This is a genomic window from Clostridium sp. AM43-3BH (assembly GCF_003479985.1).
GTDB lineage: Bacteria > Bacillota > Clostridia > Lachnospirales > Lachnospiraceae > Otoolea > Otoolea fessa.
Genome location: NZ_QUIH01000001.1, coordinates 749,729 through 793,745 on the forward strand (window position 1 = coordinate 749,729; position 44,017 = coordinate 793,745).

Genomic DNA, 44,017 nt, shown 5'->3' on the forward strand with positions numbered 1-44,017 from the left:
TGCATCTTTCACCTCTTTACAATACGCTTCCGTCTGTGAGGTAATCGAATCATCCTCCTGCCAGAGAATATTATCGGTCTGGATGACCCGTGTGATCTTTAAACCGCCATAGCCTTCTCCGCAGAAATTCAGATTCTGCAGATGACGTCCATTGGCGACCTTAACCGTATAGGTATCCGTTCCATCACCATTTCGTTCAATTACATCGGCAAAGCAGCTGTTGAACTTGTATGAGAGCGTTGCATTTTCTGTCGGCGGACAGCCATCCTCACTCAATTTTACGATAACATTTTCTCCATTTATGTAACCGTGATCGTCCGGCTGATAACCTCCCCAGGTACCCAGACTACAGAAATTTCCACCCTCACGTGATAAATCATCCAGATAGAAACGCAATTTCAACTTCTTATCTTTCGTTATGCCTATTTCAAAACGATTTACCCTGTTTTCTTCAGCAAAGCTCTTCCAACTGCCATTTATCTCATTTTCTGCACAACTGGCAGCTTTCTCTTCCGTATCTACAAAGCAAAATTTCGATCCCGTTCTCAGAGTATCTTCCTGCAAATCACCCGTATTGACTTGGAGAACATACCACATCGTTTTACCGCTCAATTCGCCGGTAATCGAAAATATCAGATGTATTCTCTGATTTTCTTCAAGCGGAGACGGAGAGACATAATCGATATACAGCCTGTTTCCAGTATGCAGCGCCTCTTCGTTCTCGCCCTTGTCCCAGTCCCCGACATGGTTATTCAGAAACCACGAAAATCCCTTTGAAGCGTCCTGCGCAGCAAGTTTTTCCGCTACTTTCTGGATCGTCGGCATCGGATAAATCGGTATTTCTGCCTTCTTTAATTCCGGATCATACGGATATGTATTCCGCTTTTCCTCCGTATCTTTATTTTCTTCCTCACTGCTATCTGCATTCGGATCCTTTACACCAAACAGACTTGCAAGAGCCTCGTCATATGCAAGCACATACTTCTCATTCACCTTACTGCACACATAGCACCCCGGATAAACTGATTTTTTGTTCGTCCCCGTACCACTCGTCTCCGATGGAAGTATTCCATCCGTTCTACTTGCATAATCATAGAACGCAACAAACGCAGGTGCTTTCATCGCCGGATCCTCTGTTTCATCCGCCGCCGTACCGCTTCCACCTTCCGTTTCATCCGATTTTTCCTCAGCCGTCGGCGAATACACCGACGCCGACACATATGTATTCGCTATCTGACTGTCTGCCGGAAGCTGTGCGGCGAGACCCCCTGCGAATCCGCCGGTATATGCCGCTACGTTATAACGTCCGGTAAGATTCTCAAAGGCTGCATTGGCGTTTGCCCCATTCCCTGGTTTTTGGGAGGTATCAAACTTCTTGTTTGCTGTATGACCGCCGACATAACAGCTCTGAATCTGCACCGTGGAACCGCTTGCGGCGGCTACAGCTGCTGCTTTCTCAGCAGTTCCGACCAGACCGCCGGCGTACATACCTTCCACATAGAGCGCCGCTGCGCTGTCGGTCAGGGAAATTTTCCCCTTTGCCGTGCCGATCAGGCCGCCCGCCGTTCCCTTTAAAGCGCGGATCCGGTATTTGCTTTCTTCCTCCAGCTTCAGATCGGCTGCTTTTTCTGTGCTACTTCCCAGCTTATCACGGAAATGATTCTCCGCCAGCGCATCCTGGACGGTCAGACTGCCGCCCTCAAATGTGCCGATCAACGCACCGGCAGAAGCGCTGGTCTGCTCTGCCTGCACCTGTGGATATTCCACCTGCACCTTTTTAATTTCCACCGTTGGCAGCTTTATAGTTCCCCGGGAATCCGTTCCCGGCGTCACCGCGCCGATCAAAGCGCCTGCATTCGCCTTCGTCCGGACCACCGGCTGGCAGATCAGCAGGTTTTTAACACTCATATCCTGCGTTACCGTTCCAAACAGTCCGCCCGTCCCATCTACTGCTGTGATTGAACTTGCCGCCGTTTTTCCTACCTGCAAACCATCAATCCGGTATGTATTTCCCTGATAGTCCAGTGGATACGGCAGGCTAAGCGGAAGATAGCTTCCCGCCTCCGTGGTATATGTCTGTGCCGTCGGGTTCGTCCGATCTGCATTCGTTTCATCCGTCACCCGGTAGGCAATTGAGATGGTTTCCGCATTCTGATTCAAAAAATTCGAGCCAAATGCCGTATGCAGCTTCGCCACATGTCCGCAGTAACCGCTCTCGTCCGCAGTGTTTTCTCCCGCTTTCCAGGTCAAATCGCTATTCTGCATCGCCGTAACCGTTTTGGATGTAGTCACCGCTCCCGTGTACAGCTGATCCGGATCCCAGCCTGAAACCCGCTCATCCAGATTTTCCAGATGGCGGAAGCTGCCGATCCCCACGCTTCGGTCCGTACCGATCGATGCAAAGAGGCTGCTGCCTGAATCTGTATTGCTCGTCTTAACCTGCGAAAGCGCTTCATTGTTGAAAACCTGCGCGTACACAAAGATATTTTCGCCCGGAATAAAGGAGGCAAAACCTCTTTCATCCTGCTGAAATGTCATATCCGTCTGTGCCGGCTGGTTGAAATCCATAAATTTGAATCCTGTACTTCCGCCCGTGCCGGCTGGCGCCGCTATGTCATCCAGAATGACCTGATACGTTCCATCCGAATCGCCCGAAGTTCCGGACACCTTCGCCACACGCGCCGAACGGCTGCTTCCCGGGGCATTGACCTCGATGTAGCCGGTTGTGCCGCTCTTTTCTCCCTTTACAAACAGGCTCAGCGAATGTTCATTTTTATTCGGATCCCCGATTTCCGCATATAAAATATCATCATTCACCAATTTCACTGTCGGTGCCTCGAATTTCTCCACCGGCAGTTCCGGAACTTCCAGATTTCCTGATGCGTAATATCCGATCGGCAGCTTCTGATCCTTATAATTGGAGTTAGCACCCGTAAACCGCTCCCGTTTTCCGGCATCAGACGCCGCCGCCAGAAGTGCCTCGCTTCCGATATCTGTCTGCACAAACTGATAATAATCCGAATACCACACCTCGCGGACCAGTCCTGCCTCCGGATCATAGAAAATAAGATAGCTCCCGTCTGCACGGACAGTCTCATCCATCGATCCAAACGGAAGAAGGCGCTGCCGGATCTCCTCGGTCACATTCGCAGACACCAGCGCTGCCTCACCGCCAGACTCTTCTTGTTCCGATTCAGGCTGCCCTGCCTGTTTTTCCGGCACATAGAGAACCGCGTAGATATTTCCCTCTTTCTCCTCCGCCATCACTGTATTTTCTACCGAAATTCCCAGTTTTGCCTGCTTTTGATCGTCCGAAAATTCCCCCTGTGCCTCCATATGGAGCAGACGCGGAATCGTCCCATTGGAGACTTCCAGTGTCAGATGATTCTGCGCCGCCAGAAAGATCTCCTTCGCTGTCTGATCCATCTCCAGACGGCGGAGCTTTCTCTGATAACGAATCACCGCAACAAAAGAAAGACTGGCAAGAATACCGACAATCGCAATCACCGTCAAAAATTCCGCCAGCGTAAACGCCGCCCTTCTCTTCTGTTTGTTCTGTCTCTTCTGCTCCATCTGTCCTCGTTCCTCTTTTAATTTTATTTCTGATCCAGGTTGACCGCACGCACGGTCAGGTTAATCGGCTTTACCACCGCTTTCCGGGAGGTTCCCATCGTATCTTTTTTCCGGTAGATCGCCAGATTTTGAACCGTAAAGCACGCCGTCTCCTCCGAATAGGTATAGCCGTCAAATGCCGTATAATATTCATCCGAGATCGCCGCCTGCGTCAGCAGCGGTATCTTATTATACGCATCATCGTAAGTATAATCCCCATACCATTTTTCAATGCCCGTGCCAGACCAGTCTGTCGCACTAAAGTGCAGCCACAGGTGGCTGTTTCCACTCCGCAAAAGAGGTGTTACCATTTCTCCTGTTTCGGAAGTCCCAGCAGAATTTTTCACTTCCAGCGCATTAGCAAATTCATCGGTCATCAGCTGCGCCGTGAGCGACAGCGCCTGCTCTGCATCTGCCTGATCCTGCGTCCTCTGGTAAACATTTTTTACCATCATCACGCCGCCGCCAAGCACCGTGCCGATCATGCCGAGAATCACAATCGCCGCCAGCAGCTCCGTCAGCGTCATACCGTTCTTTGACCGGAGTTTTTTCTGACATACTGAAAAGAGCTTCCAGTGACCCCTGGATGCCGTCTGTTTCTGCTGCCTGCAATGCCTATTTCTGCATCTGCGGCATTCACTTCTCTCCTGTCCCATCTCTGTCTCCTCTATCGGTATCTGTAAAGCAGATCTTGTAAGTTTACCTCTTCCTCTTCTGCATCCGAATCAGCCTGGCTCACATACAGCACGATCGGATACTGTCCCGTCCGGTAATTCGTCTGTGTGCTTGGCTGGTAGGCATTTGACGCCAGGCTTTTCTTCATGCCGCCGGTTCCAGATGCCTCCAGCTCCAGAACATATCTGCCCGACGCCTGTTCCGCTGTCCGGTTGTTCTCCAGCTGATTGCGGCTGTCATAATAGCCCGCCATCTGCTCTTCGCCCTGCTGCAGCATCCTGCCGGACGCCAGAAATGCACTCAGAAACATCGTCATTCCCAGTGCAATCACAAGAACCGATATCAGTACCTCTGTCAGCGTCTCTCCCGCATTGGCACGCAGCTTTCTTCCAGCTGCCCATTCCATTCTACTTATCATCCTGCAGCAGCTCCTTCTCTATTGTTCCGTTCTGCCAGCGGATCGTCGTGATGATGGTCGTGATCGTGTAGGAATCGTCTTCCCCACCCGAATCGCCACCCTCCGTTCCGGCAGCTGCCAGCCCGGTCTCTCCGCTGTCATCCGGATCTCCTTCATTTCCCGATACTATATCCTCCCAGCTCTGGGTAGATGTAAGCGCCTCCAGCTCCAGCCGTCTCTCGCACCGCTCTTCCTTTTTATCTTCCGCCGTCAGTGTATCCGAGATAACCGCCGTGATTTTATAATCATCCGCCATCCACAAACGCACATTTGTTTTTAATGGGGCAATCGCGTTCCCACTCGTCCCAGATTTCTTTACCGTCAGGGTAAACTCTTTGTACACCGTATCCGCGTCCGAAGTTCTGGAAATGCCGCCTAAGCTGCCATTCAAACCTCTGTTTGAACCGCCAGTCCTCATTTCTTCCTCCGATGCATCATCCCGCTCCGTCTGCTTCCCGTACTCATTATTTTTATAAATATCCACGATCAATGAATCGAGGATCGCACCCACCGTGCCCGTCGTACCCGCATCCGTCGCATAAAACTTCTGCCACGATGCCTCATTGTCCATGTTCTTCTGGCTGCCAACGTAATAACAGTAAAAATTGTCCTCGATGTCGTCTTCCCGGCTGTCCTCCACGATCACTTCCTTGATCTTGACTATATTCTCCGTCTTCTGCAGCTCATCCCGCAAAAATGCCGCCGCCGAATCTACCGCATACCGCTTCTGGTCCTCCCCAGGCAGGTGGCGGATCTTTCCAGCCGACGCGGAAGCGGACGCCAGAATGATCGACGCGCCCACCCCGCAAAACACAAAAAACAGGAGCGCCGCCATCAAGCTGGCGCCATCCTGATTTTTCATACGCCAGAAAACCTGCCTCCAGATTTCCGGGCGTTTTTCACTGTTCTCTGCTTTTTTCATGCTTTATTCTCCCAGCACCGCCTCTGCCGCTGTCTCAAGGTCAGAACGCTGCAGGTTCGACGCATCCGCATTTACCAGTCCCGACGGTGCCTGCGTCTCCTCCGGTTCCAGCTCCAGGCCTTCCTCCGATTCCGCATCGTAGCGGGTCTCAAAATAGGTCAGCTGGAACGCCACCGCCACTGAGTGGATGCGGATATCCTCTAACTCTTCATTTTCCAGATCTTTATCATCCTGAATGCTCAGATCCTCGATCAGACAGCGGTACGGTCCTTCGACCACCTCATGAAGCATCGAAACAGCGTGATCAAACGAATCCGCCGTAAAAGAAATATTCATCGCGCGGCGGATCTCCATTCCGTCCACCTGCGGCTCTGAATACTGGAAAGTAAAATCATACGCATTCGCCAAAATACGGTTCAGCTCCTCCGTCTCCGTCTTGAAATGATTGTAGGCCGGAACCATCGGCGCATTCGATGCCTTGTTTTCCTCGATCTCTTCCTCCATCTGCCGGATCTGCATCGCTTTCATCTGCTCCAGCTGAATCTGGGCATCCAGCTCCGCCGTGTCCGCCGCCTCAATCCGCCGCTGCACCGGCAGGTAAAATCCGGCATAGTAGCCGCCCGCGATCAGGGCAAAGACTACAACCAGCAGCACTATTTTCTGTGTTTTTGTTAATACATATTTCCCTAACGAATTCATTCTTCTTTGCCCTCTTCTGGTTCGTTAAAAAATACAGCCATTGACACTCCCACCTGCTTCAAGGATGCCAGAACTCTCTCTTCGCCATCTTTCTTCACTGTTTCCTCCAGCGAAGCGGTCACATAGCGCGCATTCGGATCCGCCTCCGCATCACGGACCAGCTGCGGAAAGAGTGTACCATTGGGAATGGTTCCTTCCAATGACATCTGATCCGAAGTGATCGAAACATTCGAAACTGCCGTCAGCGGGAAAATCTGTGATTTCAGGGAATCCAGCATCATCCGGCGGTCCGGAAGCTTACTCTCTTCCTCATTCAGATACCCATTTCCATAATGCGCGTACTCTGCCAGAACCTCACCGTACACCTCGTTGGATTTCTCCAATGTACGAAGCTCCTTCTCTGTCGCCGCATAAACCGCCTCTGCCCGGTCTGCCTCCTGCAGGGGAAGCATTACGCCAAATCTCGAAAATCCGTAGACAAAAACCATAAAAACGGCAAACGCGCCCAGCTCCGCCGCTATTTTTCCTTTTTTAGTCTGCTTCTGATACAGATTGATACGCCGTTTTTTCGGATACTTCGGACCGCCAATCTGCATATTTGCGATTGATTTTAAATCAGCCACCGCTCTTCCTCCTTATGCAAGTAATACACCGTATGCCTGCGGGCTGTCGATCCACTCGTCTTCCTCATCCAGAGAGACCTCCGGCAGAAGCTCCGCCACACTCCGCACCGGCAGATCCAGCGTTTCTTTCAGCGCATCGATCAATTCCCCGTATCGTGCGCCTCCGCCGCAATAATAGAGGCTGTCGATCGTATTATTCACATTGTTGAAGCTATAAAAGTTCAAAACTCGCATGACCTGGACGGCGCGGGTCCGGTACTGCTCCTCCAGCACAGCCGCCAGATTTTCTTCGTCGGTCTCCTCGCGGTTTTCTTCCTCCGCCTCAATTCCCAGTTCCTGCATCTTGTTCTTATCTCCCAAACGGATCTGCTCGATCTCCTCACAGCCCGGCTCCATGGTACGGGTAATATCATAAACCCCCTCACGGAAGAAATGAATCCGCAACGCCTGTGTTCCCAGATCCAGAACAGCGTAATCCTTTCGCTCTTGTGCATACTCCAGAATCCGCTCCAGGCCAAGCACCGCCGGGACCAGGCCGACGAGCTTCAGGCGCGCCATCTTTGCCAGCTTTTCAAACTGCTGCGACAGCGTCTTCGTGCACGCCGCACCAAGAAGATCCATCGTCCCCTCTTTCGTCTGAATCATCGCGTAATCAAAAACATACTTGTCCATCTCACCGCCGATATAGTCATGAAACTCATACGGCAGGTTCAGCCGGAGCTGTTCTTCCGTCATCAGCGGCATCTCAAACCGCCGCACATACACATCCTCCTGACGGATGACAAATACCACATTCCGGCACCGGATCGCATATTCCTTCAATAAATCCATTATCAAATCCGCACAGACGTGCATATCGGTCAGATCCATTCCCTGAACCCGCTCGCTGATGAACTCTTTCAGTTCACCCTTTTCCGCATATGCAATCTTGATACGGTAATGTCCAATTTCAATTCCTAAACAATTCTTCATCTCTGCACTCCCCTTAAAAGAGTTTTATCGTGTACAGCTTACAAAAGCCACAGCCCCCTATACCATCCTGTCAGTTGTTCACCAAACAGAAGCATCAGAAAGAAAGCTGCCGCAATCGCCGGTCCAAATGGGATTTTCCCCTTTCTCCAAACCAACGAACATCCGATTCCAAGCACACAGCTGAGAATCAGAAAAAATAATACCTCCCAGATAGAACGAAGGTACAGCCCCGTCACAAAAAAGAGCTTGATATCCCCGCCTCCCAGGCTTTCCTTTCCCGTCAGGCGGTCAAATAAAAGTGAAAGTGCCAGCATACCGCCCGACAAGCCAGCCCCCGTCAGAACACCACGCAATATCTGTGCGCCCGTTTCCGGCAGACAGACTGCCGTTCCGAAAAAAATCAGGACTCCTGCCACCTGCAGGCGATCCGGTATGATCCACGCATGCAGATCCGTGAGCGTCAGGCACAAAAGCACAATCCACAGAAGTATCCCCCGCAGTGCCAGCACCGAAACATCGAACCGGTACACGATCAGACAGCACGCGATCCCCGAAACAAGTTCCGCCCAGAACGATTCCGCCGGGATCTTTGCCCCACAGTAACGGCATCTGCCCCGCAGACACAGCCACGAAAACAGCGGCACCAGATCCGACACGCCCAGCACATGCCCGCAGGCATCACAGTGCGATCTCCCCTTTAGGATCAAAGCCCCCGCAAGCATCCGCCCCGCCAGACAGTCTGTGAAACTGCCGAGGGCACAGCCAAGGATAAATGTTATAGTTAATATGTAAATCGTTAAAAATGTGGTTTGATGCAGCATCGCCGCGTTCTCTCCCGTCTATGATTTCGTCTCTTATCTGCTATCTTGCCCCTTAGTAATACACCCTTTTGTGGGTGGTGTTGGTTTGTGCGGTATGGATCATTCTTATTTAATAAAATGATTTTAACACCTTTTTATATTTTTAGCAAAAATGGATGGGAAAACCCCATCCATTTTTCCACGTATGTGGTTCTAGTTTTTAATTATCTGTTTACTTATTTCTTAGCATACAACGTAACCTCTGCGTTACCTAAAGAATCACTATCATCACTATTGATTGTAAGTGCTACCTGTATGTTTGTATATTTATAATCGCCTGTTACGTCTTCATCTAAATTATTTATCGGAGTATATCCTTCCGGAGTCGCAAGAGTCTTTATATCTCCTTTTGTAGCTGTTCCCGCACTAATATCATATGTATAATATACTGCCTTACCATCATTTGTAGATACACTTACATCTCCATCTGTTAAATACTCCGCAACCGCTGCCGCCTTCGCAGCTCTCAGGTTTGCTTGATTCGTAGCCTTTCTAGCCTTGCTCAGCTGTGCCGTAAATACTGGAATCGAGATTGCAACCAGGATACCCACGATTGCAACAACCACCAGCAGCTCAGCCAGTGTGAAACCTTTTTTGTTCTCACGAACTTTCTTGATTAAGCCCTTCATAAAATCAATCTCCTTATTGTATAGTATTTTATTAATGAACACAGAATTTCCTCTGCGCCATCCAGCCTCTGCTGTATCACATTTCACATGTGTGCAGTCAATTCTTACATCAGATCATACATTGTAAAGATAGGCAGATAAATCGACACTACAATGATACCCGCAAAAATCGCAAGCACCACCAGCATCGTCGGTTCCAGCAGTGCCAGAAGCCGCTGGATTCGGTAATCCGCCTCGTTGGTGTAATAATCGGCGACATTGTCCAGTGTCTCCTCGAGTTCACCGGTTTCTTCTCCGACGGAACACATATCGACCATCGTCAGCGGGAAATATCTCTTTCCCTGCAGACATTCCACCAGGCTGCGTCCCTGTTCGATCCCTGCCCGCATGGAGCGGACATCCTCGCTCAGAAGTGCATTGTCCATGACCTTCGCCGTCGTATCAACCGCCTGATTGATCGTGATACCCGCTGCCAGAAGCACCGACATTGTATTGGCAAACTGTGCTGCGCCGTTCATCTGGTTGATCACGCCCACAAGTGGAAGGGATAACGCGATCTTTGCTTTCTGAATTCGCCCCTGCGGCGTATTGCCATAGACCTGCGAACCAATCTTCAAAAACACCAGCACCGCCAGCATCAGCAGCCACCACTTCGCGAAGAAATGGGAAGTCGCAATCAGCATCCGCGTCATCAGCGGCAGCGTACCGCCCAGATCGGTAAATACATCTGCCAGTGTCGGGATAACCTTCGCCATGACGATAATCAGGACAACCACCGCAATCGCAACGACGAACAAAGGATACGTCATCGCTCCCTTGATCTTCTCCGTCGTCTTGTAGGACTTTTCGTAAAACTTCTGAAGCCGGTCAAAGGATCGTTCCAGTGTACCGGACTGCTCGCCTGCCCGGATCGTCTCGATAAACGTGAGCGGAAAACGGTCGCTATACTTTTCCAGCGCCGACGCAACGGTACTTCCGGCAGCTACTTCCTCTGCCGCAGCCCCCATGATCTTCCGGATCCGCTTGTCCTCATTCTGAGCTGCCAGCATACGCATCGCGCGCGCCACGGTCATACCCGAATGAAGAGTGATCGCAAACTGCGAACACAGGATCGCCAGCTTCTTCGTCTTGATCCGCCTGCTTCCGATCTCCATCTCCAGGAGACTGCCGTCATCAGGTCTTTTCTTCTCTTTCTTCTGACTGATGCTCAGAAGAATCGGATAGTTTTCCCGGATTCTGGAAGCGGCTGCCGCTTCACTCTCAGCCTGGAGCACTCCCCGGACTTCTTTTCCATCCCGTCCCAGCGCTTTATATGAAAAATTCGGCATCTCTCATACCTCCAGCCACAGGATTCAGCTGTACGCCATCTGTATGTACATCGCCATCTGCATCCTTTTTATGATTATTTTAACATCTTTGTTTGTTTTTGTAAATATACCGTCAATCCTTTGGGTATTTTATGCAAATTTACACATCTAAATTGGCTTATTTTTTGCTATTTTCTCTATACACGCTTTGTTTTTGCCAATCTATTTTTGTATATATTTTCACCAACACATCTGACTTTTCTTTTCCAGACTATTTCTGGTATATAGATCATCAGAGCGGAAATGGTACGTCCCGCCTGACACTCCCAAAAGAATAGCTCCCGTTTCTTTTTATCTTCTCTCTTATTTCTCGTTCTTCTTATCCAGCATCTCTTCCATCGTATGCCATCCCAGCACCGCGCATTTGACACGCGCCGGCATATGGGAAACATCGACCAGGGCACCGGCTTCCTCGAGTTCTTCGATCTCGTTCTCGCCTGCCTCGCCCTTGATCATCCGCAGGAACAGATCCGCCAGATGGCGTGCTTCCTCTTCGGATTTTCCGATGATCAGATCCAGCATGATATCAGCGGACGCCTGGGAGATTGCGCAGCCGCTTCCCTCAAAAGCACCGTCTACCACCTGTCCATCTTCGACCTTCAACTGAAGAATGATGTCATCTCCACAGCTCGGATTGACGCCCTCTAATACCAGATTGGCATCCGGCAGCTTTTCTTTATGTAACGGATGCAGATTGTGATCCGTCAGTATTTCATTGTAAAAGGTTCTATTCTCCATATCCCATTTTCCTCCGGATTTCTTTCAGGTTCTGGACAAAACGGTCGATGTCCTCCTCCGTATTGTAGAACGCAAAGCTGGCACGCGCTGTTGCAAATACACCCAGATGTTTTAAAAGCGGCTGGGCGCAATGGTGGCCTGCGCGCACATTGACATTTGCGGCATCCAGAATCGACGCGATATCGTGCGGATGTACGCCGTCCACGGTAAAGCTGATAATTCCGTTGTGCTCTTCCGGCTTATCGCTTCCCTGGATATGAACGCCCGGAATCTGCTGCATCGCCGTCATTGCCCGTGTTGTCAGCAGCTCCTCACGCTTCCGCACCTCGTCAAATCCGACGTTCATCAGATAATCGATCGCCGCCTGTAAGCCGACCGCACCGCCGCCATTGACGGTACCGGCTTCGAATTTATGCGGCAGTTCGGCAAAGACTGCGGATTCCCGGCTGACCGAATCGATCATCTCGCCGCCCGTCAGGAACGGCGGCATCGCATCCAGAAGGGTCTCTTTTCCGTACAGGACGCCGATTCCCATCGGTGCCATCAGCTTGTGACCGGAAAATACAAGGAAATCTGCATCCAGTGCCTGCACATCCACCGGAATATGCGGGGCGCTCTGTGCCGCATCGATGACGATGACACCGCCTTTTTCATGCACCAGTTTCGTCAGCTTCTCTACCGGATTTCTGCGGCCAAGGACATTGGAAATCTGCGGCATCGCTGCAATCTTTGTCTTTTCTGTCACCAGGGCTTCCATATCCTCATCCCGGTAGGAACCATCCGGCTGACATTCCAGATAAACGAGCTTCGCACCTGTCTGTCTGGATACCATCTGCCACGGCAGGATATTGCTGTGGTGGTTATCAATGCTGATTAAGATCTCATCGCCTGCTTTCAGACTGGTTAAACCATAGCTGTACGCGATCAAATTCAGGCTCTCGGTGCTGTTGCGTGTAAACACGACCTCGCTCGTCTTTTCAGCATTGATAAATTCCCGCACGCGCTCTCTTGCCGCTTCATATGCCTCCGTCGCCTCGATTCCCAGCTCATAGAGCCCGCGGAGCGGATTGGCATTTTTCTTTGTATAGAAATCTTCCACTGCCTTTAATACCGCCTCCGGGCGCTGTGCCGTCGCCGCATTGTCCAGATATGCGATATCCGAACCCGCAAGCAGGGGAAAATCTTTCTTATAATCTGTCATGTTCTGTTCCTTCTTATATATTTGTTTGTATACTTGCTGCAAAAACAAACCGCAGCCAACTTACAGTTTTTTCATTTTATTATCGCTTCTGGTTCATGAACTCCTGAACCTGCTTCTGTACTGCCTCGTCTGCTACCAGCTCATTCAGCGCGTCGATTCTCGCCCGCGCTACCATGCGCTCAGCTTCCTCTCTCGACAGTCCGCGGGAGCACAGATAAAACAGCGTTGCATCGTCCAGATCGCCCATCGAAGCGCCGTGATTTCCTTCGACATCTTCTTCCGCACACAGAATCAGAGGAATCGTCTGGTTTACGATGTCGTCGCCGAGCAGCAGCACTTCCTCGCGCTCAGTTCCCTTTGCCCCGGCGCATCCCGGCACGAAATCGATCGTTCCACGGAACAGCTTGGAGGAACCGTCCTGCAAAACGCCAGAGACTTCCATCATACTCTCTGTCTTTTTGCCGCGGTGGCGTACTGTATAGTTCATATCCAGCTTCTGGTTTACACTGGTGTAATAGCCGATCTTCGCGTCAAATGCGCTCTTTTTTCCTTCCAGCTCGGTCAGGCAGCCCGCGTAGACCTTGCCTGCGCCCAGCTCCAGTTTCAAAAGCTCAAATGTGGCATTTTCCCCGCAGGACGCACCGATATCACTCAGGCAGGTATATCCGGCGCCGAGAAGCTGCACTTCCTGAAGCTGTACCTTTGCATTCTTTTCCGCATGGACCTTTACCTGGAACGAGGATGTTCCCTGTGTGTCCTCCCCGGAGCGGAATACGATCAGCACGTTTAAGCGGCTGTTTTCCTTTGCATCCAGGCAGAGGCGGTTCTGGTAACTGCCGTTTTTGTAATCGACGCAGAGAACCGTCCATTCTGTATTTTCATTCTGCAGCACAGCTGCCGCTTCCGCTGTCAGCCGGTAGATACTTCCCGCACCGGCATTTTCTTCTGCAACAGCCGTTCCATTTGCAGTGTCCGTTCTATTTGCGCCAGCCGTTCCGCATTCCGCCGCCATCGCATCGTACTCGCGTCCCATGCCGGTCTGGATCTCGTCCCACTCTTTTCCGGAGATTTCTTTTTCCCAGGTCACACCTGCTGCCAGGCGCTCCGGTTTTATCAAAACACTTTCCTCCGGCCACTCAATCTGTATCTGGCTTTCGTTCATTCCCAGCCGGTTCCAGGTTCGGGTCGGAAGAATGTTTACTGTCATTTCTTTCTGTCCCATTGTTTCCTCCTGTCGTTACCATTCATGCACTTGCATGCCCCGCAGCAGAACCTGTTATTTCAAAATCCCCGCTGCAAACAGTAACCATCTATTATCCGATACTGCCTTTCATCTCAAGCTGAATCAGGTTGTTCATCTCAACCGCGTACTCAAGCGGCAGCTCCTTCGATACATCATCCGCAAATCCGCTGACGATCATTGCGCGCGCGTCCTCCTCGCTGATGCCGCGTGACATCAGATAGAAAACAGCCTCGTCGCTGATCCGTCCGATCTTTGCCTCATGGCCGACGTTCGCGTCGCGGGTCCGGATATCCATCGCCGGGACCGTATCGGAACGTGAAATATCATCCAGCATCAGGGACTGGCAGGAAACCGATGCCTTAGAACCGGATGCCTGTTTTCCAATCTGCACGCTGCTTCGGAACGTACTGATACCGCCGTCCTTGGAAATAGATTTCGTATTAATATAGGAAGAAGTCCGTTTGCCCGTGTGGACTACCTTCGCACCGGTATCGAGGTTCTGACCTTCTCCGGCAAAAGTAATGCCGGTAAATTCCATTCTTGAATCATCGCCCTTTAAGATACTCATTGGGTACAGATACGATACATGGGAACCAAAGGAACCCGATACCCACTCGATCGTGCCGCCCTCTTCCACAATCGCGCGCTTGGTGTTCAAATTGTACATATTTTTCGACCAGTTCTCGATCGTCGAATAGCGGAGTTTCGCATTTTTGCCGACGTACAGCTCGACACAGCCCGCATGCAGGTTTGCTACGTTATATTTCGGCGCAGAACAGCCCTCGATAAAATGCAGATATGCCCCCTCATCAACGATGATCAGAGTATGTTCAAACTGTCCGGCTCCCGGTGCATTGAGTCGAAAATAGGACTGAAGCGGGATCGTAACCGACACGCCCTTTGGCACGTACACAAAAGATCCGCCGGACCAGACCGCTCCGTGCAGCGCTGCAAATTTATGTTCCTGCGGTTTGACCAGATGCATAAAATGCGTCCGGATCATTTCCGCATATTCGCCGTGCATTGCGCTCTCCAGATCGGTGTAGACAACGCCCTGCGCCGCTACCTCCGCGCGCACGTTATGATATACTAACTCCGAGTCATACTGGGCACCCACGCCTGCCAGTGATTTCTGCTCCGCCTGCGGGATTCCCAGACGCTCAAAGGTATCTTTGATGTCCTTCGGAACCTCCGACCATTTGGCGCTCATCTTGGATTTCGGGCGGACATAGGTTACGATATTATCCATGTCCAGATCCTCAATATCCGGTCCCCAATTCGGGACCTGCAGGGAATTGTAAATCTGTAAGGACTGCAGACGGAACTGCTGCATCCATGCTGGGTCATTTTTCTCCTTAGAAATCTTCTCAACGATCTCCGGGGTCAGACCCGCTTTTACTTTATATGCGTCATTTTCTTTGTCTTTTATATCGTAGATGCTACGATCTATGTCATCTACATACGTTTTTTCTTTCATGTTCGATGCCTCCATATTACCCGTGCTGATTCGTTATTACTGTCTCGTTATCCTGCGGCACCTTCGATTTCAAAAATGCCTGCCTGCGAACAGTAACGATTAGTTCCGGGCGTCTGCCACACCCGCCTCACGGATAAAGGATTCGTAGCCTTCCTGGTTGATCTTATCAACTAGGGAGCCGTCACCGGTTGCCACGATCTTTCCATCTACCATGATGTGCGTATAGTCAACATGCAGTGCATCGAGAATCCGGGTGCTGTGCGTGATAATAAGAAGCGCGCCGTTCTGGTTCTTCTGGTACTCTTCCACACCCTTAGAAACCAGACGGACTGCATCAACATCCAGACCAGAGTCTGTCTCATCGAGGATTGCCAGGCTCGGATTTAAGAGCATCAGCTGTAAAATCTCAGATTTTTTCTTCTCACCGCCGGAAAAGCCCACGTTTAAGCTTCTCTGTGCATACGATTCATCCATCTGGAGAATGTCCATCGCCTTTTTGAGCTGTTTATGAAATTCCCAGATCTTTAAGTTCTTGCCAGTCTGCTGGCGCATCGCGCTCCGCAGGAAACTTTCCAGCGAAAGTCCCGGTACCTCCAGCGGCTCCTGGAAGGACAGGAACATACCGGCTTTGGAACGCTTGTCCGTGGACTCATGTGTGATATCCTCACCCTTAAATAAGATCTGACCGCCCGTGATCTGATATCGCGGGTTTCCCATCAGGACGTTTCCGAGCGTCGATTTGCCCGCGCCGTTCGGTCCCATCAGGACATGTACCTCTCCTGCGCCGACGCTCAAATCAACGCCGTGCAGGATCTCTTTTTCTTCTATATTTGCTTTTATCTGATTTACTTCTAACACTTTTTCTGCCATAAAGCACTCCATTTCCGGGACCGGCTGAGACATTCATGCTCGGTCTGTCTGATCTGTGACAGCCGCCTCGTCACGAAAGCGGTTATCCTTCTTAGCAAACGTCCATCTCTCTGGTTCCTTTTTTCTATAATGAATCTGGCTGTTCAGACGGTCAGATTACCCTATGGCTATTATAGGTATTTATTTCCGGATTGTAAACCCTCATTTTTCACAAAACAAGAAAGATTCTTATTATATTATTGAGACTTTTTCTCGTTTATTATTGAGTCAGCATCATCCACCCCCAATACACAACCCCTAATCCCCACGAACTCAGAATCCCATACAGGATCACCGGACCCGCGATTGTAAATATTTTGCATCCGACACCAAACACCTGTCCTTCCGCCTTGTATTCCAGCGCCGGGGATGCAACTGAATTGGCGAATCCGGTGATCGGAACCAGCACACCAGCCCCAAAAACGCGCGCCAGCTTCTGGAATACATTTGCCCCTGTCAGGATAACGCTGAGCAGAATCAGTCCCAGCATCGTCCAGAGCGCCGCCGTTTTCTCCTCCATGCCTGTCTGAACCAGACAATTTGTGCTGATCTGCGCCGCCAGGCAGATCAGCCCGCCGGAAATGCCCGCCATCAACACATTTTTCCATGTACTGTGGACGGGCGTAATCGATTTGACATATGCTTCATATTGATCTTTTCTGGCTTCCATGGTTTCTCCTCTCTTCTACTGTCTTCCAATTCCATATAAGAAATAATACAGCGAACCCGCACATTTCCCCGCCGCAATCGCGAGAAGCAGATATGGCAGCCCCACTGCCAGACGCAGGCGGCGGCTCAGCACCGGCAGGGCTTTCAATGTCTCTGCCAGCGACATGACGAGGCAGCCCACAAAAATACCACAGGAAAGTCCCGCAGCCGCTAGAAGCAGCTGTCCGGAGACATTTCCAAGCATCACCAGAAATCCAGCACCAGCTCCCGTTCTGCCACCGCCTTCTGCTGCCTTCTGCCACAACTCTACCTCCGGCATTGCCGCTGGCCACGCTATTCTCAGAAAACTCCCGGTCAGCTGTTTCACTTTCTCTGTAAATAAATCCACCACATTTCCAAACAATCCTCCCAGCGCGATAATCGTCTCATACAAGAAGATTTTCCCCTTCGACGCCGTCGCCGTCTTTCCAATCAGGCGCGGATAAACGCCGATGACCACCAGAAAGGCGTAGACTCCTGCTGCCACCGTGCTTCCCGCCGCCAGCCCCGCCAGCAAAAGCAGCGCTTCTTTAAGAAACATCGATGTCATCCTCCTTCCGCTCCTCGTTCTGAATCAGCGTTTTATTGACATTTTCCTCATACAGGCGCATTTCTACCTCCAGCGGCGTCGGATCGAGACTGAATTTCCACGAAGTAAAATGGTTAAAAAACAGCAAAATCCCCACCGGAAGCCCGATCGAATAACCGACCTCCAACGCCGTTGTTCCGTCCGACGCCTGCCCCGTCGTGATCTCATATATTTTCCTGAATACATCCAGCACGTTTGCATCGTTGTTGAATGTCATGATCGCAAATGCCGCCCCGAAAAAGCAAATCAGGCAGACGAACAGCGTCTTGCACCACTGCCAGACAAGCGCCTGACGGCGCGGCGGCTGATAATGAATGACATAGTCCGTCTCCCCCAGATTCTGCACCGATGTCCCCGGAATTTCCCGTTCAATCTGCTGGATAATCTCCATGACGTTTCCAACCAGACGGCTTTCGCGCTGTTTCCCGCCGCCGCGGATCCTCTTCACGATCATCGCACGACAGCGGCTTTCCACGCTTTTTTCACTGCAATAAACTTCTCCCAGGCTTGCAAGCGGTACATTTTTCTCATGTACCTGCGTGATCTGGCTGAGTTTCAGATAGACCGTCTGTGTCATAATGCTGCCTTCTCCGTCTGTGCCTCCGGTCTCAAAAATGCCTCCGCGCTGTCCCCGGAATGCTGTACGAAGGTTCCGTCAATGTAGACGCTGTCCCGCCCCACTGCCATCAGACAGAGACAGAGCGCTGCCACAATCAGAATCATGCATCCGACCCAGATACAGATTCCCATCTTTTTTTTCATTGTCACTTTCACATTTCCCGTCATTTTTTTCCATCCTTCCTGTGTATTCTGGAAACTCCAAAAGTTCCTGTATCCAGTAGTATGGCTGTCTTTCAATGGAGTATGCACATTCATATATTCTGAATTATGAGCCTGTCTTTTTTTCTCATGTTTCTTCCAGCTTTGCGCGCATCTGCCCTAATATTTTCCGCTCGATCCGCGACACCTGTACTTGTGAAATGCCGAGCTGCGCCGCGATCTGAGTCTGTGTCTGATCATAAAAATAGTGCCGCACAATGATCTCCCGCTGCCGTCCATTGAGCATTTTCAGCAAATCTCCCAAAAGCATCCGGTCAAGCAGAACCTCATTCTCCGCTGTCTCCCCAGCAATCCGGTCCTGAAGCAGAAGACCAGTTTCTTCCCCGGCGCTGGCTGGTGCAGAGAGCGATTCAACCGGACTGTCCGCCGCCATCGATGCGGCAGCTTCCTCACAGCTCACTCCAATCTGCGCCGCCAGCTCTTCCAGCGTCGGCTCCCGCCCAAGCGCCGTGCAGAGCGCTTCCCGCGCTGCCCGGAGCCGCTGGTTTTGCTCTTTGATGGAACGGCTGACCTTGATGATCCCGTCATCCCGGAGAAAACGTTTGATCTCCCCCGCAATCATCGGCACCGCATACGTCGAAAAACGCACCTCATATGATAGGTCAAACTTATCAATCGCCTTCAACAGCCCGATACTTCCGATCTGAAATAAGTCCTCCGTCTCACACCCCCGCCCCGCAAAGCGGCGGACGATGCTCCATACAAGTCCCAGATTGTCCTTTACCAGCGCCTCCCGCGCCGTCTTATCGCCCTGGTGTGCCCGTTTGATCTGCTCGATGGTTTTATCCATAGGACTCTGCCGTTTCTTTTTCTTCCTGCTCTTTATTCATATATCCCCTTCCAATTTGCTTTTTCATCGTCACACACGTTCCGCAGCCCACCTTGGACTCCACCTCAACCTCATCCATAAACGCTTCCATAAACGAAAAGCCCATCCCTGAGCGCTCGCCGGTCGTGTCTGTCGTATACATCGGCTCCATCGCCTTTTCCACATCCAGGATTCCTTTTCCCTCATCCCGGACCGAAATTATCAGTTCTTCTCCCTCAATCCGCGCTTCTATGTAAATAATTCCGATTTCATCGCTATACCCATGAATCACCGCATTTGTCACCGCCTCCGAGACCGCCGTTTTCACATCCTCCAGCTCCTCCATCGTCGGATTCATCCGACTCATGAAGACTGCCGCTGTGACACGGGCAAACTCCTCGTTCGATGAATGGCTGTCTATCTCCAGGTGCATCCACGTGCCATTCTTCTCTGCTTGTCTCTGTTCATTCTGTTTAAATTTTCTGTATTCTTCTGAATCTTTTATTTTTTTAAGTTTTCCTTTCACTTCCGTTTCTGATACAGATATATCATCCGCATACATATTCATCTCTCCTTTAATGTCTCCCATCCAGTGCCTCCTCTCTCGTCCGGTACGACTGCACCAAACGATACACGCCGCCGATCCGCAAAATCCGGCGCATCCGCTCGCCTGCCCCGTACACCGCCACCGTGCCGCTGCTGCCCTCCATCTGCTTATACCGGTTGAGAATTACACCGATCCCGGAACTATCCATAAATTCCGTCCCTGAAAAATCAAAAATAATCCGATTAATATAATTTTCCGCCAGAAGCAGGTCTGTTTCATATTTGAGTGTCAGGCAGTTATGGTGATCTACCTCCTTCGGCAGATGAATCACCAGCGCCGAATCGATCGCTTCGTATGTAAACATATTTCGTTCCATATCAGGATTCCCCTTTTTTCGATTTTTTATGCAGCATGTTTCTGCTTCGCGCGAGTGCGCATCATTGGCACGTTAGTGCCTTTTTGTGTAATAGGGAATTCCAAGGAATTTCCTATTACACAAAAAAGCACCGTAAAGTTTTTATCTTTACAGTGCTTTTCTTCTTAATTATCTGCCGTATTATATTTGTACTTACTGCGCCGCTTGCGTCTCCGCTCCGCTGCCTGCTGCCGTTTCATCCGCCGCAGTCTCTCCCTGACTGATGATGGACTGACCTGGAACTGCAGCCTGCTGGTTATCCGGCGCAAGCTCGGCGAGCTGCTGTCTTGCCTTGTCCGCCTGCTCGGAATCCGCATACTGGGTCACAATCTGCGTAAACATTTCGACCGCCTTGTCTGTCTCGCCCTGTGCCCGGTAAATCATACCCATGCTGAAGATAACCTTCGGGTTTGCCGGACGGATCGCCAGACAGGTCTGGTAATCTGCCAGCGCTTCCCCCATACGGCCTGCCGACCACATCGTGTATGCCAGATCCTCCAGCGTCTGGTAGCCATTTGTCTCGATGTCCTGCTTTACCCCGTTGGCAATGGAAACGACCGTCTCGTCCGTAAATAACGACGGATCAAAGCCCTCATAATAGGTAACCGCCTCTGCCAGGTTATTGTTGCGGTATGCCTGCAGCATTTTGACGAGCTTCGCATACTGGTTCAGAACGCTGTCATTGCTGTTGAGCATCGTATCCAGCTTGTTCTCCGCCTCTTGTTTGTCCTTTTTCGAGGTCTCAATGCTCTCATTTAAACTGTCAATCTCTTCATTTTTCTGATTGAGCTGCTCGTTGTACTGGAGCATTTCCTGCGTATGTGCATTATTTGCCTGCTTAATCTTGGCTGGCATCACCAGGAAAAAGATAACTGCCGCGCCCAAAAGCAGTCCAGCGCCGATATTGAGCACCGACTGCAGTCCCGTATTCTCCTTGTACGTCGGCGGCATAATGACATCATCATCCTGCATCTGGCGGTGGGAAAATGCGTTTTTCAGCTTTCTTCGCTCGATATCCGCCTTACCGGTATGTTCCTTAACAATCTCCATATACCAGTTCGCCTTGGGATTGTTTTTATCAATCTTGAGTACCTTATACAGGGATTTGCCCGCTTTCGTATAATCCTCATGACTAATATGCAAAAGAGCCAATAGAAGATGCGCTTTTACAAATCTCGGATTAGCTTCTACAACTCTTGTAAGCTGTAAGGTCGCCAGATCGTCGCTTCCGGTCTGCGCCTGCAGAAGCGCCTGATTATATTTCTGAATCGTCGCGCTCGCCTGATCCAGACGATCCTGTTTGCGCTGAATCTGGTCTAAATAATAATCAGCCCGGTTATCCTGCTCCTTAAAGTTCATGCTGATAACCCACTGCACCAGCGCCTCCGACACCTCACCCATCTCATAATAGATAAGTCCGAGAAGATTTCTGGCATCAATATGATACTTGTTCAGGTTCAGGCATTTTTTCAGATACTCGACCGCCCCTGTTAAATCCCGTCTCTTTGCCCGTTCCAGCCCGGCATTGTAAAAGCTGTTGGAAATCAGGCGAATTTTTCTTGTTCGATCCATCATGTCCGCCTATTCCTTCATATGTTTTAAAAGTTCCATCATAATATCCGACATATCTGTCAGGTCACTCTTCACGATCGCCTCGCCGACCTCCTCGACCTCCAGACTCGGTTTAAAATGTTCGATTTCTTCCTCGAAATTGATTGTCATTCCTTCGCCACTCATGTTTTTCCTCCAGAGTTTCTTCCTTTATTACATGGATATACATTCCCGCTAATCTTACACCATTCTGGCGGTGCTGTCAAATCCAGTTCGGGAAATCTTTTTCTCCAGCTCTCCGATTAAATACAGAGAACCCACACAGAAGCAGGTATCCTCCGGACGTTTTTCCTGAACCAGTGTCTGATAAGCTGTTTTTACATCCGGTATACTTTGAACCTCACAGCCTTCTGCCACCCGGTGTGCTGCTTTTTCCATCGCCTCCATCGGAAGTGCCCGCGATGTATATAAATGAGTCAGCACCAATCGATCCGGCTTCAGTTTCCGCATCAGTGTTTCCAGCATCGATTCATAATTTTTATCTGAAACGGCTGCAAACAGCAGAAAAATCCGACCATCTTTCCCTGACTCTTCTCTTCTGCGCGCTGCCACCTCTGCCGCCGCGCCCGCAAACGCACGGATTCCGCCCTCATTGTGAGCGCCATCCAGATAAACTCCGTCCTGGATCTCCTCCATGCGTCCGTGCCATACCGCATTCCGGATGCCCGCTGCCGCTGTCTCCTCGTCCACTGCAAGAAGCCGCGCCGCCTGGTAAGCGATGCAGGCGTTGACCGCCTGATATTCCGCTTCGAAGGGAATAAACAGACGCTGGCTTTTCTCTTTTATCCTCAGAATCATCCCGCCATGTTCCCGCCGAAGATCCGTATACACTGCCGGGCTGATCGGATATGCCGGACAGGAAAGTTCCGCCGCCCGATTTCTGATAACAGCCGAAGCCGCCGCATCCGTATCATCGTACACCACCGGCATATTTTTTTTCAGGATTCCCGCCTTTTCGCCCGCGATCTGTGTCACCGTGCCGCCCAGGTATTCCATATGGTCAAGGCTGATCGAAGTGATGACCGTAAGCGCTGGATGCTCGATGCAGTTCGTTGCATCCAGCCGTCCGCCAAGCCCCGTTTCCAGAATCACATACTCCGGCTTTTTCCGGCGCACCATCCACATGAACATCAAAAACAGATATTCAAAATACGTCGGATGCCCCAGTCCTTCCTGCTCAAAATGAGCATATGATGCCTTAACCGCCTCAAACGCCTCCAGGAACAGTGCATCGTCTGCTTCCTGTCCATCAAAAGAAAAACGCTCCGTCACGCGCACCAGATGAGGAGACGTAAACCGCGCCGTCCGCTTCCCGGCTTTCTGCAAAACCGCATCGAGAAACGAGCAGACCGACCCTTTTCCATTTGTTCCGGCCACATGTACGATTCTTTCCTCCTGCGGCAATGCATTCAGGTATGAAAGCATCCTGCGAAGCCCCTCCGCCGTATGTTTTTCACTGGTAAATTTCGGTATCTCATTCAGATATGCATCTGCCGCTTCTACCGTCCATTCTTCTTGTCTCATGGCATGAAATATCCTTTCCTGGCAAGCGGAAGCGGCAGTACGAACTCTGCCGTCTGCCGCCTTGTCTTTTGTATGTTATTATTTTATATCATTTGCGGAGATCGTGCAAGTGGTTATATGGAATAAAGGCTGTACCTTCTTGTGTAATAGTAACTGTTCACAGGCAATGGAGAATTCCAAGGTATTTCCTATTATGCAAGAAACCCCTCTTGATAATCAAGAGGGGCTCCACTCATCAGCTCCCTGCCGGACTTGAACCGGCGACCTACGCATTACGAAAGAGGAATTTCTTTTTCTCCACATTTTTCTAAATCAGAGAAAGCCTTGATTTATAAGGCTTTCTCGACTTTCTATTTTCTCTGTTTTTATCTACTTTTATCTATTGTTTTCTCTCTTTGGTCGACAAATGGTCGACAGAAGCGACCAACAATAAAAATGTAAAAGTCAAAAAATCACTGTTCACCTGTGTTCAAATATTCAATCAGCTTTTCTAAATTAATCAGAAATCTTCTTCCGGCTTTAATATGCACGATTTTACCTTCTAAACACAATGTTCGAATTCTACTGTATGAAATGCCAGTTTTTTCGGCAGCTTCTTTTATTGTAATCATGGTTGGAATCGTCATTTCCGTTACCCCCTTAATCATTTATTGTATAATTCCATGAATGTTTCTGAATAATACATTGGCTACACTTCTTTCTGATTGTGCAAAGACATGGAATTCTCGCCTGTGTTATGCAATTTTCTAAAGTCAACTTTATTGACTTTAGAATTCGTCAGCTTAACAACCTATTTCTCATTCATTTTTGCAACAGCCATCTTCACTGAACTGTCACCCAACTCCAGGCAAGCACCTACATGGTACGGATTAAATAATATCTGTCCATTCAGTTCAAATACCTCTACATCGTGTCATTCAAAAATCATTAAGTTATTCATAAAACGTTCTCCCTTCTTATTTTAAATCCTGCATTACGAATTCGATTCCGAACTTTTGTGTAACTTCTTCTCCATATCGTCTGATGTCAATGGCTTGATCGTCGCTGACTCTGTTTACTTCCTTTATAACTGCATCTACAAAACGCCACAGTTTGTTATGCATATCATTTTCCCATCGAGGGCTTTTCCATCCAAAGTCTTCACACAAAACCTTGACCGGTACCGACATCAGTAAACAGAGTGCTTTCTGCATTCGTTCAGTCTCATCAGTTCCAGAGAAAAATTCTTCTCTCTTTCTCCATTCTTCGTCAATATGTTTGTCAATTTCAGCTCTGGTTTTAGCTTTGATTCGCTCTGCCGCTTCGGCTACTGCCTGGTTTTTGATCTGCTCAATCTGCTCGTTAGTATATTCATAGCGAGTCTGAGCCATTTTATTTTCTCTTTCCGCTCTTCTTCTTTCTGCTCGTGTCATTTTTTCACTCCTTTTCACATCTCAAACGTTTATAATCCATCATATCTCAGATTTTTTTCTTCTCATGACCAGTTCGAATTCCGTATTAGGATATGTGATCTGATACTCTTCTTTTTTTCCATCAGAATCTTCCATGTTTCCCATAAACCACTCATACACAGCGGCTATTGCATCATCCGTAACATCCGTTTTTTCGCCAATCCACATCTGTTTTTCTGTGTTTTGCTTGCCATAATAAATCCTATTTGTGATTGGGCTTACCCCAAAGCCTTTTCTAACCAATTTATCATCATCCTTTCACAATCTCACAAACAATGCTAATCTCATCATTAACTGTTCGACTTTTCCGAACTGTTCAATCTACGTTCCAAAATCTCTAAAAACCACATGATCATCGGAACTGCTGTCAAAACTTCTTGCATTTGACCATCTTTATAGGTACGGTGTGTAAATTCTTTATATTTTTCAGTGAGAGCTCCCACGTCATTTACAATTTCATTCCATTTCCCGTCTGACATATCCTCTGGCGTTAAATTTCGATATTTCAAGAAAAAGACGTTGTGCACATCGTTCATCAAGGACATTACATCCTCATTTTTCATTTCCTTTGTCATACAAACACAATCTCCCCTGCATCAATAAAACCATCATTTTCGGCTTCCAGCGATTTTTCCCATCCAAATTTGCGATGCAGCTCATCCGCATTGGAAAAAATACGCTTTGATTTTTCGTCATATTGTAAGATGTATCCCTCGTAATTCAGTTTTCCGACTATTCGACTCTTAGATAAGACCAATCGGCGCTGACTCTGATCCAACTCTTTATCCCGGTCGTAGCTGACTACTACAGTTGCCATGTTGGTAATGTCTCCAGAACCCGAAACTTCATCATTCACATCAGTAGTCATGCTGCTTTTCCGGCGATGCGCTACTAGCATGATGATAATGTTGAATTTGTAAGCCAACTTTCTTAATTTGTTCACGAATTTTGACTGTTTCTCAAACTTATTCGATTCCTCTTCTGCATCCAAATCTAATGCTGTCATGAGGTTATCAATCAGTATTACTTTGATTCCATACTGCATGATGGCATCCGTGATTGTTTTGATTAAATCTTCCTGCTCATCATCATCGATAATGGAATTGTCATAAAGGTACATTTTGTTCCAATACCAATCATTAAGTCTATTTTGAATCGGTGTAGTGACAAACTGGTACTTTGTGTTATCCGGATTGTAGTTTTCTGCTATATTGTTCGGACCGGCAGCCTGTAAATCCATCCAGTTTTTACACTGATTTTCTGTCATTTCTCCGGAATAGATAAGTGTTGGGTATCCTTGATCGATTGCGTTCAATGCAATTTGGTTGGCAAATGTACTTTTTCCGTCGCCTCGTTTACCTGCTACCAGGAATATTCCGCCGAAAAAAATACCACCACCAAGGATCCTATCCAATTCTCTAAACCCAGTTTTCATTTTTGGAAGATCGTTGAAGTCTACCTTTTTTATATCTGCAAACTGTTTAATTCGTTTTACCGGAAGTAATTCTGCGTGTTCCACGGCCGCTTTAACTGCATCTTTCCCATGCTTTTGCAGTAATTCGTTCGCATCTTTGCAATCTTGATAATCATCCGGCTGCACTACACGGATTTTATTTGGAAACCTGGACTTGATTTCGTCCAAAAGAGTTACATGCTCTTTTTCATAATCTCCAAACACAACAATCTCTTCAAATTTTCTTACCCAGTCCCAGCAGTATGGAACCCATGTAAATCCTTTTGCTCCAGTTGGAACGGAAACAGCATTTTTAATTCCTGCCTCTGCTACAGATAACGAATCTAGCTGCCCCTCTGTAATAATCAACTGATGAAAGTCTACACACTGCTTCATTCCAAATAAGATTGGTTTACAGTTAGACTCACACCATTCCTTTGCTTTATCTTTTTCTTTGTCAAAGTCAGTTTTACGGTATTTGACAAACTGCATCTTTCCTTTTTCATCATAAAATGGAAATACAAGGACATTTTCGTGCCCATTTTGAACAGTTATTTCATACTGTATAGCGGTATTTGAAGAAATACCTCTTGACTCCAAATATGCTATTGCTGGGTCTTTAGGAACAATCGGTGCTTCTGGTGTTTTTAATTTTCTGAACTGTTTTGTCGGATGGATATATTCTCCGAAATCTCCGCTCAGTTTGAAATTAAAATCCTTTGCAAGTGTTACCATATTACCTGTTGCACTGCATGATTCACGCAAACACTTAAATTGGCCTGTTTTCATGTTGATAGAAAATGTATTGCTGTCTCTGCTATCTCCACCCTTGCAATATGGACAGATGCGGAAATGCAACTCATCTCCTTTCATCTTTGGCTGTTCCCCAATGGTTCTGGCAAAATCCCATGCATCCTGTTGATTGAATTTATACTGCATTATATCGTCACTCCTGCCGCCCTTATTTTATCGGCCTGTTCTGTCGTTAATTTAGCGTAATTGATTGCTTGATTAACAATTACACCTGATTTTTCAAGTTCTGCACGGAAGTCTGCTGAAAGTACGGAAAATCTATCATTTGATGAATCATCAGACGCTAAATCCGCATCCTTTTTGAATTCATCCATTCGATTCCAAACAATCCCCATGTAATTGGCTGATATTGCAGAATCAATTGCCAAGCGTACTGCCGTAATTCCAAATTTATCAGCATATCGAATCATCTGATTTAACAGACGAGTCATAGATAGCTCTGAATTATAGTGATTCTGCGCTTTTGGCAGTTTCCCATCTTTGTGCTGCATCCACATCAATACGCTATTGTAGAAATCAGAATTGCTGGAAATGGCAGAAAAAGATTCATTCCCCGCAATAATTGCTTTGAAATTCTGTTCATTTGTGCGCAGTTTAACAAAATGTGTGCTTTCTTTTTCTGGTTTGGCTTTGTCAGAAGTTTTCGAAGCTACTATTTGTTTTTCCATGTCGCTTTCTTCATATTCAATGTCAATCATTCTCAGTTTATAAAAAGTATTCATGGCTTTTCTAATTAATTCTATCGGGCGATTGAACTCCTTAGATAACATCTGTTCAGAATATGCCATTTTATCATTGATAAGGAAAATTCCATCATTAATCAGCCGTCCAGAAAAACGAATAAGTTTAAACCACATGCACTCTATTGAATCCGCATCCGGCATTGTATCGATTTGCTTAAATTTAGCATCTAACGATATGTTTGTTTTAATCCTAATCCATTTTACTCCAGACATTTCAACCCCTCCTACTCTTTATAAGGAACTCTCCATTTTGGTTTGTTTACCGCTTTATCATCAATGTAAACGTCTGCGGATATCTTCCTGGGATCGTTACCCCAGAAATTGACAAGATCTGCTAGATTTTCGTTTACTGCATCAAATTCTAATCCGTACTTTTTGCAAAAATCGACCGCTTCTTTAAGCCTATCATTACAACGACACGTCCAAAGAATCACTTTGTCTCCAGATGCCCTTTTCGCTATCAGATAACGAATCAAAGACATATTCGGGACTCCAATTCCAGGAAAGGCACTCTCACAAAGAGTCCCATCAAAATCCACTGCAAATACTGTATATTTTCTTCCCATCATTACTCCTACATGATACATCTTCTACGCCCTGGGGAACGATAGTACAATGCTAATTGTGCATAAGATACGCAACATCCATTACTCAATCTGACAAGGAATGGATACTTTGCAATAACAGTTGCCATTTCAACTTTCCCCCAAGAATCATCGTTTCGATTCCAGATTTTATTGTTGAATACACGAATATTACTGCCAATCTTGCATTTCTTTGCAGCTTGTACAAGTTCACTTTTATAAATTGGAATTGAAGCGGATTTAGCAAGCGCTTCTTCTACTGTTTTATCTGGCTCTGCCCGATAATAATACAGTTCTTTCTCGTGCGGCTTATTGGCTCTTACCAGGATTCCAGCAATCTCCATTCTATTAACAACTGGAGCTGTCTTTTCTCTTGGTAAATTCAGTCTGGAAGATATTTCCGTGATGCATAACGGCTCTTCGGTTTTCAGCGTTTCTATAATATGTTTTCTTATATCTACTTCAATTGTAGGCATAGTGGTTTTTCCTTTCCTGTTTATCTTTTAATGGGGAGAACTTGTTACAGTTCTCCGCCATCATCTTCTGGGTCATCGCCAATTCTACGTTCTTCCCACATTTTTTTTAATCTTTCAGCTGCCTGATTCTTCTGTTCTTCTGAAACCTTTTTTGGAGGACTGACCTTGATATATTTAACCGGCACATGATACAAAACTGAACCATCCACATTTTCAAACACCCGTTTTACTTCTTCTGGGCGTTTTTCTGCCAATGCGATCAGTTTGCTTTTTAATGCTGTTCCAGATGGCGCTGTTACTGTCGCATAATCTCTATCTTTCGTCCATTCAATACAGAATTCGTTCATACTGCTCACTGCTCCATACCTCCTAATTCATACTTTGTTTCCAATAAGCCTTGTAGCTTTCGTCTCTTGATTTAATACACTGGTTAATAGACAAAATTCTCTGTTTATAGCATTTTGGACAAACTTTCTTATTCTCCATTACCTGTTCTTTTCCACAAATATAGCAGATGCCATAGTTAGGTCTTTCAGAACGAGAAATTGTCTTTTTGTCATGTTCTCTTTTGGCTTTCATCGCCGCTCTGCACGTTTTGCAATAAACTTTTCCACTATCTGATGGTTTGCCACATCTGGGGCAGATGGCATTTTCCTTGCACTTTTTATAATGTTCACGTCTTGGCATACCAATCACTTCCTTGCTCGGGCAATACATCTGGAAAATCCGAAAAATCCATCTGTGCATCTCTTTCAAAAACAAGCATTTCAATTTTAGCTCTGTTGTAAAAATTTCGGTCAATTTCAAAGCCAAAAGAACTTCTTCCAAGCTCCGCTGCCGCTCTCAAAGTGGTGCCACTTCCGCAGCATGGATCAATTACTACATCCCCGGGATCTGTAAAAATTTCAATCAAGCGTTTTAAAACAGATACTGGCTTCTGTGCTGGATGAATCTTAGGAATGTCTTTTCCATCCTTTTCCCATGTAAACCAGTTAAATACCATATGACCGGTTCCGCGGATGGTTTTTCCGTTCTCGTCTAGTTGCGCTCCATTTCTAAATTTAGGCAATCGACCGCGATAGAACAGTAACGCATATTCTGTGGCTCCAACCACCCTCATGTTGGCTTTTAAAACCTGTGGGCTATAATTCTTCACAAAAATTAATGGCGTGTAATTTACAAAACCATGTTTTTTCGCTGCTGAAATAAGCACTGGAATTTGCTCAAAGGCACAGAATACAATCATGCATGGACTGTTTGAGCTTCTTCCTCTTGGAACTGGTTTTGTATCATCTTTTTTGAGCATTTTTGAACAAAAATGGAAATACTCATATAAATTGAAGTTAAAATCACTGTTAAAAGCTGCTTTACCGGCAAGTTTGCTTTCTCCATTTTTATTGTTTCCGCCTTTGTACCACATCGGATTGCTTCCATAAAAATTAGAACCCACATTATACGGCACGTCTGCAATAACAAGCTGTGCCGGAGGTATCGCGTATTTTTTGTAATTTTGCATCGAGTCACGATAAATTTCACATTTTAACTTTTTTTTCATTGTTTCAAGGAACCCGATATATCGTTACCCCGGCCGGAGGTTCGGTTCCTTTCTAAAGTATTAAATTTTGGAATTTTCCGGCAGAATTGCCGGACGTCTGAATAAAAAATCGCTATCACTCATAGCTGAGATTGTTTGAAGTATTTATATCTTCATGTATAAATTTGTGGCTGTCAAGTGTTTTATGAGTTCAAATAGCACATAATCCCACATTCTGGGAAAACTTCTGTATTCATGTTTCCTCTGTTTGGATCCAGTTCATCCAAGTAAATAGGAGATCCCTTACTGTCTTTCAAAATAGAATGTCCGACCAATCGTTCTAATTCGGATCTACTTTTGAAAACATCTGGAAAATCTTTTCTGATCTTATTCCAATATCCCATGCCTCCTTTCGTGCAGCCGAGGCAGTTGTTGTTCGGATATCCCAATTCATACATAAAAGGGCGTTTGAATGGGAATGTTCTCTCAAATAGTCCATGAACTTCTTCTTTTGACAGATTCCTATCTATAAGCGGAAATTCATGTCTAGCCTGCGGATTCGATTCAACCGTTCGTTCCGCTCTTGATTTTTCTTTAAAATCAAACCCCCATACATAAATCAGTTCATAATCCTTGTTTCTATTTTCCCACTCCTTTCTGACACGCTTCTTCATCCAATTGGTACACGGTGCAAATCCATTTCCTGGATTTCTGAATCCTCCAAATGCTCTCACACAATCATCCACGCAAGTGTATTCATTGGAACGCAACACTTGAATTGGTTTCCCAATGGCTGATTCACAATCTTTAATGAATCTTAAACTATCTGGGTGCTGGTCTTTAATGTCTATGTAGATCCACTCATCTACATCACCTGCAAGATATCCTGCCATAAAACTGCTTATTCCTGCCGAAACCCAACACACTTTTTTTGTCATAACACCACGCTACAAATGCTGTATCGTGGATCACCATTCGTTTGCCCTTATACGACCTACGCCGTTTCCGGCGAAAGCCTTATGGCCACGGTGTTGAAATTTTTCGGTACGTCACCGCCGTTCACTACGCACCAACCCGGTTTACCGGGCATTCGTTATTCCTTTCCTGTCAAATAATTGTCTTCATTAATCAAATTCATAAATTTTTCAAGCTGCCGTTCTGAAACCTTGTTCCCCTGCTTTTCTGGTTTCAAGCCGATAACAAGATGTTTTTCTGCGATTCCAGAAAGTTCCTTGGCAAGAGATTTCTTCCCCTGCTGGATGCCTTGATGATAGTTCTTGGGCGACTTGTACTGCCCTACTACCTGCTTTCCAACTCCTTGAGATCCGGCTGTGACGTTGTACATCTGATAGCCTGCATCAGCAAGTGCTTTAATAGTTGACACTTCTTCTTCGTCAAGTTTGTTTTTAGGATAAACCTTGAATTTCAATGCCCATCCATACGGATTCTCTGTGCTGCGAAAGCCATGTTTCTTCAAGCTCAATGCGATATGATCATACTCCGCAAGATGTGAAGCGCAACGTTCGCATAATGAAACCGCCTGCCCGCAATAGGCTCTCCGGATTCCGGCTTCATCTATGCGATAAAAAACATAGATTCCGCTTTTGTATGGAATGCCAGGGCATATCTCCTGTATCTTCTTCTCTCTCTGTGCTTTCATAGCATAGATTTGTCTGTAATTTGGTTTTTGCATTGTAAAATCTTACGCTCCTTTATTTGGACTTCCAATCAAATCTGCATCCGCAGTTGCAGCAATAATTCGGCGCGTCATTGTTATTCAATGTCCCAACATCATGGAAGACCTTGACTCTGTTCCCACATTCGCAATGATACAAACTACATGTATCTGAATAATTTCTATCGAATATCGGTTTCTTAGTCATTGTTTCTCACTCTCCCCCATTTTGTTTCTTTCTTCCATCTACGGCACCATCCATGCATGCATTCCGCGTACCCGATGCGATGCCCATCTAACTCACAGCTACATGTGATCTCTGATGAATTAGACCTGATATTATGGTCGCAGTTGCAACACACTCGTTTTCTATCCTTTTCCATTTGGTTCTCCTTATAACAACGAACTTATTTCATCCTCTCTCCAATAGCACTAATTACTGATACAGTCACGCCATTCCCTGCTTGCTTATAAAGCTGACTATCTGAATTAACAAATTGAGCCTTTTCGAAATAATCATCCGTCCATCCTTGAAGTCTAAAGCATTCTTTTGGCGTCAATTTTCGAATGGCAATATAGCATTGATATTTCTCATACCATACTGCATAAACTGTCAATTCTTCGGATATTTTGATGAAAATTCCATCAGAATCTTTCTCTATCGGATTTCCAATGCCAATTCCTACACCATGCCGATCCTGCGCTGTTAAAGTAAACATTGGTTCTCCATTCTCTTTGAACCGACGTCCATTTTGACGTTTTTCTGCTCGATCTGGTGTTAATACTGGAATCGCAATTCCACTGTCTTGCCCAGCATGATTCGCCATTCCTTTGTAATATCTTGCTTTCAAGCACCGGGCAATATCAGTCGTTTGAGAGCCTTGGTAGCACAAATCTATGAAACACGGTAAAGCAACGTGATGTCCACGACCGCCTCCTTGCCCTGTATCAAGTGTCTCTACGATTCCATCAAATGAAAATACTTGTGTATTTCTTCTGTATCCATCTTTATGACCGATTATTGAAATGCGATTTTCTCCACCTGCTCCTTCGATAGGAAATACTTCTGCGCTACTTCTTCCTCTAAGATGTCCGATAATGAAACATCTTTCCCGGTTCTGTGGCACTCCGAAATCTTTGGAGTTAAGCACCTGCCATTCAACATCATACCCCCCCTCATCCATTTCAATGAGCAGTCTGGCGAAATCCCATCCACCATTAACACTAAGCAGATTTTTAACGTTTTCAATGAAAAGGTAAGTGGGTTTATTTTCTTCTTCGAGCTGTCTGATAAGGTACATAACTCTGAAAAACAGGCTTGAACGGTTTCCTCGAAATCCGAGTTGTTTTCCTGCAACTGATATGTCATTACATGGGAATCCGAAGCACCAGCAATTTGCTTTTGGAATGTCTCCGGCATACACTCTGCGAATGTCATTTGCATACCATTCTCCATTTCGATACTCCTCTTTAAGAATCTCTTTTTGCCGTTTATTTAATGGAAGAGTGCTTAAATATTTTCTCTGTTCTTCTGTCAATAAATGCATAGAAGTGTAACTAGCTGTAGCAAATTTATCAAATTCGCAAAATCCGACGCATTTATGACCGGCTAACTCCATCCCTCTTCGGAATCCTCCAATACCGGCAAAAAAGTCTAAAAAATCCATATATTCCTCTTTCTTCCAGACCCACCGAAATGAGTCTGGAAAATTTGCTGATCGATTTAGTTGAACGGCAATCCTGCATCTTCCACGTTATCTGGAATGTTCATGAACCCATCATTTGGCGTTGCCGTAGGTGCACTCTGCTCGTTCTGAACGTTGTTCTCTGACGACAATTTGCTTTCTGCAAACTCTATACGCTCAATATAGACCTCTGTGGTATAAACTTTCTTTCCATCACGATTGGTATAGCTACCAGTCTGAATATGTCCTTCGACAATAACTTTGGTTCCTTTATGGAGATACTTTTCTGCGAATTCTCCGTTTTTTTCAAAAGCAACGCAGTTGATAAAATCAGCCGTCTGTTCATTGCCATCTTTATTCTTGTTGGCACGATCTATCGCCAATGAAAAACTGGCAATTGCCATTGGCTTTTCTCCCTGGGTGTATCTGACTTCCGGATCTCTTGTTAATCTTCCCATCAGTATTACTTTGTTCAATGTTCTGTTACCTCTCTTTCTTAAATGTATCTTATCCTCATGTGTTAATTTGTGGTTGTCAAGATGTTTCTGCCTTAAAACGGAATTTCTGACAATTCGCAAATCAAACCAGAATGCGCAATTTTCACAGACACTTCATCTCCAACAACAGTTTCAATCTCATGTTGCATTATTTCTGGATTTCCCCAGCTTTCTGATAAGTGACATAAAATCACATTTGACAGATTAGGTGATTTGTTAATCTGCATGATCTTCTTTACTGTTGATAACGAAGAATGCCCTTTAATACTATGCTTATACTTGCCAGATGTTTTATCTGGTGCCATGTCCAGATGATTACACTCAATTAAAAAATGAGTGATTTTGGTTTTTTTGAACGTATATGGCAAATACCCAAAGTCTGTTGCATATAGCAATTTTTCGCCATTTGGTAATGTAATTAGATAAGCATAATTCGGTGTATCGTCATGCGGTACATAAAATGCAGTAACCAGAAACCTTCCTATCGGAATCGCAATTTTTTCCGGTGCTACTTTGGCCATCTCTAACTGCTCTGCTGTCTCCCTGTTCGCATATACTGGAATCCCAGCTCTGCTGACTTCTTTATATGATTTTGCATGATCTCCATGTATGTGGGTCAGCAATGCCCCGACTACATTGGAAATTTTAAAATCAATACCTTCAAGAATCTGCTGATACCTACATCCGAAATCCAACAAAAGAATTTCGTCATCTGCGCATATCGCATAGCAGTTTCCATCCGTACTGCCTGTCCTTATGACTTTTAATGATATGTTCACATTTATACCTCTTCCGGCATAGAATCGATGCTGTCCAGCTGGTATCTGTCACAGATACTTTCGTCAGCCATGCGCCCCCAATCACAGAAATCATCAAATTCACAGTTCCAACATGATTTACTCTCCCTCTCCATCTCTGTCTCCCTTTATAAGTTCTCCGTACAGATCATGGTCATACCCAACGGATTCTTCGATTTTATTAAGATAGTCGCAAAACTCTTGGCATTCTTCCTTTGTTGTGAAGAACACCTTGGTCAGATTTTCTCCGCTTATTTCTTTAAAGTTCTTATCATGGTTTACTATTGTCCTCGCGTATCTGGAAAAATTAACCATTTTCCAACCTGGGCGACCTTTTGGCACATTTGCCACCAGCGGCATCATGAGATAGCCGCCTACTTCGTCCGGTTTTCTTGGTGTGATCATTACCTTCATCGTTCTTTTTCTTCCCATCTATCCAGAAAACGTTCTACTTTTTCGTTAATTTGCTGCCAGTCCACCGGAATTAATAATTCAGAGGCGCACTGAAAAACATCCGTGTATTCCTCCGTCAAATGTTTTCATCCTAACGCCTAAATCATCATGTACTGGCATATATGTACCTCTCTTTCAATATATTATTCTCCAAATATAATTACCATCTGCTTGTATATCTACTATCTATAAATAACTCTTCTTTTGGTCTTGGATTTTTTAAATCGCTACTATCTAATCTAAGTGGATTGCCATAATACCCATTCCATGAACCACAACCTCTTACATTTACCTTTCCGTCAAAAAAGATATTAGTAATTCGATATGCAGGTTTATCACAACATTGCCAATAACTGATTTTGAAGCAGTTATCCTTATTTACATTCTTTAAATGTTCAGGCACAGATCTCCAAATCTCACACTCGTCATTGATTTGCTTTAATGTGTATCCTTCATTAAGCATCTCATTAGCCTTCTCAATTCTTTCATGTCTTATTTCATGTGCTAATGCTTTTTCAGGTGTGTCAAATAATTCTCCACATTCAGAACATCTATATTTAATTACTTTCTCCAAGATTTCACCTCCTCGCAAGAAATCGAAATTTACTTCGTTTCTCTCCAACTGATACTGTAATATAACCACTTAACCCTCTTCATCTGCTATGTACTCCTCGCACGCATCTTCATCCCCCGCCGGATGCCAGTCACAAAACTCATCATACCAGCAGTTCCAGCACGCTCTATTCTTCTCTGATTCCGGCATTCCCTCATTCTCCTTTTTTCCTAGTATGTTTTTAAAAATTTATCGTACAGTTTACCATATGCCTCCCGGTGCCTGTTTCCATCCTTTTCTTCTGCTGCCTTCTTTTCCTCCCATCTCTTTCGGAAGCGTTCTGATTCCTCATCGTATTCCTCTATCAAATGTTTCCTTGCCTCTCTCCGTGTTACTGGCGTAGGATTCTCGCCGCGTAGCACCCGCGCCAGTTTCAGTGCCGCCTGTGCCAGCTCCGCTGCTTCTTCTGCCATCTGCTCCAGCATGGCAGGCGTACCGATTTTCTCAATCATCATCGTTTTTCTCTCCTAAATGTTTTTCAGACGAATTTTAATTTCTTTCGAAACTGAATCGTCCAACCCGCATGAAACAGACAACGCATCCGCACTGATGATTAAATCTGCTAACAACTCAACAAAATTTTCTCTGTCAGCACTTTCTAAAATTTTACCTGATTTCTTTTCCTCTTTTGTTTTGCTCAATAGATGCACCAAATCTGATGCGCTACTTTTCACATAATGCCTCCAGTATGTTTCATCCCCATATTCTGCCAGTTTGTCAATTGCATCTCCTAACATATTTAGCCTCCTCTTTCTTAATCCAACCAATTATTCTGTAGGTAACAGAATCCATAAATTGCAAAGCCTGTAAGTATTATCCAGAAAATCCAAAACATTACTATCCACCAAAATCCGCCATCTTCTATAGATTTAACCACTTCTTTCGGACTTTCGTTTTTATAAAAAATCGAATGTTCCGATATTGTACCGTCTGACATATTGGTAAAAATCGTACCCGTATGGACTGAATCCACTCCAAAGAATTCTTCCCTTAAATGGTAGCCTGTGTCTACTGTGTCAATGTAATGGCTTTCTGGTGTATCTATTTTTGAACGTTGAAATTCTGAGCCGCAGAAGCTGATCGTTTCACAGTGTTTGGACTCTGAGTCGATTGTGTCCCAAGTCCAATATGTTTCTGTATGGGAAGATTTACCGCTTGAAACCGTCCTAGTATGCATCGTATATTTCTGGGTTTTGATATACAAGTCCATCCATTCTCCATCGATGTTTGGATCGCTCACGGTATCAATTGCTTTTAGTTCTCCATATATCAGACCATTTCCAGAATTTACACTCATGCAATATCGGAACAGCTCCGGTTCTTCTATCTGAATGGCTTTCTGATAAGTCTCTTGCTTGGAATCTCCCACGTCGTTGATCTTCCCAGAAATAAAAATCCCAACAATGAGCATTATGAAAGCAATAATTAAACTTACTAGGATTTCTCGTTTCTTTATTTCCATAGACTAATCCTCAAACAATTTTGTTGGTGCAGAAACGGGGGCCTGGTAATCAAGGCGTTCAAAATTATGCACTTCATATCCTGTCCATGATAAGAAAATTCTGGTCGGGAATCTTTTTACATAGCTGTTATATTTTTTGATACCGTTGTTATAATTTTCCCGGTACTGCGACAGCTGATTTTCGATAACTGTCAGTTCCTGCATTAGCTGTTTATAATTCTCATTGGATTTCAGTTCTGGATATGCATATGTAACTGCTGCCAGCGCTGTATTGACATCCTCGATTTGGTTTCCTTTAGACATACTCTCCGCAAGCTGAGATAATGTATTGGATTCGTGCTTATCATACTGCTTAACGCAATCTGCCAAATTGTATACCTTATCTACGCGCGCCTTTTCCTGAACCTTAATATCAGATTCAGCCGTATAAACCGATTCTTCCAGACCGATTGCTCTATTTTGTGCCGACTGTACCCAGACAACACCGCACAAAACAATCGCAATGATGATTCCGGCAACGATTAAACCAACTTTCCAACCATTATTCTTATTCATGAATTATTCCTCCCCGAAAAACATTTTTCTGACAGACACTACATTATACTTACCTTCCAGTCTATCTCTGTTCATTTGGATTCCTTTTGCCGGATAATCACATTTGAAGCTCCGGCAGATTTCTGGTCTGACTTCGTATATCGTGCACTTCTGCTTGTCATTGTCGCGGAATGGGCAGGTTAAATCCCACCCGATCCGCTCTGACGTTGGCAAGAAATGCTTTGACTCTTTAATCTTGTGCTTGTGAATGTATCTTTTGATTTCTTTGATTTCCTTATTAGATATTGGAAATAAATCTGAACAACAATTACCACAATTGCTGCACCCTCCGTCTTTCGTGAAATCAAAAATTCCTGATTCCATATCACGTATCGCTTCTTCTAAAGTTGAGCATTTCGGCATTTTTAGTCCTCCATAAACTCCGGCACTTCTTTTGAAATGCTTTCCGCATTTACAACTTCCGGTTCAATTGTTTCAGCTTCTACCGTATCTGGCACATCTTCCATGAACTCCTCTTTGTTGGCTTTCATTTCGATATCGTATGCCATATCCTTTGCTGTCATATCATCGGATGATACAGTTTCGCTTCTGTCGCTTGCCTCCTGCATGTACCCATCTCCATACGTATTCATGAACATTTTCAATGCACGATTAATAACCGTTTTCTTTACCATCTGATCGGTAAATTTGGCATGCGTGCCGTTTCCGCCCTCTTTGTATCCGAACCCCTGTGCCCAGGCTTTCTTAATCTGGTTTATGTTCATTACTTCCAAATAATGCTCTCCAGACTTAGTGATGGAAATCGCATATGCACCTTTAATTTTGTCTGTATCAATGTTCATAAAATCCTGCTTATGAGAATCGAAAACCTTTTTTCCGTCTTCGATATGATAAGAAAACTCATCTCCCTCGTAGATAACTTCTGCACGAATTTCTTTCAATCCGTAGCGTCTGGCAATGGTAATATTTCCGAAGTATGAACGCTGGAACTGACACTGACCTCCGTAAGCAATGAAATACCCCTGCTTTTTCTGGACAGAAAGCCCTAATGTTGCCATATCCATTAAGCTGTTGGCGATACTTGCCTGTGAACAACTTTCAAGGATTGGCTTATTGTTTCTATCCTTGGTTTCTTTTAACACCAGATATGCGCCTGTCAATGCATTGGCTAGATTGTAATCTGCCGGAAATGACATTCCGTATTTACACTTTTCTTCCAGCTGATGAGTTAAACCGTTAATAAATGAATTGTTTACCACCAAATCAGTTGCTGTCTGCTGTTTCTGAACTTCCTGTTTTGCTGCTGTCATCTTATACTTCCTCCATTTTTTTTAATTCTTCCGCAAGTGCGCGGAGCGCTTTTTCCATGTTGCGCGAATCTGAAGACATATGCTTTTCAACTTTGCTTTTATCAGCCATACTCTCTCCCCAAAGCATTGCGTGTTTAACTATTATTTCTGGAAATGTTTCAAACATACTTCTAGCAATGCTAGAAAACTCTGTAAGAATATCTCCCCCTTTACCAGAGATTTCAACTCCACAACTATCCTCATTTACCGTTGCCTTAATCATTTTTATCCTCCTCATATAATTTTTTGGTTGACTGAACCGATCATCTCCTAACAAAACAGTTCCTTTTCATTTCGAATCGGTACTCTTCCGTTACATCGCTTTACTTCTCTACTCTATTCCGTTGCAGAAATATCAGTCCAAGTAAATCTTCCTTTCCCGGAATTATGCCACTGACCTATTCCATTCAGCTGCCCGTAATCCAGCCATTCAATGACATTTTTCATAAGCGAATCCACCATAACCATAATGGTAAATTCCACCTGCGTACCTGCCGGAACAGTTTCACTGTTTGCTAATGAAATCCGTTCTCCCTGTGCTGTCTGTGCTCTAAGTGGGCGCTGGCAATCTCCAATTTCTTCTCCATCAGGAATAATAAATGGGATGCGTCTCTCCCGGATAAACACCAGATTATCAATTTTTGTTTTGTATGCAGGTAATTTACTGCTGCCACCAACATAGCCAAATGCTTTTGCCGCATTTTTGAAGAATCCCTTAATCTGATAATCGAACAGAAATGGATGCCCGTTTTCATCCTTTGGGAATACGGTCTTTCCTTTTGCAATCGCCTCATCTACACCAATCACTGCAATTTCCTCCTCTCTGGACAGTGCGTCCGGCGCTTTAGAAGCAATGAACTCTGCATGAATCTCCTTATCATTGCTTGCTGTTCCTAACACTTCCTCTGTGAATGTTAATCTAACTTTCATTTCTTTCATTTTTCTGATTTCCTTTCAATTTTTATTTTTTAGCAAAACACTACTTCTCTACGCGATTCCTTTTCAATACATCGCTTTTCCATTTCACTACCAAACTAAGCGTAACTGTTCATAACCATTGCGTTTTCATTCCTTTTCACGGCATTACAATTCAGTACCATTTCGGTGCGTCACATTTCTGCGCTATGCCATTCCAGTTCATTTTTTCACTAACCCAATCCAATGCATTGCGATACTGTTCAAAGCTAGGCCTTTTCTATTCAATTCCGCGTTCTTCTTAACTCATCTATGCACTTCCCATGCACCACTTATCTAAACTTCTCTTTTCCTTAACGGTTCAAATCTACACCACACTATCCCTCCACAGGTCCCAACTTTACTGTTCCTTTTCTAATCATCACTTCGCCAATCCATCCATACAATTCCGATGCAAGACTAAACGAGACTCATCCCTGCTTCACCGTTCTTTTCCACAACTATTCTGTTCAAAACGCAGCTTCGCCCTTGCTTCGCAGAACCGAACTTTTCTACACTACTCCACGACCTAACAGAGCAAAGTAAATACGTCTTTTATACTGCTGATACAGAAAGTTCCTGATTTGTTACCTTTAAAAAGATGATCTGACAATCGGCGTTGATGCTCTTCATATTGGAATCATCCAATTCAGCTGCATAATCAACAAATACCGGGAAATGCATTCCAAAATAATTCTGCAATCCATTAATAATTGCGATCTTCCCTTTAATCGCCAGAGCAGTATTTGCACATCCAATCAGCTTTGTCCATTTCTTGTTGGAATCATCAAATACAAACCAATCACAGGCATCCATAGCATCTCCATTTTTCTGGTACGTGTAAAGCTGTACCTTTACACCAGAAAAATAAGAATTCACTTCTTCGTCCAGTGTTTCGTTTTTCTTCATACGGATCGTTTTAACTTGGAAGAGAATCCTATCTGCATCGGCACTTCTTTGTGCGTTTTCCCGTAAGGCCTCTTTCAACTGAGAAATCTGCTCATCAATTGATTCATTATTCCATGATTTTGAGATTTCCTGTTCTACTGAAATTAACTCTGATTGTTTGTCGCTCAGCAGATGATTATATTCTGCTTTTTTATCTGCCAAATTAGGAAGAACCTGAATTTCCTCTTTTAAAGACTCGAGCTGTTTGCTGTATTCTTGATACATTTTATTTTCGTCCATTGATGCAGTTTTCTGGAAATTTTTCATGGCATCCTCTGCCACTTTGTTTTCTGCGGCAATCTTAGCCAGTTCATCTTCCAATACTGAGACGGAACTTTCTGATTCTTCTTTGGCTTTCTGAGACTCTTCTAAATCCGTTTTTGCTGCGTTTCCCTCTGCTGCGATTGAATTTAACTGTACCTTCTTTCGCAGTTCCCAATCTTCTTTTGCTTTTCGAGCCATATCAAGCCGCTTTTTCTTGGAAGATTCAAACTGTTCTTTAGCCTGTTCTATCTGCTCGTCTAGCATTTTTTGTCCACAAGTCGGGCAAATGGAAAGTTCATCACCAAATGACTCTGCTTCAATCTTCTGAATTTCAGAATCATCATATGTAGAGTCTCGAAGAGTCTTGTATCTTCCTCTCGCATTCTGCAATTCCAGGGCATTTCTGGTGATTCCGCTCTCGGCATGTCTTAAATCCATTTGGACATTAGAAATCCTTCTTTCCAATTCTTCCTTTTCTGATGTTGTGCGATTAAATTCTTCCTTTCTTCGCCGATACTCTTCATCGACTTTTTTCTGGGCTTTTTCCTCTTCTTCAATCATCAATGCTTTGATTTCATTCATTTTTAAGCGGAGAGCATCCACCTGGCTGTCATCAGAAATAGAATCCAACTGTTTCTGAATCTGATTCATCCGCTCTTTAATAGCATTTTTCTGCAATTCCAGTTCTGCCACATCAATATCAACCTTTGCCATTTCCAAGCCTTTAATCTGGTTTGGAATCGAATCAATCCGCTCGTCAGCATTTTTCTTCTTGGCTTTATTCATCGCCTCGATCTCATCCAGTCGATAATCATTCAGCAATTTAGCCACTTCTTCACAGTCCGCACATTCCTGTGCAATCTCTAAATCAGGATGCGTACTTGCCATAGAAAAAACAACACTTCTCATATCTGCTAATTTCTGATTCGTAAAAGCATCAATGTGGGATAATACAATAAAATTGTCAAAATCAATCCCTTTGATTGCCATATCCTCTCGAAAGGCTTTCTCTGTTTTTGCCACACCATTGATTTCATATTTGTTGGACAATGTAACCCGAACCGTTCCATCCGCTTTTGGCTTGCTAACGCTCTTTTTCTGATATTTAGCAATATTGAGCGGTTTTCCATCGATTTCCAGTTCCATGTCTACCCGAGGAACACAATCTCTTCCATCATCTGGTCGAATATCTGGATTATTCTTTAATAAGTAGTCCTTGTCAGCCATCGTCCAATACCAACTATCGGCCAATGTTGTTTTCCCACTTCCATTCTTACCTGCTACAATAGCATTGGTTCCATTTAACAAGATTTCTTTTTCATGCTGCCCCTTGAAATCGGTCAGTTCGATTCTTTTAATTGATACCCTGCTCATTCTTCTTTCTTACCCTCGCTTTCCTTTTGATAACAGTAAAATGATTGACTGCTATTTCGTTTACTATCCTCCACAACCTTATTTTTTTGTCAAAAAAACTCCGGCTCTGCATTCTTCCACAAATTGTAACAATATCTCCATCGCGCAAGAAAGCCGCTGATTTCGCCACATTCGACCAAAGAACACATGGGATGCAATCTATTATTTTCTCATTGCCATGACGATCGATACTGACGGATAAATTAACAACCATATTTGAGGGAAGCAAATCCTTAATCATTGGCATCCCTTTTATGCTTCCCAAAATGGTAATTTGATTTTCGCCCACTGCTGATTCTTCAATATTCTTGATTTCACTGACGTAAACGTAAATTCTCAATCGTGTACGACCATATTCAATAACCTGTCTACTTCTCAGCAAACCAGAAACTTGAACCCATTTTATGGAACGATCAATCCCATCAAGCAAGCCGTTAGGAATGACCACTTGAATAAAATCAAATTCGCCATTTTTACGTTTTACCGCTATCGTAGATTCGTACATACTAGGGATATAATTGATGGGAGTAGAAACCCCTGAAAGAATGCCAGAAAGAGTCACTTTGCTTTTTAATTCTTCCATTTTTCACTCCACCAATTTTTATTTAACTTCACAAAAATTTCCGTCAACAAGGCGATAAAATACATCTTCTTTGATCCTCGTTCCGTCAACATGTTCCGTTTTTACGCACTTAGGAATCCATTCCCCATCTTCTTGAACCCATTCTGCTAAAGTAATCCAACTTCCGATTTTTGCCTTTGCAATAGACTTGTATCCAGCTGCCATTACAACAGCGTTTTTGCCAGTTGATTCAATCTTGGCGGAATATCCAGAACTTCCAATCTGGGCGGAATCTCCAGAACTTCCAATC

General features: G+C 45.4%; 55 protein-coding genes (1 of these 55 only partly in view). All 55 read right to left on the bottom strand.

What is annotated here, in order from left to right; genetic code table 11:
- A protein-coding gene (locus DW931_RS03185; protein ID WP_118626897.1) for a type II secretion system protein crosses the window boundary here: on the bottom strand, window positions 1-3,573 show its 5' portion. The gene continues 1,353 nt to the left of window position 1, outside the view; the window shows 3,573 of its 4,926 coding nt (coding positions 1-3,573); the start codon lies at window positions 3,571-3,573; the stop codon falls past the left edge of the window.
- A gap of 23 nt (window positions 3,574-3,596) precedes the next feature.
- Window positions 3,597-4,268, bottom strand: a complete 672-nt coding sequence (locus DW931_RS03190; RefSeq protein ID WP_118482479.1) for a type II secretion system protein — start codon at window positions 4,266-4,268, stop codon at window positions 3,597-3,599.
- Window positions 4,269-4,279: 11 nt separating this feature from the next.
- Window positions 4,280-4,705 (bottom strand): hypothetical protein, encoded by a 426-nt coding sequence (locus DW931_RS03195; RefSeq protein WP_147353583.1) that lies wholly within the window; start codon window positions 4,703-4,705, stop codon window positions 4,280-4,282.
- Window positions 4,695-5,666 (bottom strand): hypothetical protein, encoded by a 972-nt coding sequence (locus DW931_RS03200; RefSeq protein ID WP_118626898.1) that lies wholly within the window; start codon window positions 5,664-5,666, stop codon window positions 4,695-4,697. Before DW931_RS03200 ends, DW931_RS03195 begins: the two co-directional genes overlap by 11 nt.
- Window positions 5,667-5,669: 3 nt before the next feature.
- A complete protein-coding gene (locus DW931_RS03205) occupies window positions 5,670-6,365 on the bottom strand; it encodes a hypothetical protein (protein ID WP_118482483.1) in 696 nt (231 codons plus the stop codon).
- Window positions 6,362-6,988 carry a hypothetical protein gene (locus tag DW931_RS03210; RefSeq protein ID WP_118482484.1) on the bottom strand — a complete coding sequence of 209 codons (627 nt, stop codon included), beginning with the start codon at window positions 6,986-6,988 and terminating at the stop codon, window positions 6,362-6,364. Before DW931_RS03210 ends, DW931_RS03205 begins: the two co-directional genes overlap by 4 nt.
- A 12-nt stretch (window positions 6,989-7,000) precedes the next feature.
- A complete protein-coding gene (pilM, locus tag DW931_RS03215) occupies window positions 7,001-7,960 on the bottom strand; it encodes a pilus assembly protein PilM (protein WP_118482485.1) in 960 nt (319 codons plus the stop codon).
- A gap of 38 nt (window positions 7,961-7,998) precedes the next feature.
- Window positions 7,999-8,781, bottom strand: coding sequence for an A24 family peptidase (locus DW931_RS03220; RefSeq protein ID WP_118482486.1), 783 nt, complete (start codon window positions 8,779-8,781; stop codon window positions 7,999-8,001).
- Between the two features lie 215 nt (window positions 8,782-8,996).
- Window positions 8,997-9,536: a prepilin-type N-terminal cleavage/methylation domain-containing protein gene (locus DW931_RS03225; protein WP_207664433.1), complete on the bottom strand. Its 540-nt coding sequence runs from the start codon at window positions 9,534-9,536 to the stop codon at window positions 8,997-8,999.
- 17 nt (window positions 9,537-9,553) lie between these two features.
- The gene (locus DW931_RS03230; protein WP_118482561.1) at window positions 9,554-10,777 is read right to left on the bottom strand and encodes a type II secretion system F family protein; all 1,224 of its coding nucleotides are present in this window, start codon (window positions 10,775-10,777) and stop codon (window positions 9,554-9,556) included.
- A gap of 342 nt (window positions 10,778-11,119) precedes the next feature.
- Entirely contained in the window at window positions 11,120-11,554 is a 435-nt protein-coding gene (gene sufU / locus DW931_RS03235) for a Fe-S cluster assembly sulfur transfer protein SufU (RefSeq protein ID WP_118472860.1), read from the bottom strand.
- A complete protein-coding gene (locus DW931_RS03240) occupies window positions 11,544-12,755 on the bottom strand; it encodes a SufS family cysteine desulfurase (protein WP_118482560.1) in 1,212 nt (403 codons plus the stop codon). The genes sufU and DW931_RS03240 overlap by 11 nt, the downstream gene beginning before the upstream one ends.
- A 79-nt stretch (window positions 12,756-12,834) precedes the next feature.
- Window positions 12,835-13,977 carry a SufD family Fe-S cluster assembly protein gene (locus DW931_RS03245; protein ID WP_118482559.1) on the bottom strand — a complete coding sequence of 381 codons (1,143 nt, stop codon included), beginning with the start codon at window positions 13,975-13,977 and terminating at the stop codon, window positions 12,835-12,837.
- A gap of 91 nt (window positions 13,978-14,068) precedes the next feature.
- Window positions 14,069-15,475, bottom strand: a complete 1,407-nt coding sequence (gene sufB / locus DW931_RS03250) for a Fe-S cluster assembly protein SufB (RefSeq protein ID WP_118468781.1) — start codon at window positions 15,473-15,475, stop codon at window positions 14,069-14,071.
- 99 nt (window positions 15,476-15,574) lie between these two features.
- Complete coding sequence (gene sufC, locus DW931_RS03255) at window positions 15,575-16,345, bottom strand: Fe-S cluster assembly ATPase SufC (RefSeq protein ID WP_107000429.1); 771 nt, start codon at window positions 16,343-16,345, stop codon at window positions 15,575-15,577.
- A gap of 259 nt (window positions 16,346-16,604) precedes the next feature.
- Window positions 16,605-17,054, bottom strand: coding sequence for a SpoVA/SpoVAEb family sporulation membrane protein (locus DW931_RS03260; RefSeq protein ID WP_118482558.1), 450 nt, complete (start codon window positions 17,052-17,054; stop codon window positions 16,605-16,607).
- Between the two features lie 15 nt (window positions 17,055-17,069).
- Window positions 17,070-17,633: a stage V sporulation protein AB gene (locus DW931_RS03265; protein ID WP_118482557.1), complete on the bottom strand. Its 564-nt coding sequence runs from the start codon at window positions 17,631-17,633 to the stop codon at window positions 17,070-17,072.
- The gene (locus tag DW931_RS03270; protein ID WP_117795710.1) at window positions 17,623-18,258 is read right to left on the bottom strand and encodes a stage V sporulation protein AA; all 636 of its coding nucleotides are present in this window, start codon (window positions 18,256-18,258) and stop codon (window positions 17,623-17,625) included. Before DW931_RS03270 ends, DW931_RS03265 begins: the two co-directional genes overlap by 11 nt.
- Window positions 18,255-18,443 carry a hypothetical protein gene (locus DW931_RS03275; RefSeq protein WP_147353615.1) on the bottom strand — a complete coding sequence of 63 codons (189 nt, stop codon included), beginning with the start codon at window positions 18,441-18,443 and terminating at the stop codon, window positions 18,255-18,257. The genes DW931_RS03270 and DW931_RS03275 overlap by 4 nt, the downstream gene beginning before the upstream one ends.
- 145 nt (window positions 18,444-18,588) lie before the next feature.
- Window positions 18,589-19,311, bottom strand: a complete 723-nt coding sequence (locus tag DW931_RS03280) for a SigB/SigF/SigG family RNA polymerase sigma factor (protein WP_118468787.1) — start codon at window positions 19,309-19,311, stop codon at window positions 18,589-18,591.
- A complete protein-coding gene (spoIIAB, locus tag DW931_RS03285) occupies window positions 19,304-19,762 on the bottom strand; it encodes an anti-sigma F factor (protein WP_182429178.1) in 459 nt (152 codons plus the stop codon). The genes DW931_RS03280 and spoIIAB overlap by 8 nt, the downstream gene beginning before the upstream one ends.
- 142 nt (window positions 19,763-19,904) lie before the next feature.
- Window positions 19,905-20,252, bottom strand: a complete 348-nt coding sequence (locus DW931_RS03290) for an anti-sigma factor antagonist (protein WP_022358681.1) — start codon at window positions 20,250-20,252, stop codon at window positions 19,905-19,907.
- 192 nt (window positions 20,253-20,444) lie between these two features.
- A complete protein-coding gene (locus DW931_RS03295; protein WP_243015373.1) occupies window positions 20,445-21,866 on the bottom strand; it encodes a tetratricopeptide repeat protein in 1,422 nt (473 codons plus the stop codon).
- Between the two features lie 6 nt (window positions 21,867-21,872).
- Window positions 21,873-22,028: a hypothetical protein gene (locus DW931_RS15840; protein ID WP_022358683.1), complete on the bottom strand. Its 156-nt coding sequence runs from the start codon at window positions 22,026-22,028 to the stop codon at window positions 21,873-21,875.
- Window positions 22,029-22,082: 54 nt separating this feature from the next.
- On the bottom strand, window positions 22,083-23,426 hold the full coding sequence (locus DW931_RS03300) for a Mur ligase family protein (RefSeq protein WP_118482556.1): 1,344 nt from the start codon (window positions 23,424-23,426) through the stop codon (window positions 22,083-22,085).
- A gap of 452 nt (window positions 23,427-23,878) precedes the next feature.
- Entirely contained in the window at window positions 23,879-24,052 is a 174-nt protein-coding gene (locus tag DW931_RS03305) for a helix-turn-helix domain-containing protein (protein WP_118482555.1), read from the bottom strand.
- A gap of 330 nt (window positions 24,053-24,382) precedes the next feature.
- Window positions 24,383-24,838: a hypothetical protein gene (locus DW931_RS03310; protein ID WP_118482554.1), complete on the bottom strand. Its 456-nt coding sequence runs from the start codon at window positions 24,836-24,838 to the stop codon at window positions 24,383-24,385.
- 39 nt (window positions 24,839-24,877) lie between these two features.
- Window positions 24,878-25,120: a hypothetical protein gene (locus tag DW931_RS03315; protein WP_118482553.1), complete on the bottom strand. Its 243-nt coding sequence runs from the start codon at window positions 25,118-25,120 to the stop codon at window positions 24,878-24,880.
- A gap of 47 nt (window positions 25,121-25,167) precedes the next feature.
- Window positions 25,168-25,452, bottom strand: a complete 285-nt coding sequence (locus tag DW931_RS03320; protein WP_118482552.1) for a hypothetical protein — start codon at window positions 25,450-25,452, stop codon at window positions 25,168-25,170.
- Window positions 25,449-27,269 carry a DnaB-like helicase C-terminal domain-containing protein gene (locus DW931_RS03325; RefSeq protein WP_118482551.1) on the bottom strand — a complete coding sequence of 607 codons (1,821 nt, stop codon included), beginning with the start codon at window positions 27,267-27,269 and terminating at the stop codon, window positions 25,449-25,451. Before DW931_RS03325 ends, DW931_RS03320 begins: the two co-directional genes overlap by 4 nt.
- On the bottom strand, window positions 27,269-28,099 hold the full coding sequence (locus DW931_RS03330; RefSeq protein WP_118482550.1) for a phage replisome organizer N-terminal domain-containing protein: 831 nt from the start codon (window positions 28,097-28,099) through the stop codon (window positions 27,269-27,271). The genes DW931_RS03325 and DW931_RS03330 overlap by 1 nt, the downstream gene beginning before the upstream one ends.
- A gap of 11 nt (window positions 28,100-28,110) precedes the next feature.
- Entirely contained in the window at window positions 28,111-28,455 is a 345-nt protein-coding gene (locus DW931_RS03335; protein ID WP_347559419.1) for a hypothetical protein, read from the bottom strand.
- 5 nt (window positions 28,456-28,460) lie between these two features.
- Window positions 28,461-28,946, bottom strand: a complete 486-nt coding sequence (locus DW931_RS03340; protein WP_118482548.1) for a hypothetical protein — start codon at window positions 28,944-28,946, stop codon at window positions 28,461-28,463.
- Window positions 28,947-28,990: 44 nt separating this feature from the next.
- Window positions 28,991-29,302, bottom strand: a complete 312-nt coding sequence (locus tag DW931_RS03345) for a hypothetical protein (protein WP_118482547.1) — start codon at window positions 29,300-29,302, stop codon at window positions 28,991-28,993.
- A gap of 13 nt (window positions 29,303-29,315) precedes the next feature.
- Window positions 29,316-29,633 carry a zinc ribbon domain-containing protein gene (locus DW931_RS03350; RefSeq protein ID WP_182429177.1) on the bottom strand — a complete coding sequence of 106 codons (318 nt, stop codon included), beginning with the start codon at window positions 29,631-29,633 and terminating at the stop codon, window positions 29,316-29,318.
- Window positions 29,620-30,501 carry a site-specific DNA-methyltransferase gene (locus DW931_RS03355; RefSeq protein WP_243015372.1) on the bottom strand — a complete coding sequence of 294 codons (882 nt, stop codon included), beginning with the start codon at window positions 30,499-30,501 and terminating at the stop codon, window positions 29,620-29,622. Before DW931_RS03355 ends, DW931_RS03350 begins: the two co-directional genes overlap by 14 nt.
- Before the next feature lie 182 nt (window positions 30,502-30,683).
- Window positions 30,684-31,373: a phosphoadenosine phosphosulfate reductase gene (locus DW931_RS03360; protein ID WP_243015371.1), complete on the bottom strand. Its 690-nt coding sequence runs from the start codon at window positions 31,371-31,373 to the stop codon at window positions 30,684-30,686.
- A 200-nt stretch (window positions 31,374-31,573) separates the two neighbouring features.
- Window positions 31,574-32,140, bottom strand: coding sequence for a GIY-YIG nuclease family protein (locus DW931_RS03365; RefSeq protein ID WP_243036901.1), 567 nt, complete (start codon window positions 32,138-32,140; stop codon window positions 31,574-31,576).
- 422 nt (window positions 32,141-32,562) lie between these two features.
- On the bottom strand, window positions 32,563-33,822 hold the full coding sequence (gene dcm, locus DW931_RS03370) for a DNA (cytosine-5-)-methyltransferase (RefSeq protein ID WP_118482543.1): 1,260 nt from the start codon (window positions 33,820-33,822) through the stop codon (window positions 32,563-32,565).
- Between the two features lie 56 nt (window positions 33,823-33,878).
- A complete protein-coding gene (locus tag DW931_RS03375; RefSeq protein WP_118626899.1) occupies window positions 33,879-34,316 on the bottom strand; it encodes a single-stranded DNA-binding protein in 438 nt (145 codons plus the stop codon).
- Between the two features lie 74 nt (window positions 34,317-34,390).
- Window positions 34,391-35,116 (bottom strand): MBL fold metallo-hydrolase, encoded by a 726-nt coding sequence (locus tag DW931_RS03380; RefSeq protein WP_182429176.1) that lies wholly within the window; start codon window positions 35,114-35,116, stop codon window positions 34,391-34,393.
- A gap of 2 nt (window positions 35,117-35,118) precedes the next feature.
- A complete protein-coding gene (locus tag DW931_RS16365; protein WP_279220877.1) occupies window positions 35,119-35,250 on the bottom strand; it encodes a hypothetical protein in 132 nt (43 codons plus the stop codon).
- Window positions 35,234-35,566: a hypothetical protein gene (locus DW931_RS03385; RefSeq protein ID WP_147353616.1), complete on the bottom strand. Its 333-nt coding sequence runs from the start codon at window positions 35,564-35,566 to the stop codon at window positions 35,234-35,236. The genes DW931_RS16365 and DW931_RS03385 overlap by 17 nt, the downstream gene beginning before the upstream one ends.
- A gap of 181 nt (window positions 35,567-35,747) precedes the next feature.
- Window positions 35,748-36,161, bottom strand: a complete 414-nt coding sequence (locus DW931_RS03390) for a hypothetical protein (protein ID WP_147353591.1) — start codon at window positions 36,159-36,161, stop codon at window positions 35,748-35,750.
- Between the two features lie 209 nt (window positions 36,162-36,370).
- Window positions 36,371-36,655, bottom strand: coding sequence for a hypothetical protein (locus DW931_RS03395; RefSeq protein WP_118482539.1), 285 nt, complete (start codon window positions 36,653-36,655; stop codon window positions 36,371-36,373).
- 12 nt (window positions 36,656-36,667) lie between these two features.
- A complete protein-coding gene (locus DW931_RS03400; protein ID WP_118482538.1) occupies window positions 36,668-36,937 on the bottom strand; it encodes a hypothetical protein in 270 nt (89 codons plus the stop codon).
- Window positions 36,938-36,954: 17 nt separating this feature from the next.
- On the bottom strand, window positions 36,955-37,662 hold the full coding sequence (locus DW931_RS03405) for a hypothetical protein (RefSeq protein WP_118482537.1): 708 nt from the start codon (window positions 37,660-37,662) through the stop codon (window positions 36,955-36,957).
- 3 nt (window positions 37,663-37,665) lie between these two features.
- A complete protein-coding gene (locus tag DW931_RS03410) occupies window positions 37,666-38,217 on the bottom strand; it encodes a LemA family protein (RefSeq protein ID WP_118482536.1) in 552 nt (183 codons plus the stop codon).
- 3 nt (window positions 38,218-38,220) lie between these two features.
- Window positions 38,221-38,619: a YkgJ family cysteine cluster protein gene (locus DW931_RS03415; RefSeq protein ID WP_118482535.1), complete on the bottom strand. Its 399-nt coding sequence runs from the start codon at window positions 38,617-38,619 to the stop codon at window positions 38,221-38,223.
- 2 nt (window positions 38,620-38,621) lie between these two features.
- A complete protein-coding gene (locus DW931_RS03420; protein ID WP_118482534.1) occupies window positions 38,622-39,527 on the bottom strand; it encodes a recombinase RecT in 906 nt (301 codons plus the stop codon).
- A 1-nt stretch (window position 39,528) separates the two neighbouring features.
- Complete coding sequence (locus tag DW931_RS03425) at window positions 39,529-39,789, bottom strand: hypothetical protein (protein WP_118482533.1); 261 nt, start codon at window positions 39,787-39,789, stop codon at window positions 39,529-39,531.
- 113 nt (window positions 39,790-39,902) lie between these two features.
- A complete protein-coding gene (locus tag DW931_RS03430) occupies window positions 39,903-40,505 on the bottom strand; it encodes a hypothetical protein (protein ID WP_118482532.1) in 603 nt (200 codons plus the stop codon).
- A gap of 570 nt (window positions 40,506-41,075) precedes the next feature.
- Window positions 41,076-43,106: a hypothetical protein gene (locus DW931_RS03435; RefSeq protein ID WP_118626900.1), complete on the bottom strand. Its 2,031-nt coding sequence runs from the start codon at window positions 43,104-43,106 to the stop codon at window positions 41,076-41,078.
- Complete coding sequence (locus tag DW931_RS03440) at window positions 43,087-43,728, bottom strand: single-stranded DNA-binding protein (protein ID WP_118626901.1); 642 nt, start codon at window positions 43,726-43,728, stop codon at window positions 43,087-43,089. The genes DW931_RS03435 and DW931_RS03440 overlap by 20 nt, the downstream gene beginning before the upstream one ends.
- A gap of 18 nt (window positions 43,729-43,746) precedes the next feature.
- On the bottom strand, window positions 43,747-44,017 hold a 271-nt coding region (locus tag DW931_RS15845; RefSeq protein ID WP_207664434.1), incomplete at its 5' end, for a hypothetical protein.

Excerpts from the sequence above, each read along its gene's own strand:
- DW931_RS03190 (WP_118482479.1), bottom strand. The coding sequence starts at position 4,268 with ATGGGACAGGAGAGAAGTGAATGCCGCAGATGCAGAAATAGGCATTGC.
- DW931_RS03195 (WP_147353583.1), bottom strand. The coding sequence starts at position 4,705 with ATGATAAGTAGAATGGAATGGGCAGCTGGAAGAAAGCTGCGTGCCAAT.
- DW931_RS03200 (WP_118626898.1), bottom strand. The coding sequence starts at position 5,666 with ATGAAAAAAGCAGAGAACAGTGAAAAACGCCCGGAAATCTGGAGGCAG.
- DW931_RS03205 (WP_118482483.1), bottom strand. The coding sequence starts at position 6,365 with ATGAATTCGTTAGGGAAATATGTATTAACAAAAACACAGAAAATAGTG.
- pilM (WP_118482485.1), bottom strand. The coding sequence starts at position 7,960 with ATGAAGAATTGTTTAGGAATTGAAATTGGACATTACCGTATCAAGATT.
- DW931_RS03220 (WP_118482486.1), bottom strand. The coding sequence starts at position 8,781 with ATGCTGCATCAAACCACATTTTTAACGATTTACATATTAACTATAACA.
- DW931_RS03230 (WP_118482561.1), bottom strand. The coding sequence starts at position 10,777 with ATGCCGAATTTTTCATATAAAGCGCTGGGACGGGATGGAAAAGAAGTC.
- sufU (WP_118472860.1), bottom strand. The coding sequence starts at position 11,554 with ATGGAGAATAGAACCTTTTACAATGAAATACTGACGGATCACAATCTG.
- DW931_RS03240 (WP_118482560.1), bottom strand. The coding sequence starts at position 12,755 with ATGACAGATTATAAGAAAGATTTTCCCCTGCTTGCGGGTTCGGATATC.
- DW931_RS03245 (WP_118482559.1), bottom strand. The coding sequence starts at position 13,977 with ATGGGACAGAAAGAAATGACAGTAAACATTCTTCCGACCCGAACCTGG.
- sufB (WP_118468781.1), bottom strand. The coding sequence starts at position 15,475 with ATGAAAGAAAAAACGTATGTAGATGACATAGATCGTAGCATCTACGAT.
- sufC (WP_107000429.1), bottom strand. The coding sequence starts at position 16,345 with ATGGCAGAAAAAGTGTTAGAAGTAAATCAGATAAAAGCAAATATAGAA.
- DW931_RS03260 (WP_118482558.1), bottom strand. The coding sequence starts at position 17,054 with ATGGAAGCCAGAAAAGATCAATATGAAGCATATGTCAAATCGATTACG.
- DW931_RS03265 (WP_118482557.1), bottom strand. The coding sequence starts at position 17,633 with ATGTTTCTTAAAGAAGCGCTGCTTTTGCTGGCGGGGCTGGCGGCGGGA.
- DW931_RS03270 (WP_117795710.1), bottom strand. The coding sequence starts at position 18,258 with ATGACACAGACGGTCTATCTGAAACTCAGCCAGATCACGCAGGTACAT.
- DW931_RS03275 (WP_147353615.1), bottom strand. The coding sequence starts at position 18,443 with ATGAAAAAAAAGATGGGAATCTGTATCTGGGTCGGATGCATGATTCTG.
- DW931_RS03280 (WP_118468787.1), bottom strand. The coding sequence starts at position 19,311 with ATGGATAAAACCATCGAGCAGATCAAACGGGCACACCAGGGCGATAAG.
- spoIIAB (WP_182429178.1), bottom strand. The coding sequence starts at position 19,762 with ATGCACCTGGAGATAGACAGCCATTCATCGAACGAGGAGTTTGCCCGT.
- DW931_RS03290 (WP_022358681.1), bottom strand. The coding sequence starts at position 20,252 with ATGGAACGAAATATGTTTACATACGAAGCGATCGATTCGGCGCTGGTG.
- DW931_RS03295 (WP_243015373.1), bottom strand. The coding sequence starts at position 21,866 with ATGATGGATCGAACAAGAAAAATTCGCCTGATTTCCAACAGCTTTTAC.
- DW931_RS15840 (WP_022358683.1), bottom strand. The coding sequence starts at position 22,028 with ATGAGTGGCGAAGGAATGACAATCAATTTCGAGGAAGAAATCGAACAT.
- DW931_RS03300 (WP_118482556.1), bottom strand. The coding sequence starts at position 23,426 with ATGAGACAAGAAGAATGGACGGTAGAAGCGGCAGATGCATATCTGAAT.
- DW931_RS03305 (WP_118482555.1), bottom strand. The coding sequence starts at position 24,052 with ATGACGATTCCAACCATGATTACAATAAAAGAAGCTGCCGAAAAAACT.
- DW931_RS03310 (WP_118482554.1), bottom strand. The coding sequence starts at position 24,838 with ATGACACGAGCAGAAAGAAGAAGAGCGGAAAGAGAAAATAAAATGGCT.
- DW931_RS03320 (WP_118482552.1), bottom strand. The coding sequence starts at position 25,452 with ATGACAAAGGAAATGAAAAATGAGGATGTAATGTCCTTGATGAACGAT.
- DW931_RS03325 (WP_118482551.1), bottom strand. The coding sequence starts at position 27,269 with ATGCAGTATAAATTCAATCAACAGGATGCATGGGATTTTGCCAGAACC.
- DW931_RS03330 (WP_118482550.1), bottom strand. The coding sequence starts at position 28,099 with ATGTCTGGAGTAAAATGGATTAGGATTAAAACAAACATATCGTTAGAT.
- DW931_RS03335 (WP_347559419.1), bottom strand. The coding sequence starts at position 28,455 with ATGATGGGAAGAAAATATACAGTATTTGCAGTGGATTTTGATGGGACT.
- DW931_RS03340 (WP_118482548.1), bottom strand. The coding sequence starts at position 28,946 with ATGCCTACAATTGAAGTAGATATAAGAAAACATATTATAGAAACGCTG.
- DW931_RS03350 (WP_182429177.1), bottom strand. The coding sequence starts at position 29,633 with ATGCCAAGACGTGAACATTATAAAAAGTGCAAGGAAAATGCCATCTGC.
- DW931_RS03355 (WP_243015372.1), bottom strand. The coding sequence starts at position 30,501 with ATGAAAAAAAAGTTAAAATGTGAAATTTATCGTGACTCGATGCAAAAT.
- DW931_RS03360 (WP_243015371.1), bottom strand. The coding sequence starts at position 31,373 with ATGGCAGGATATCTTGCAGGTGATGTAGATGAGTGGATCTACATAGAC.
- DW931_RS03365 (WP_243036901.1), bottom strand. The coding sequence starts at position 32,140 with ATGAAAGCACAGAGAGAGAAGAAGATACAGGAGATATGCCCTGGCATT.
- dcm (WP_118482543.1), bottom strand. The coding sequence starts at position 33,822 with ATGGATTTTTTAGACTTTTTTGCCGGTATTGGAGGATTCCGAAGAGGG.
- DW931_RS16365 (WP_279220877.1), bottom strand. The coding sequence starts at position 35,250 with ATGGAGAGGGAGAGTAAATCATGTTGGAACTGTGAATTTGATGATTTC.
- DW931_RS03385 (WP_147353616.1), bottom strand. The coding sequence starts at position 35,566 with ATGGGAAGAAAAAGAACGATGAAGGTAATGATCACACCAAGAAAACCG.
- DW931_RS03395 (WP_118482539.1), bottom strand. The coding sequence starts at position 36,655 with ATGATGATTGAGAAAATCGGTACGCCTGCCATGCTGGAGCAGATGGCA.
- DW931_RS03400 (WP_118482538.1), bottom strand. The coding sequence starts at position 36,937 with ATGTTAGGAGATGCAATTGACAAACTGGCAGAATATGGGGATGAAACA.
- DW931_RS03405 (WP_118482537.1), bottom strand. The coding sequence starts at position 37,662 with ATGGAAATAAAGAAACGAGAAATCCTAGTAAGTTTAATTATTGCTTTC.
- DW931_RS03410 (WP_118482536.1), bottom strand. The coding sequence starts at position 38,217 with ATGAATAAGAATAATGGTTGGAAAGTTGGTTTAATCGTTGCCGGAATC.
- DW931_RS03415 (WP_118482535.1), bottom strand. The coding sequence starts at position 38,619 with ATGCCGAAATGCTCAACTTTAGAAGAAGCGATACGTGATATGGAATCA.
- DW931_RS03420 (WP_118482534.1), bottom strand. The coding sequence starts at position 39,527 with ATGACAGCAGCAAAACAGGAAGTTCAGAAACAGCAGACAGCAACTGAT.
- DW931_RS03425 (WP_118482533.1), bottom strand. The coding sequence starts at position 39,789 with ATGATTAAGGCAACGGTAAATGAGGATAGTTGTGGAGTTGAAATCTCT.
- DW931_RS03430 (WP_118482532.1), bottom strand. The coding sequence starts at position 40,505 with ATGAAAGAAATGAAAGTTAGATTAACATTCACAGAGGAAGTGTTAGGA.
- DW931_RS03435 (WP_118626900.1), bottom strand. The coding sequence starts at position 43,106 with ATGAGCAGGGTATCAATTAAAAGAATCGAACTGACCGATTTCAAGGGG.
- DW931_RS03440 (WP_118626901.1), bottom strand. The coding sequence starts at position 43,728 with ATGGAAGAATTAAAAAGCAAAGTGACTCTTTCTGGCATTCTTTCAGGG.